This window comes from Rhodococcoides kyotonense (assembly GCF_900188125.1).
GTDB lineage: Bacteria > Actinomycetota > Actinomycetes > Mycobacteriales > Mycobacteriaceae > Rhodococcoides > Rhodococcoides kyotonense.
The window spans coordinates 1-57,671 of record NZ_FZOW01000025.1; the positions used below are offsets into that span (position 1 = coordinate 1).

General features: G+C 61.7%; 43 protein-coding genes and 1 pseudogene (1 of these 44 running past the window's edge). 16 read left to right on the plus strand and 28 right to left on the minus strand.

Annotated elements, in window-relative coordinates:
- Positions 1-146: 146 nt before the first annotated feature.
- Positions 147-1,193, minus strand: a complete 1,047-nt coding sequence (locus CHB96_RS26760; protein WP_089252076.1) for a beta-propeller fold lactonase family protein — start codon at positions 1,191-1,193, stop codon at positions 147-149.
- A 393-nt stretch (positions 1,194-1,586) separates the two neighbouring features.
- On the opposite strand from CHB96_RS26760, the gene CHB96_RS26765 reads away from it, so the two are divergent.
- The 3 genes from CHB96_RS26765 (at position 1,587) to CHB96_RS26785 (ending at position 5,964) form a co-directional block, all read left to right on the plus strand.
- Positions 1,587-1,835 (plus strand): hypothetical protein, encoded by a 249-nt coding sequence (locus CHB96_RS26765; protein WP_141136575.1) that lies wholly within the window; start codon positions 1,587-1,589, stop codon positions 1,833-1,835.
- A 2,337-nt stretch (positions 1,836-4,172) separates the two neighbouring features.
- Positions 4,173-4,394: a hypothetical protein gene (locus CHB96_RS26780; protein WP_089252181.1), complete on the plus strand. Its 222-nt coding sequence runs from the start codon at positions 4,173-4,175 to the stop codon at positions 4,392-4,394.
- Positions 4,395-4,971: 577 nt separating this feature from the next.
- A complete protein-coding gene (locus CHB96_RS26785) occupies positions 4,972-5,964 on the plus strand; it encodes a hypothetical protein (RefSeq protein ID WP_245866232.1) in 993 nt (330 codons plus the stop codon).
- Between the two features lie 464 nt (positions 5,965-6,428).
- On the opposite strand, the gene CHB96_RS26790 is transcribed toward CHB96_RS26785, so the two are convergent.
- Positions 6,429-7,412, minus strand: a complete 984-nt coding sequence (locus CHB96_RS26790) for an Lrp/AsnC family transcriptional regulator (RefSeq protein ID WP_089252084.1) — start codon at positions 7,410-7,412, stop codon at positions 6,429-6,431.
- A gap of 196 nt (positions 7,413-7,608) precedes the next feature.
- Between CHB96_RS26790 and CHB96_RS26795 the strand changes: the two genes are divergently transcribed.
- Both CHB96_RS26795 and CHB96_RS26805 read left to right on the plus strand, forming a co-directional pair.
- A complete protein-coding gene (locus tag CHB96_RS26795; protein WP_371829058.1) occupies positions 7,609-9,099 on the plus strand; it encodes an MFS transporter in 1,491 nt (496 codons plus the stop codon).
- A 553-nt stretch (positions 9,100-9,652) separates the two neighbouring features.
- Positions 9,653-10,576: a hypothetical protein gene (locus CHB96_RS26805; protein WP_141136576.1), complete on the plus strand. Its 924-nt coding sequence runs from the start codon at positions 9,653-9,655 to the stop codon at positions 10,574-10,576.
- Positions 10,577-10,934: 358 nt separating this feature from the next.
- Here CHB96_RS26805 and CHB96_RS26810 read toward each other — a convergent pair whose 3' ends face one another.
- Entirely contained in the window at positions 10,935-13,769 is a 2,835-nt protein-coding gene (locus tag CHB96_RS26810; protein WP_371829059.1) for an FAD-binding and (Fe-S)-binding domain-containing protein, read from the minus strand.
- Positions 13,770-13,866: 97 nt separating this feature from the next.
- Here CHB96_RS26810 and CHB96_RS26815 point away from each other — a divergent pair, with 97 nt between their 5' ends.
- Positions 13,867-14,601, plus strand: coding sequence for a GntR family transcriptional regulator (locus CHB96_RS26815; protein ID WP_245866234.1), 735 nt, complete (start codon positions 13,867-13,869; stop codon positions 14,599-14,601).
- Between the two features lie 29 nt (positions 14,602-14,630).
- Here CHB96_RS26815 and CHB96_RS26820 read toward each other — a convergent pair whose 3' ends face one another.
- The 13 genes from CHB96_RS26820 to CHB96_RS26880 all read right to left on the minus strand — a co-directional run bounded on the left by CHB96_RS26820 (position 14,631) and on the right by CHB96_RS26880 (position 29,780).
- A complete protein-coding gene (locus tag CHB96_RS26820) occupies positions 14,631-14,960 on the minus strand; it encodes a WhiB family transcriptional regulator (protein WP_089252094.1) in 330 nt (109 codons plus the stop codon).
- Between the two features lie 358 nt (positions 14,961-15,318).
- Positions 15,319-16,902 carry an aldehyde dehydrogenase (NADP(+)) gene (locus CHB96_RS26825; RefSeq protein WP_089252096.1) on the minus strand — a complete coding sequence of 528 codons (1,584 nt, stop codon included), beginning with the start codon at positions 16,900-16,902 and terminating at the stop codon, positions 15,319-15,321.
- Positions 16,903-16,975: 73 nt separating this feature from the next.
- Positions 16,976-17,941: an alcohol dehydrogenase catalytic domain-containing protein gene (locus CHB96_RS26830; RefSeq protein WP_089252098.1), complete on the minus strand. Its 966-nt coding sequence runs from the start codon at positions 17,939-17,941 to the stop codon at positions 16,976-16,978.
- Between the two features lie 24 nt (positions 17,942-17,965).
- Positions 17,966-18,880, minus strand: coding sequence for a Gfo/Idh/MocA family protein (locus tag CHB96_RS26835; RefSeq protein ID WP_089252100.1), 915 nt, complete (start codon positions 18,878-18,880; stop codon positions 17,966-17,968).
- A 101-nt stretch (positions 18,881-18,981) separates the two neighbouring features.
- The gene (locus CHB96_RS26840) at positions 18,982-20,562 is read right to left on the minus strand and encodes an ABC transporter substrate-binding protein (RefSeq protein ID WP_089252102.1); all 1,581 of its coding nucleotides are present in this window, start codon (positions 20,560-20,562) and stop codon (positions 18,982-18,984) included.
- Positions 20,563-20,617: 55 nt separating this feature from the next.
- Complete coding sequence (locus CHB96_RS26845; RefSeq protein ID WP_089252104.1) at positions 20,618-21,463, minus strand: ATP-binding cassette domain-containing protein; 846 nt, start codon at positions 21,461-21,463, stop codon at positions 20,618-20,620.
- A 4-nt stretch (positions 21,464-21,467) separates the two neighbouring features.
- Complete coding sequence (locus CHB96_RS26850) at positions 21,468-23,282, minus strand: dipeptide/oligopeptide/nickel ABC transporter permease/ATP-binding protein (protein ID WP_141136577.1); 1,815 nt, start codon at positions 23,280-23,282, stop codon at positions 21,468-21,470.
- Positions 23,279-24,220, minus strand: a complete 942-nt coding sequence (locus tag CHB96_RS26855) for an ABC transporter permease (RefSeq protein WP_089252108.1) — start codon at positions 24,218-24,220, stop codon at positions 23,279-23,281. Before CHB96_RS26855 ends, CHB96_RS26850 begins: the two co-directional genes overlap by 4 nt.
- A 146-nt stretch (positions 24,221-24,366) precedes the next feature.
- On the minus strand, positions 24,367-24,969 hold the full coding sequence (locus CHB96_RS26860) for a DAK2 domain-containing protein (RefSeq protein ID WP_089252110.1): 603 nt from the start codon (positions 24,967-24,969) through the stop codon (positions 24,367-24,369).
- Entirely contained in the window at positions 24,966-25,964 is a 999-nt protein-coding gene (locus tag CHB96_RS26865) for a dihydroxyacetone kinase subunit DhaK (protein WP_089252112.1), read from the minus strand. Before CHB96_RS26865 ends, CHB96_RS26860 begins: the two co-directional genes overlap by 4 nt.
- 9 nt (positions 25,965-25,973) lie before the next feature.
- Positions 25,974-26,885: a dihydrodipicolinate synthase family protein gene (locus tag CHB96_RS26870; protein ID WP_089252114.1), complete on the minus strand. Its 912-nt coding sequence runs from the start codon at positions 26,883-26,885 to the stop codon at positions 25,974-25,976.
- 484 nt (positions 26,886-27,369) lie between these two features.
- Complete coding sequence (locus CHB96_RS26875) at positions 27,370-28,500, minus strand: alpha-hydroxy acid oxidase (protein WP_245866236.1); 1,131 nt, start codon at positions 28,498-28,500, stop codon at positions 27,370-27,372.
- A 368-nt stretch (positions 28,501-28,868) separates the two neighbouring features.
- The gene (locus tag CHB96_RS26880; protein WP_089252114.1) at positions 28,869-29,780 is read right to left on the minus strand and encodes a dihydrodipicolinate synthase family protein; all 912 of its coding nucleotides are present in this window, start codon (positions 29,778-29,780) and stop codon (positions 28,869-28,871) included.
- Positions 29,781-29,977: 197 nt separating this feature from the next.
- Here CHB96_RS26880 and CHB96_RS26885 point away from each other — a divergent pair, with 197 nt between their 5' ends.
- Together CHB96_RS26885 and CHB96_RS26895 are read left to right on the plus strand one after the other, a co-directional pair.
- Positions 29,978-30,691, plus strand: a complete 714-nt coding sequence (locus CHB96_RS26885; protein ID WP_089252118.1) for a GntR family transcriptional regulator — start codon at positions 29,978-29,980, stop codon at positions 30,689-30,691.
- 959 nt (positions 30,692-31,650) lie between these two features.
- Entirely contained in the window at positions 31,651-32,307 is a 657-nt protein-coding gene (locus CHB96_RS26895; RefSeq protein WP_342746283.1) for a type IV toxin-antitoxin system AbiEi family antitoxin domain-containing protein, read from the plus strand.
- Positions 32,308-32,686: 379 nt separating this feature from the next.
- On the opposite strand, the gene CHB96_RS26900 is transcribed toward CHB96_RS26895, so the two are convergent.
- Entirely contained in the window at positions 32,687-33,895 is a 1,209-nt protein-coding gene (locus CHB96_RS26900; RefSeq protein WP_089252124.1) for a DegT/DnrJ/EryC1/StrS family aminotransferase, read from the minus strand.
- Positions 33,896-33,969: 74 nt separating this feature from the next.
- Here CHB96_RS26900 and CHB96_RS26905 point away from each other — a divergent pair, with 74 nt between their 5' ends.
- A complete protein-coding gene (locus CHB96_RS26905; protein WP_052047968.1) occupies positions 33,970-34,860 on the plus strand; it encodes a 2OG-Fe(II) oxygenase family protein in 891 nt (296 codons plus the stop codon).
- On the opposite strand, the gene CHB96_RS26910 is transcribed toward CHB96_RS26905, so the two are convergent.
- From CHB96_RS26910 to CHB96_RS26925, 4 genes are all read right to left on the minus strand, one after another.
- Positions 34,824-36,200 (minus strand): nucleotidyltransferase domain-containing protein, encoded by a 1,377-nt coding sequence (locus tag CHB96_RS26910; protein WP_089252126.1) that lies wholly within the window; start codon positions 36,198-36,200, stop codon positions 34,824-34,826. The two genes, CHB96_RS26905 and CHB96_RS26910, sit on opposite strands and share 37 nt — an antisense overlap.
- Complete coding sequence (locus CHB96_RS26915; protein WP_089252128.1) at positions 36,197-36,940, minus strand: hypothetical protein; 744 nt, start codon at positions 36,938-36,940, stop codon at positions 36,197-36,199. The genes CHB96_RS26910 and CHB96_RS26915 overlap by 4 nt, the downstream gene beginning before the upstream one ends.
- Positions 36,937-37,626, minus strand: coding sequence for a histidine phosphatase family protein (locus CHB96_RS26920; RefSeq protein WP_089252130.1), 690 nt, complete (start codon positions 37,624-37,626; stop codon positions 36,937-36,939). The genes CHB96_RS26915 and CHB96_RS26920 overlap by 4 nt, the downstream gene beginning before the upstream one ends.
- Positions 37,627-37,722: 96 nt before the next feature.
- Positions 37,723-38,514 carry a phytanoyl-CoA dioxygenase family protein gene (locus CHB96_RS26925; protein ID WP_176444518.1) on the minus strand — a complete coding sequence of 264 codons (792 nt, stop codon included), beginning with the start codon at positions 38,512-38,514 and terminating at the stop codon, positions 37,723-37,725.
- A gap of 241 nt (positions 38,515-38,755) precedes the next feature.
- On the opposite strand from CHB96_RS26925, the gene CHB96_RS26930 reads away from it, so the two are divergent.
- From CHB96_RS26930 to CHB96_RS26940, 3 genes are all read left to right on the plus strand, one after another.
- Complete coding sequence (locus CHB96_RS26930; protein WP_141136578.1) at positions 38,756-40,222, plus strand: hypothetical protein; 1,467 nt, start codon at positions 38,756-38,758, stop codon at positions 40,220-40,222.
- Positions 40,223-40,297: 75 nt separating this feature from the next.
- A complete protein-coding gene (locus CHB96_RS26935) occupies positions 40,298-41,416 on the plus strand; it encodes a Gfo/Idh/MocA family protein (RefSeq protein ID WP_089252136.1) in 1,119 nt (372 codons plus the stop codon).
- A gap of 668 nt (positions 41,417-42,084) precedes the next feature.
- Complete coding sequence (locus CHB96_RS26940) at positions 42,085-44,457, plus strand: tetratricopeptide repeat protein (RefSeq protein ID WP_089252138.1); 2,373 nt, start codon at positions 42,085-42,087, stop codon at positions 44,455-44,457.
- A 209-nt stretch (positions 44,458-44,666) separates the two neighbouring features.
- Here the strand turns inward: CHB96_RS26940 and CHB96_RS26945 are convergent, their stop codons facing one another.
- Positions 44,667-45,263, minus strand: a complete 597-nt coding sequence (locus CHB96_RS26945) for a hypothetical protein (RefSeq protein ID WP_141136579.1) — start codon at positions 45,261-45,263, stop codon at positions 44,667-44,669.
- Between the two features lie 493 nt (positions 45,264-45,756).
- Positions 45,757-47,175, minus strand: coding sequence for a CHAT domain-containing protein (locus CHB96_RS26950; protein ID WP_089252142.1), 1,419 nt, complete (start codon positions 47,173-47,175; stop codon positions 45,757-45,759).
- A 274-nt stretch (positions 47,176-47,449) separates the two neighbouring features.
- On the opposite strand from CHB96_RS26950, the gene CHB96_RS26955 reads away from it, so the two are divergent.
- Positions 47,450-48,448 (plus strand): hypothetical protein, encoded by a 999-nt coding sequence (locus CHB96_RS26955; RefSeq protein ID WP_141136580.1) that lies wholly within the window; start codon positions 47,450-47,452, stop codon positions 48,446-48,448.
- 165 nt (positions 48,449-48,613) lie between these two features.
- Here CHB96_RS26955 and CHB96_RS30470 read toward each other — a convergent pair whose 3' ends face one another.
- The 5 genes and pseudogenes from CHB96_RS30470 to CHB96_RS26980 form a co-directional block, all read right to left on the minus strand.
- Positions 48,614-49,003, minus strand: a complete 390-nt coding sequence (locus tag CHB96_RS30470; protein ID WP_089252146.1) for a zinc-ribbon domain-containing protein — start codon at positions 49,001-49,003, stop codon at positions 48,614-48,616.
- A gap of 185 nt (positions 49,004-49,188) precedes the next feature.
- Positions 49,189-49,659, minus strand: coding sequence for a hypothetical protein (locus CHB96_RS26965; protein WP_141136581.1), 471 nt, complete (start codon positions 49,657-49,659; stop codon positions 49,189-49,191).
- 398 nt (positions 49,660-50,057) lie between these two features.
- Complete coding sequence (locus CHB96_RS26970) at positions 50,058-51,296, minus strand: AlbA family DNA-binding domain-containing protein (RefSeq protein WP_141136582.1); 1,239 nt, start codon at positions 51,294-51,296, stop codon at positions 50,058-50,060.
- A gap of 646 nt (positions 51,297-51,942) precedes the next feature.
- A pseudogene (locus CHB96_RS26975) lies at positions 51,943-52,688 on the minus strand (IS3 family transposase).
- Between the two features lie 239 nt (positions 52,689-52,927).
- Positions 52,928-54,457, minus strand: coding sequence for a PucR family transcriptional regulator (locus tag CHB96_RS26980; RefSeq protein ID WP_089252152.1), 1,530 nt, complete (start codon positions 54,455-54,457; stop codon positions 52,928-52,930).
- Positions 54,458-54,802: 345 nt separating this feature from the next.
- Between CHB96_RS26980 and CHB96_RS26985 the strand changes: the two genes are divergently transcribed.
- The 3 genes in view from CHB96_RS26985 to CHB96_RS26995 are tightly spaced (each overlapping or abutting the next) and all read left to right on the plus strand, a layout consistent with a single transcriptional unit that may run on beyond the window.
- A complete protein-coding gene (locus CHB96_RS26985) occupies positions 54,803-55,639 on the plus strand; it encodes an alpha/beta fold hydrolase (RefSeq protein ID WP_089252154.1) in 837 nt (278 codons plus the stop codon).
- Positions 55,636-56,829: an LLM class flavin-dependent oxidoreductase gene (locus tag CHB96_RS26990; RefSeq protein ID WP_089252156.1), complete on the plus strand. Its 1,194-nt coding sequence runs from the start codon at positions 55,636-55,638 to the stop codon at positions 56,827-56,829. The genes CHB96_RS26985 and CHB96_RS26990 overlap by 4 nt, the downstream gene beginning before the upstream one ends.
- A protein-coding gene (locus CHB96_RS26995) for a dipeptidase (protein ID WP_089252158.1) crosses the window boundary here: on the plus strand, positions 56,826-57,671 show its 5' portion. It continues 144 nt past the right edge of the window; the window shows 846 of its 990 coding nt (coding positions 1-846); it begins with the start codon at positions 56,826-56,828; the stop codon falls past the right edge of the window. Before CHB96_RS26990 ends, CHB96_RS26995 begins: the two co-directional genes overlap by 4 nt.

Consider the following 57,671-nt stretch of genomic DNA (forward strand, 5'->3'; position numbering starts at 1 on the left):
CCCGCTCACGGGTCTCCTGGTCGAACTTCCTCGGTGCAGCCATATCTGCATTCTCCTGGTGAGATCACGGTCTCCACCAGTCCCAGGACGGTTCACAACCTCCTCGAACCACGAAGCCCCCCGGCGACATGAGGCGACCTTTCCTGCTATCCGCCGAACGAGCCGGTGGGCAGGCACGCGATGCCGATGCACTGCTCGCTGGCTGCGATCAGCACGCTCACCGACGCACTTTCACCGTTGGTGACGTAGGCCGTGGTGTTGCCGGGGGCAACGATGGCCCCTCCCGGCCGTGCACCGACTGAGACGGTCTGCGGCGGCTCGTGGCCGTCGGTGTCGATGATCGCGACGGTGTCGGTGTCGGACTGGTTGACGAAGATCGATCCGCCATCGGAGGTGGCAGCGATGCCAGTGAGCGAGCCGCCCCCGACTGCAAGGGAGTCGACGACGGTGTTGGTGGCGGCGTCGATGACAGTGACGGATTGGCTGATGCCTTCGACCGCATAGACCCGTCCCGCTGCCGAGGTGACCCCGATCGGAAAGCCCCCGACAGGGATGGTCGCAATGACGGTGTCGGTGGCGGCGTCGATCGCAGAAACAGAGCCGGAACCTGCGTTGGTGACGTAGACGGTGCCGTCGATCGCCGTCGCCTGGACCGGGTTCGCTCCCACGGACACAGTGGATTCGACTGTGTTGGTTGTTGTGTCGATGACATGGACCACTCCGGTGGTGCCGTTGGTGACGTAGACGGAGTCGCCGGAGATCGTCATGCCGATGGCGCCGACCTCGAGCGCCACCTCGGCAACGACAGTGGACGTGTCAGGGTCGATGACGTAGACGATTCCCGCACTTCCGGCGACATAGATATCTCCTGCGGGGGTGACGGCGATCCCGCCGACCGACGACGGAACGGACACCCGCGAGATGGCCTGGTTGGTCGCGGTGTCGATGACGTCGACACCGTCGCCCGCGGTGACATACAAGCGTGTTGCGTCCGGACTGAACGCGAACTGGTTCGGGCCCGGACCTACGCCGACGGTCGAAGACACTTCCCATGCAGCTGCTCCTGGCGCAGCCGATACCGCCGGAGCCAACGCGGTGACCAGTGCGACCGCCGTCAGTACCGGTAGAACGGCCAGCCGGGTGAAGCGACGAACAGGAGTGGATGACGCGGAGGAGTGCGACAGAGTCAACACAGACGGAGATCCTTTTCGGGTAAACACTGGGTCATCGATGAGTCAAGGCTATCGGCGCGCAAGTTCTTCGTCTAGCTAAACGGTAGAAAGGTCGCACTGCCCGGTTCTGAGACGAATGCTGACGATGTGCTCGGCCCGTCGACGCCCGAACCCGGACAGGATCGAGCTCGTTGAAATCAGACCGGAAACCCCGTACCGTCCGTTTTGCCCCATGAGGGTGAAGTCGATGTCACTACGGTATCGCAGGCATTGACGTCAAATGTATTGCTTTGGAGAGGAATTCGGCATCCTTAATGCGGTCTGTAACTCCGTGACCTCACTCGCCCGCGCATCCGGAATTGCACCTACACGGTGCGAGCCGGTGGACCGATTCACTACCGAATCGGTGGTGAGATGAGGCTACACACGGGCAATCCCGGTCGATCGTGGTCGCTCAGGTCAGTGATACGGCTGATCGCAGGAGTGGTCATCATTGCTGCTGGAGTGGTGTGGGTCGTCGACGAGCAGCTCAACACGATCTTCGGAGGAGTGCAGATCGTCGTAGGGCTGGTCTTGCTGGCCGAGCCCGTACTGATGCGGTCGCGAACGGACAACCAGGAAGGTGGGCACCATCAATTCGAGGCAAGATCCGATGACGCATGATCTAACATTGGGGGACAATCGAACTCAACTTTATCTAGGTTTCGACAGTTCATGTTCGACGTGTAGCGCCATCGCCAGAAATGTTCAGCGAGACACTGGTTCGGTCGTCGAGGTACTGCCATTGACGAACCAGCACATGGCCCGCTGGCGAGAGGATGTTTTCGGCGACAGTGCGCCGTGGCTCCCTACCTTGATCCGAGTGTCGGGCGGCAAGGTCGAAGGCTGGACCGGGTGGAAGATAGGACCGGTCCTCGGTAGAGCCCTTGGTCCCAAGACGGCGTGGCAGGTCCTGGCCAGTCTGGGTAGCCAGCAACTGGACCGATCGAACGGTGCCGAAAGAACTGGCGCCCGTACAGCGCTGACACACACCAAATCTCGTCGTGTGTTCTTCAAAGTGCTCGCGGGCACAGTCGGGGCGATCGCGGGAGCAGGGATGCTTGCAGGTCGAGCCGCACCCGCATTCGCCGCTCCCGGTCAAGGTGACCTGAGTGGATCGACTCCGCGAACACTGACAGGTACGGAGTTAGCTGACGCAGCGAAAAGGCAGCTCGAATCAGCAGATGCTCTCAACGTACTCGGATCAGCACCGACAACGCTGCAAGCCGGGACCGAACGCCTGAAGAATTTTTCTCTCGACTCCCCTGACGAACTGGAGCGAGGAGGGCAGGTCGTCGACCTCGACGACGGAATTCGGCACACCTGGACCTACGTCTACTCTCGAGAAGACGGGATCGCCCTCTACACACAGGACTTCACCTCACCGGTCGGCGATGTCGGCTCCGCCTCCTTCCTGGTGAGGATCAGCGACACCACAGGCCAAGCCAGTGATGCCACGTTCCTGATCCTGGAGCAAAGCATCAACGGTGCCATTCCTACCCTCATTCCGGACGACGCTGACATCGCCCGAGCCGCGGACCCGTGTGGAGGGTGCAATGGAATCTGCCAAATCACGGGAAACCAGCTGCGAAGTTCGTGTCAGGTGGAATCGCAACTGGGTTGCATTCTCGGTGCAGCGGGATGCGCACTGTGCATATCGTGCTCGAGCACCGTGGTATGTGTGGGCTGCGTCTTGACCTCGTGCGGTGGGGCTGTCCTGTCCTGTTGTGGGCGTTCGGAACCTGCTTGTCACAGATGCGTTCGGGTCTGCTGAGCAACCAACACATCGAAGGCCACCGAAACGCGTTCGACGGAGCTACCCGCTCAAGCCAGCAGGTACTCCGTCCGCGTTGTCTGGTCGGCAAGTCGCCGCGTTCTTCTCCTGCCAGTACGGACGCAACTAGTCGTAGTTGCCTGCCATTCGGCTGCGACTTCCGCGTGGTCGGTCGACTACTGAAGCTCTGAAAGTCAACACACACAAGGTGTTACGGCGTATCAGTTGCTGAGATGAAGGAATCGTCGAGATTCGGCTCGGGTCGAGGGGCGACGGTCGTCGAACCCGTCGATCCTAGGGTTTCGATTCGGGATGCCTGGGGGTGAGCCGCCATGCTCGGGGCTGTGAGTGGTGTGAGACGGCAGACGTTGCACGGTCTGCTCATCGCGGTGTGTAGAGAGAGGGTGTTACCCAATGAATATTCGCGCCGCCGCCGTCGTGGTCACGGTGCCCATTTTGGTGAGTGGGATCGGCATTGGCACTGCTGTGTTGTGGGCTTCTGATCTTCCCGACCGGATCGCCGAGCAGTGGACGGACTCGGCCGTCACGTCGACGACGTCGATTTCCGGGATCGTTCTCTATCTAGCTGTTTCGGGTCTCACGATCGCCGTGTTTTCTGGCGTGGCAACTATCCGTACCGGCTCGAGGGTCGGGACGGTGTCGAGTGCAGGTCTGGGAATGGCACTGTCACTGTTCATTACAGTGTCCTTAGTAGGTTTGATGGCAACTCAGCGAGGTGTCGTCGATCCAGACAGCGTGCAAGGGCCACCTGTGGGTTGGATCGGCGCCGCAGCCGCAGTGTCAATCGTCGGCGGCGGAATCGGAGCACTCGTCGTGAAGATGTGTCTGCCGAGAACCTCAGCTCGCAGTGTCCGGGCACGTAAGTCTCAATCGAAGGCGGCCACGGACATGAGCGCCACTGTTGATTGATGTCCCACCGCGCGCCAATTGGGCTGAGGCATCTGATTGACGTAGTGGGTGCATCATGGCGCGGCACCCTGACCCGGGATCGTCAACAACTTGTTGACGGTGCGGAAACTGCGCTTACCGAACGAACCTGTGGCGCTCGATCGTGGCGTCGGTGAACACACCTCGGGGTTGAATGTCGGCCCGCTACAGCCGCTGTCACAGGGAACGCTCTGTCGAGCCGTGGTATCGATCGGTGGGCGCATGCTTCAATGCAGTTCATGACCGATAACAACGATGTCGCCGGATCGGGCCGCCGCGTTGGTGACCGAGTACAACTGACCCGGGGTGGCAACGCTGTCGCGGGGACGGTGGTCGAGGACTTCGGGGAGCTGCCGGCATCGGAGAAGTCCTGGGGTCGCGACTGGGCGCTGCCTCGCAGGTGGGCGATTGCACTCGACGGTGGGACTCTGGTGTTCGCGGCAGAGAACGAACTCCGCTAGGTGTATTCGGTTCTGATCCCCATAGTGGTGGTCTCGGGAATCGTTGTGGCTGTTGGTGTCCCGGTGTTGATCGTCGGCGAAGTCATACGGCTGGCTACCGCCCGTGGTCGACGACAGGCCGGAAGGTGAGGTAGCCGCGGCCATGGACGGGTCGACGGCACCATCCGGGCGATGCGCTGTCCACCCATTCTGTCCCAGATCGGTCACGTCCACGATGGACGTCGAACGGAGTCGGACAGGAATTGGGTATGAAGTGGCCGCCGGCGGGGTATAGAAGCCGGGTGAACAGTGTCCAACACTGCATCATGCCTGTCGGAGACCACCTCGTCGAGGTGGCTGTCCGAGACGTGCGTGACGGCGAGTTCGTGCTGGTGCAGACCCTGTCGCCGGGGTTCGGCGAAGCAACCCTGCAAGGACATTCCCAGGTGAATGCAGCTCTGGTCGAGGTGGAGTTGGCGCGGACGCGACCGGCGAGTCTGCCGCAGCGGGTTGCGAGTGAGTCTTTACGCCGCAGCACCGGCGGCCCACACCGCCTCTTCGTCGCCCGGCGTCGGTCCCTGGCGGTAGCGTCGCAGTCGTGCCGCCAATTACGACCACGTTTGGATACAGCCACGCGTGGTCGCTGTTCACCGACTGGTGCACCGCAGCCGAGCAGGATTCGTTGCCGGCGTCACCGGTGACGGTGGCCGAGTTCCTGGACGAGAACCCCGGTAGCGATGCGGTGCAGCTGCGTCGGGTCTCGGCGATCAACCGAGCACATCGAGACGCGGGACTTCCACTACCGGGGCGTGTGACGTCGCTGCGTTTGGCTCTCGATTCCGTTCGCGCAGCACGGATTCGACATCGCGAAGAACGACTACGGTCAGCTGTAGCAGCACTGCCCGCGACCGGCTCGATCGAAGCGCTGTTCGGGCGGCGTGACGCCGTCCTGCTCCTGCTGGCCGGGGCCGGTCTGTCCTATACCGCGATCGCAAGCCTGGACCGTACCGACGTCAGCGTCGACGGGCCGGATGTGTGGATCGGTGGCGGACACCGGATCCGAATCCCGTCACAGTCCGGGGGCGCGAGCTCGCCGGCTCAGCTGTGGGACCGGTGGGCGGAAGTGTTGCAGTTCTCCGACCGCTACCCATCGACGGCATTGCTCTCAGAACAGCTGCACCGCAATAGTTTTCCGGATATGGGGGAGTGGCCGCGCCGTCCGGGCCCGGTGGCGGTGCCGATCGATCGGTGGGGGCACATGCCGTTCCCCGCCACTGCGATGACTCCGGATTCAGTCGCCGTGGTGGTGCGGGCGCACTTCACGGGCGCTCCGCCCCGCCGCGCGCCGAGACCGGCGCGTCGTAGGTTCGACGAGCAGTCGAACGAACTACCTGCTGAAGATGTTGTGCACGAGTCCATCTCGGTCGACCTCGACCCCGGCTACTACGAACGCGGGATCGCCGCGCGTCGACGCGCGCATACGGGTATGGCGGACGTAACGGGTCTGGTCGACGCCGTCGAAGACCGGATCGAAGCGCTGCTGCAACGCACTCTCGACCTGCTGGGCAGCGTGGACGCCGCCGAATCGTAGGAGGCAGCGGCGAGGCCGGACGTAGCTACCTGGCTGACGTAACACCGGGTTGTCGGCGTCCAGCCCTGGAAACGTCAAGGCGTGTCTTGATGGTGCGGCAACAGCGCTTCGCGCACCCGAGCGTGCCGAGTGTGCTTGCACCTCGATCACGAGCTTTTGTGGACCGGTGGCGGGACGGTCACGGTCGAGGCTGCCGGTGACCTGTGGGCGGTGCCGCCTGTTCTGGGGATCTGGATTCCGGCGGGTGTCGCACACCATGTCCATGCGCACTCCGGATCGACCATCCACGCGACTTCCTTCCGGCCCGAAATGGTTCCTTCGAAATCCGAACGTCGTCGGCGTCCCCACCACGACTGTCCTACGCGGCCCTATTCCGTCAACTAGCTTCTTCCGAAATTTACAGGCCGAGTACTCAAGTCAACAGCATGCACCACGATGCGCCTGGTTCGAACCCGAAGCGCCCTCTACATAGGTCGAATGAGTCGTCCGTGGGCTACAAGCGAGACGGCCTGTTTGAGGCGACGCACGCGAATGCTCACTGCGTACCCGAGAATTCCCGAGATAGATGCCACTTGAGTGCTCATGTAACGATAGAGGTGATCTGAATTTTTGCACACGACGATTGCCATGAGATTGTACTCGCCTGAAATCGCCGCTGCTGCAGCAACTTCGGCATGATCCGAAAGCGCCGTACCGACGTGTTCGAGGGAGGAAGGCGCAATGCGCAACCAGAGCGTCGCGTTAAGGTGGAAGCCCAACTTTTCAGGCAGGAACTCGAGATCGAAACGGAGGGTGCCGACTTTCTCGAGGTTCTGTATCCGGCTCCGTACGCTAGCTTCGGGTAAGTCTGCAGCGCGAGCGAGTTCGCGGATCGAAGCGCGCCCGTTCGCCGCCAGGGCTGAAATCAGTGGTTGATCATCAAGTGATGGCGGAGGAGGCTGATCGGCGACGACCATGTCACGGGGTCGGAGCATGGAAAACTGCGCTGCGGTCAGCGTTCCTCCAAAGCCTGTCCAGTGCGTAGTGCCTCTGGTCCCAAACGAGTGCATCAGAAGTTCGATCCTGATGTCGAGGACGGTAGTTGATTGAGGCAGTCCGTTGAGCAGCAGGTCGTCACCGGCTGCCTCTATCGGCGCGTGGACGATGCAGATGATTTCGGCGCCACCGGACGCAATGTGTGCGTAGGCAACTTCCGGTCGACGTGCCAGCGAGCGTGCCAGCGTTTCGACGCGATCAGGTCGACACCGCAGCCTGGCGATCCATTGAACTTGACGCTGCACAGCCGGATTGACCAGTCCGACAGCGCGAATAGCCCCGGACCGCCGCAGCGCCCGGTACCGCCGGGCGGCCGTCTGTTCGGATACCCCGCTGATGTCACCGAGTAGGCGAAACGATGCCCGAGGATCGATCTGGAGTGCGCGGAGGATTGTTGCGTTTACGTAGTCCATTGTAGAGCAATTTTAGGCTATTGAGCATGGACAATGGCGGAATATGCAAGTTTGCAGCCGCTGTGTCGCTCCTGAGGCCTGACGCCGTCGACACTGGAGAGCCCAACTCGATCGATCGCGAAAGTGAGGCCGCGTGTCCGCGACCGCTACCACCACACCCCTTCCAGGTATAAGGCACCGGAACAGGATGATCTATATGGCCTGCCTGGGTGTATTCGTCGCCTATCTGCCCGTAACGACTGTGGCGGTCAGCCTGCCAGCCATTCAGAGCGCGCTGAACGCGACCACAGCGCAACTAGCGTGGGTTCAGGACGCTTTCGTGCTGCCGATGGCGGCCTTTATCCTGACCGCGGGTGTATTCAGTGACGTGCACGGACGCAAGAAAGTCTTCGTCGCGGGTCTACTGCTCTCGGCGGCAGGTTCTTTCGTAGCGCTGTCGGCACAATCGGTGCAGGTGTTGTGGGTCGGCCAGGCACTGTCTGGTCTCGCCGCCGCGGCGCTACTACCGACCACGTTGGTGTTCATCAACGAAGCTGTGCCGGACTTCCGCGAGCGCGGAAAGTTCATCGGGCTCTGGGCTACTTCCCTCATGTTCTCACTGACAGTCGGGCCGATCATCGCAGGCACGATCCTTGCTCACTTCCAATGGCGGTGGATATATCTGCTTCCGATACCGGTTGCTCTCGCGAGTGTCGCCACCGCGATTGCAGTACTTCCCGAATCCCGGTCCCCTCACCCTCGGCGTCTGGATTGGGGCGGTCAGGTCTCTGCCGCACTGGCAATCAGCGCGCTCGTTTTCGCCGTCATCGAAGGCGGTGCGAATGGTTTCGCGGAACCGATGGTCCTGAGCGCACTTGCTTTGGCAGCATTCGCAATAGGTGCTTTCATGGTGCTGGAACGGCGTTCGTCCAGCCCAATGCTCGATCTGGCGTTGTTTCGCAGCAAGGCATTCACCGGCACGACGTTGATTGCAATGATCACGTTCCTGGCGCTGATCGGCTTCTTCTTCGTGCTGAGCCTTTACTTCGGGATGGTCCAACAACTCGATGTGTTGGAAGCGGGATGGCGGTTAGCTCTGATGAGCGGCGCCTCCATGGTCGCCGGCAACATTGCTGGCCGTCTCATGCACCGAATCTCAGCGCGCACTCTCATTACGACTGGACTTGTGATGCTGGCGGCGGCTCAGTTCTCGCTCCTCTCACTCGGCATTGACACCTCGTTCGTCTCGATCGCGTGGCGGCTCGTCCTACTCGGTGTGGGGATGGGATTAGTCATGACACCGATGACTGCGACCGCTGTCTCGTCGGTCCCGTATCACCTTGCAGGAATGGCGGCCGCAGGAAACAACGCCTTCCGTCAGGTAGGTGGTGCACTTGGACCGGCAGTTCTGGGCGCACTGCTCACTGCCGGAGCAATCCACTCGCTTCCCGACAAACTGGCCGAGCTCGACGTGCCCGAACAAGCGCGTAGGACCGTCGTCGATGCTGTCGACACGGCAGGTCTTGGAGCTGTGGGCGGCCTCGACCTCGGATCCTTAACCGGTCCAACAATGACCGCGGTCGGTGAGGCCTTTCTCGACGGATTGCAGATCTGCTTAATCGTATCCGGCTCACTCACGATTTTGGCGGCACTCGCTGCAGTGTTCATGCTTCGCGTGCGACATCGTGATGCGCACAAGGGCAATTAGGCGGGCAGATCGAAATGATGTAAATACCTTCACCTGCTGCAGCGGAATCCAAGTTTCGTTCGAACATCAGCGCATCATCGTCGGGCGCGCGGGCAATGGCTTGTGACAAACGATCGAGAGGGCAAACAATGGGAACCACCGGCACGGCGGCCGGTGGTCCCATCACCCTGGGAGGGTCAGTTCACAGTGGTCCCGTGATTACGACACCCAGCCCGACTAGTTCTGCGAGATTTCAGTCTGTTGGTGAGCGTTCTACAACGTACCGGTCGAGTGATTGGGCATTGGCTACGGAGATGCACTCCAATCACGCATTTGCGGTTGCAAGACGGTAGTAATCACGCCGTGATCGAACCGAGCCTGATGAATGTAGGAGTGACCGGGAGGGTCGATACGGCAGCGTATTCTACTGAATAGTTTCTGGGCCGTTTCCTCGATCTACCATCAAGCCTGAGCACTCGGCCTGGTGAGGGGAGCTTCGGGGGAGTCGTCTCTTTGTTTCCTCATATCGATCACCAACTCGTTGAACCTCTTGTCCGTGAGTGGATAGAACAGCATGACCAGCCCCGCTACTGCCGCGGTGACCGCAGGGAGTAGGCCTACGGTCGCGCGGATGGCGGCGCGCAGTAGCAACGGCACCGTCATAGCCGAGGTGAATCGAATCATCCCGCAGGGCGAACTCCCCGCCCGCATGGCCCGTGTTCCCGGAGCCATGGTCGACATAGTCGTACTGTCCACGCAGGATGTCTGGGAGGACGAGCAGGACGCGGTGCTGCTCGGCACTAAAGTGGTCGAGCTAGCCGAACCTGCACCTTTGAGTCGTCCTCGCGATGTCATTGCAGCACTGGCGCTGCGTCTGGTCGGGACAGACGCGGTTGTCAACCTCGGCGCCGGGATCCCGATGTACGACGTGCCGGAGGCGGCACGCCGCAGTGGCCGCCAAGACCTGTATTTCACGGTCGAGCAGGGCCCGATGGGTGGCTGGCCGGCGGTGGGCGGCGTCGCTCGAAACCCGGAGTGTGTGCTCTCCCAGTCCGAGGTCTTCGACTTCTACGAAGGCGGCGGCCCAGATGTCAGCATCCTGTCGTTCGGCGAGATCAGCAGACACGGCGACGTCAACGTCAGCAGGTTCGGCAAACTGATGCCCGGCTGTGGCGGCTTCGTCAACATCGCACACGGAGCACGCCACCTCATCTTCTGCGGAACGCTCACCGCAGGAGGCCTGAGCATCGCGATCGGCGAAGGCCGTATGTCCGTCACCGAGGAAGGCCGGATCGGCGCCGGCCTCGCGACTGCGTCGTTGGCTCGCATCCGACAGCTCCGAGACGGTGCCATAAAGGAGGGTCCGGCAACGATCGCACTCCAACACCCCAGCGGTGTGATGGATATCCAGGTAGATGCAACGGCATGCGGCGAGGTTGCATGGGTCGCCGTAACACTCACCGCGCGAAGAATATTCGCCGGCATAGTCGACCTCTGAGGTACCTTTTCAGACTTCGGCAAAGGCGGGATCATCGGCACGGTCGGTTCTAAATCAGCCTCCACCTGCCATCGCACCGCATTTCCGGTGCAACCGATACTGGCTGACACGTCCGGCACTGCACTGAGGGTCGCTCCGCAGAAACAACCCGTGCCGGGGACGTCCGACTCCGAGCCACAATCGCTGTCGTCCTTGCACATCTCACCAGCCACCCCTCGCTGCCGCCGTATCGTCGCAAGTGTCGCCTGTTCTGGGGCGAAGGAGTACCGACTTCACGGAGAAGGTGGTCATGGACGACTGACACGCAGCCGACTCCATGCGCCGCCGCTTGACGTGAACGGGTTGAGAATGCTCTACATCAAGGAAGCTTCGACGCCAGCAGCTCTGCCAAATGCTGGCCGTGTCTGGAGGTCAGATCGGACAGTTGTGTTCTGCAGGAGTATCCGTCTGCCAAGATCGAAGTGCTCTCATCCGCCGAGGCGATCGCTGGCAGTAGTTGTTGTTCCGCGACAGCGACTGATACTTCGTAGTGTCCCTTCTCGACTCCGAAGTTTCCTGCGAGTCCGCAACATCCACCCAGACGCTTTACCTCTGCTCCCGCAGTCTGCAACAGTTCAGCATCCGGGCTCCACCCCATGACCGCGTGATGATGGCAATGAGGTTGCGCAACTACTTTCATCCCAGACAGGGATGGAGGCTCCCAGCCACGCTCTTTGAGCAATTCCGCGAGGGTACGTGTTGCGCCCGCGACACGACGGGAAGCGTCGTTGTTCACCAGTTCGACGGCGTCCGAGCGGAGTACGCCGGTGCATGAGGGTTCCATACCAACAATGGGGACACCGTTGTTCGCTGATGCGGACAATGCGTCGACCGTGGCTCCGAGCTTTTTCTTCGCTCCTGCCAATTGGCCGGTGGAGATCCACGTCAGTCCGCAACACTGTTGCTTGTCGGTGATTCGAGGGCTGTATCCGGCGTGTTCGAGCACCCGAACAGTCGCTATCCCGATTTCGGGGGTGAAGTAGTTGGTGAACGAGTCCACGAACAAGATGACCGGGTCACCGCTTGTCGACCTCTCGTGTGCCGTCGACTCGAACCAGGATCGGAATGTTCGCGGCGCGAACGGCGGGATGTTGCGGCGAGAATCGACACCTGCGGCCGACAGCGCCAACGGCCCGATGCCCGGTAGCTTCGTTGCCTTGTTGACCAGCCGGGGGCTTTTACTGGCGATCTTCGCCCACCGAGGTAGCCAGCCGAGTGAGTAGTGCGAGGGAGGTCGCAATCTGCCTTTATAGCTCTGATGGAGAACTTCGGACTTGAATGCTGCCATGTCCACGCCGGTGGGGCAGTCCGATGCGCATCCCTTGCAGGACAGGCAAAGATCGAGCGCGTCGTGCACTTCTGGGGCGCGCCATCCGCCGGTGATCTCGGTGCCGTTGATCATCTCTTGCAGCACGCGGGCTCGTCCGCGAGTGGAGTCCTTCTCGTCCCGAGTCGCCTGGTACGACGGGCACATGACTTCACCCGAGGTGGTGTTGTCGGCTCGGCACTTTCCGACTCCGGTGCAACGGTGTACGGCTTGGGTGAAATCGCCTCCGTCGCCGTGATAAGCGAGGGCGAGGTCGCGACGAATCAACGGCGCGGCTGGAACTCGAAGGTCTGCATCGAGCGGGCGCGGATCCACCACAACGCCCGGGTTCAGTATGTTGTCGGGATCGAAGGCATGCTTGACTGCCGCAAACAGGTCGAGCGCTTCGTTGGAATACATCAAAGGCAGCAGTTCGCTTCGGGCGCGCCCGTCGCCGTGTTCTCCCGACAGAGATCCGCCATAGCTGGCGACGAGAGTTCCTGCTGCATTGAGAAATTCGCGAAACACCCGTGGGCCGCCGGGCTTGTCCAGCGGTAAGTCGATGCGAACATGCAAGCATCCGTCGCCGAAGTGGCCGTAGGGTAGTCCGGTCACGCCGAAATCATCCATCAAGGCGTCGAAGTCGCGGAGGTACTCTCCCAGTCGAGCTGGAGGGACCGCAGCGTCCTCCCACCCCGCGTGTGCTGGTAGTCCAGCTGGGCTGCGTCCGGCGAGTCCTGCACCGTCTGCGCGGATCCTCCACAGCGCAGCTGCACGCGCCGCATCGGTGACCACGAGTGAATCAACTGCGCCGCATCCGTGGCCCACCTGTTCTGCGAGCGCAACAGTATCGAGGTAGGTGTCGCCGACGACCTCCACGAACAGCCAGGCCGCACCGCGCGGAAGTGGTGGAACTGCCGAGTGACCTCGCCGCTCACGAACAACGTCAACGATCCGCGAATCGATGCCCTCGCATGCAGTGGGCGCGAAGCCCAGAACTGTCGGCGCAGCATCGCCCGCCGATGCGATATCGGGGTATCCGAGCACGACCAGTATTCGGACCTTCGGCTCGGTGACGAGGCGGACGGTAGCTTCGGTCAATAACCCGAGGGTGCCCTCGCTCCCTACGACCATCCGGCCGACGTCGAACTTGTTCTCTGGCAACAGGTGTTCGAGCGCATAGCCTGAGACTTGTCGACCGAACTGTGCAAACTGGGTTCGGATGGTCGCCAGACCCGACGAGGTGACTGTCCGTAATTGGTCCAGCAGTGGCGAATGGTCCGGCAATGCGACGGTGGACCCTTCCACCGCGGAGGCCAATCGAAGAACTTCGCCCGAACCGGTCATCAGCTCCATCCTGCTGACGTTGTCGGATGTTCGGCCGTATCCGAGTGTGCGAGAGCCGCATGCATTGTTGCCGATCATGCCGCCGATCGTGCACCGAGTGTGCGTCGATGGATCCGGCCCGAACCTCAGATTGTGTGGAGCCACTGCAGCCTGCAGGACCGCCTGCACAGTTCCTGGCTGGACCACAGCAGTTCGTGACGAGGAATCGACTTCGAGGACTCTGTTCATGTGTCGGCTGAAGTCGACGATCACCCCGGTTCCGACCGCGTTGCCTGCCACCGATGTGCCGGCGCCACGAGCAGTGACGGGCACGCCTTCCGTGCGGCATACATCAAGTATCGCGGCGACGTCGTCGCTGCTCTGCGGGCACGCCACGACAGTAGGGGTCACTCGGTAGAGCGAGGCGTCCGATGAGTAGGCAGCGCGGTGCGCTCCATCGGAGTAAATGTCGCTCACGCCGTTGTTGCGGAGCAGTGCTGCGAAAGCGTCAGCTGAGACCATTCGTAGCATGCTACAGCATTCGTAGCATGCTACGAATGCTGTAGCGGCGGGATCTGTAACATTCCACGTGAGCGCTCCGGCGAGTAGTGTTCCGGCGGTGACCGACACTGAACTCGCACTCGAACCATTGACGCTGACAGCAGGTCGGCGCATGGATCAGGTTGTCTCTGCGATTCAGGCTGCCATCGATTCAGGACGCATGAGCCCGGGTGTGAAGTACTCCGTCTATCAGCTTGCCGACCAGCTCGGTGTGTCACGAACTCCGGTGCGGGAAGCCTTGTTACGGCTAGAGGAAGCTGGATTGATCAGGTTCGAGGCCCGCCAGGGGTTTTACATCATGTTGCCGCATCCGCAGGAGATCGCCGACATCTTCGCAGTCCGCCTCGCACTGGAGGTGCCGGCGGTCAGGCGAGCCGCACAGATCGCGACTGCGTCGACGAAGAAGATGCTGAGCAAGCGGATGGCTGCGATGCGCCAGGCTGTCCGTAAGTCGGACGAAGTTCAGTTCTCTGCGCATGACCAGTTGTTGCACGATCACGTGTTGCAGGCGGCCGGTAACGTTCGGGCGCAAAGAATCGTTGCGGGACTTCGTGAATCGACCCGGCTGCTCGGCGTTTCGACTGCGGATCGCACTCGCACGCTTGCCGACATCGATCAAGAACATATTCCGATTGTCTCCGCGATCGCGGAGAACGACGCCGACGCCGCCGAGGCGGCGATGCGCACGCACCTCGTGACGACCGGTCGATTGTTGGTGGCCCAGGCAGCATGCAATCAAGACCTCGAGGGACTCGACGTCGACGCTATCTGGTTTCACTCAGTGCAAGAGTGAGTGCACGTTCCGGCGGTCGATGTTGACATTCAGTCCCCGTAGCGTGATGTTCGTTCGAACTCGGATCCCATGGAGCGGTACACCTGTGCCCTGTCGGACTCGGACATTCCACCCCACACCCCGAAGGGCTCGCGTGCCTCCAACGCGTAGCGTCGACACTCGGTGAGGACGTCGCATCCACTGCAGATCTGTTTGGCCTCCTCGTCGCGCCGTACCCTCTCGGTCCCGCGTTCGTTCCACGGGTGAAAGAAGGCGGACGAGCCCTTCTCTCGACATGAACCCCTGAGTTGCCATTCCCACTCTTCCGCGCGGGGCAGAGGCAGCCACACAACCCTCGTAGGGGCGTCTCGTATCCGCATTGCGCATCCTTTCGTCTTGATTCACTGCTGCCCGGTACCGGAATGAAAACCGTGTGGATTCAGCCATCCGCAGTAATCGATCTTTCTGCGGATCACCCCGGCACGGCCCACCCACTTCACGCCAACGACGCGCTAGCGCGGGCGGTGATCGACGCCGATACCAACAATCCGCACACGCCATAAATGAGCTCTGGGCCGTGACTCAATTGGCGATCGGCAGGACACAGCACACAGTGACAGCGGCTCCGCAGCAAACGACGCAGCACAAGGCACGCGGCCCGTGTACTGCGTCGTGTCGGCACTGGTTCGCACTGGCGAGCAACGGTTAGTGATGACCGTTCGGGTAACTGGGGTCACGCTAGCGGGCAGAAACCACTACGCCGTCTATACGGCGAGACAGACCCCAGGGATTGGAGTCCTGTAGCGGTGGGGGCAACAGCGGTTGAGGGGTGTCCTGATACGCCACGGGGCGGAGGAATCGTTCGATTGCCAGACTGCCCACGCTCGTCGTCCGAGAATCCGATGTGGCGGGAAAGGGCCCACCGTGCACGACCGCATGACCGACTTCCACGCCCGTGGGCCAGCCGTTGACGATGATTCGTCCGACCGTCTCCTCCAGCAACGGTAGTAGCGGAGCCACATCGACGTGGTCGTCGTCGGTGAGATGCAACGTCGCAGTCAGCTGGCCTTCGAGTGCGTTGATCGCGGTGACGAGATCGGAAGCCGCGTCGTATCGGATGACCAGGCTCGCAGCTCCGAAAATCTCCGCATGAAGCGCAGCGTTGTCCACGAATTCGGTCAGTCCAGCTCCGAAGATCGTGGGGGCAGGAGCGTTCAGCGTAGGCCCGTCCTCGCCTCGCGCAACGACCTCGACAGTCTCGACCGACTCGAGATCGTTGGTACCGCGTTGCCACGCCGCCGCGATATGGGGGGTGAGCATCGTCTGCCCGGTGCATTTCTGCACCGCGTCGGCAACAGCGGCAACCAAGCGGTCTCCAGCGTTGCCGGTGGGTGCGAACAGCAGGCCAGGTGACGTGCACAATTGACCGGAACTACCGGTGACTGAGGTGATGTATTGCTGTGCGAGCGAGTCGATGTCGCCTTCGAGTGCACCCGGAAAGACGAAGACCGGATTGATCGAAGACATCTCGGCATAGACCGGAATCGGTACCGGCCGCGCTGCGGCGGTACGCATCAGGGCGATTCCTGCCGACCGTGAACCGGTGAATCCGACAGCCTTGATGACTGGGTCCGCGACCAAGGCCTGCCCGATATCGGCGCCACGTCCGAACACCAGGGAGAAAACTCCGGGGTGCAAGTTGTGCTGCGCGACCGCAGACGCTATTGCGTGTCCTACCAGTTCGCTGGTTCCGGGATGTGCATTGTGCGCTTTGAAGACCACTGGCGATCCCGCGGCCAACGCCGACGCTGTGTCGCCTCCGGCTGTCGAGAACGCCAATGGAAAGTTGCTTGCACCGAAGACCGCAACTGGGCCGAGCGGCCTCTGATAGTGCCGAATGTCCGCTCGGGGCAGGGGTTTACGATCCGGCAGCGCTGGGTCGATTCGCACGCCATAGAAGTCGCCTCGAATGACGACGTCGGCGAACAGGCGTAATTGGTTGCACGTTCGGGCACGTTCACCGGTCAAACGGGCGGCGGGGAGTCCTGTCTCCGCCCCCGCACGAGCGATGAGTTCGTCACCGATCGCCTCGATGTTGTCGGCGATCGTGTTCAAGAACGCAGCCCGTGCGCTCGGGGACAATGCGCTGAACGAGGGGTAGGCGTCGGCGGCGGCGGTAGTGGCCTCGCGAAGTTGTTCACTGCTGATCAGTGTGTAGGGCGGTTCGAGAGTTTCATTGGACGTTGGATCGACGCCGGCGGTCTCACCGTCGGTGCCGGCGACGGATTTGCCGTTGATGAGGGATTTTCCGTGCAGTGTCATGTCATCTTCCTGTCGAACGAACAAGGGGGTGTGGGCCGATGGATGCCCGCTCCGGGGAATCAGCGTCGAGAAGTCATGCTCGGTCACCCAGCCAGGAAGAGGCCGAGATGAGCACCTTGCCTCGGGACGGATTCTCCTGCAGGAACGCTGCCTCGTATGCCGATGGCGCTTTGTCGATATCGACGACGTGGCTGACCAACTCGGCCATCCCGGGGTGAGCGACCAGGTAGTCCTCGGCGAGCGGCAGGTAGGTACTCCAATTCGGCTGGACATTTGCCACCAGTGTCAGGCATTTACGGAAAAATGCTTTGTAGTGGAAAGCGTAGACATCGTCGTCGGGCACACCGAAAGCGAGAATCGTACCGCGGTGGGCTGCAGCATCCACAGCGATGTTGGCCAATTCAGGATTGTGACCGGCGGCATCGACAACCAGGTCGTACTTGATGTTCGAGTCGATCGACGTGGTCAGGGAGTCGAAGTGGTCGACCAGGGGGGCGCCCGAGCGATTCTGCGGGTCGACCCCGTGAAGTACGTCGACACCGAGTTGTCTGAGGACGTACCCGAACATCAGGCCGATGGACCCAGCTCCGATCACCAGAGCACGCGATCCGGTGATATCGGGGAGCCGATCTACCGCCGCCAGTACGGTGGCCAGTGGTTGAGCGAGGATGGCGGTTTCATCATCGAGTGAATGACGCAGCACGTAGGTCTTGGCGATCTCGGCGTGAAAGAGTTCGGTGAGGCCGGAGTCGGCTCGCGGAATCGCGATGACTTTTTTGCCGACCAACGCTGGTTCGGTGGTGGATTCGATGACTGTGCCGACACATTCGTGGAGAGGAAAGCCAACCGGCGATCCACCGAGGGGGTTGCGCCCGGTGACGAAGCCGGGTCGGTCGCTACCGCACAGTCCTGCCAGTTCCAATCTGACGGTCACGTCTCCAGGTCCAGCAACGCCTGGTCTGGGGGTCTCTATCGCGGCCATGTCTGCTGGGCCGACCATGTGGAATCCGCGGATGTCTGCGCTGTCGTCGTGTTGCATTGGATATGTCCTCAGGTTGCAGTGTTATGTGCGATCGGTGTGCGAAAGTTGCTGTGCACGTGCGGAAATCATTTCGATCAGCTGTACGTGGTGTACTGCTGCATCGACTGTGGTGATCTCCGCTGCGCCGACAGGAATCGGTCTCTGTTGGGTTTCGGCGAGGAGCTGATCGACCATGCACGTGAATGCTTCGACTTGGTCGACGGGCTGCGGCGGCAGGGTGCTGCTGTGGTCGTCTCCGATCAGCTGCAGCGTCTCGTGCAGGGCCGGTGTATCGGTGTGCACGTTGATCATGACCGTGCTGGTCGTTCCCGAATCGTGCCGCAGCTGCAGCCGGATGTCGCCTTCGGCGTCGAATTGGTCGACGGTGAAGCCGATTACGCCGCCGAGGATGTACTCCAATTGGGAGAGCACGTGCGGGCCGACGTCGAATAGCGCTCCGCTTCGATCGCGCCATTGTCCCGAGAATGGATTATGTGGCAGGAATGCCGAAGCGATCCATTCCAGGTGTGCACTGTCCCAGTGCCGTTCGGCTTGCTCTTGCAGCCAGGCCAGCCGGGTGGGGCTGTAGAAGCGTGGGAGAAAGACACGTGCGGCCACACCGTTCTCTCGCACAGTATCGGCCAAATCCGCTGCAACGGAGCTGTTCATGCCGACCGGCTTCTCCAGGAGCAGGCTTCGGCCGGCACCCGCTGCGTGGAGCGCGTATGTCGGCTGGTGGCTGGGAACCAACGCCAGATCGACGATATCGACGTCGGCGACCATGGCTTCGTAGTCGTCGAATGCTCGGACCCCGTACTGTTCGGCGATCGCCGCTGTTTTTGCCCGGTCGCGACCCCACACTCCGGCCAAGATCACCTCCGGGTGGGCTGCCAGCGCTGGCAGATGAACGCGTTGGGCCCATACCCCGGTTCCAGCGACACCTACGGTGGGTTTCATCGAGTTCTACCAATCATCGGATTCTCTGCACGGTGTTAGTGGTCGATTGCGACTGTGAAATCCGGTGCGTGCAGCCGGACACCTGCTGCACGCACCGGGACTCAGGGTTGCGTCGGGTTTACTGTCCAAGCGAGGTCGACCACAGGGTTCTGCGTGGTGATGTCGACTCCCGAGACGCGTGTCGGGTCGTAGACGGTGACCTGGTCGCGGACGTAGACGTTGGAGAACCATGCCTGATCGACCAACGCTGTACGCCAGGCATCGGCATAAGCCGCGTTGCGTGAATCGTCGTCGAGTGCGACAGCGCCGCTGTGCAACGCGGCATCGACTTGTGGGTTGCTGACCTTCCACGGGTTGTACTGATTGGCACCGCCGGTGAAGAAGCTCTTGGCTTGGACGTACGTGGGCAGGGCGCCATAATTGAATGCGACGACGGGAAATTTCTTGGCGATGACGTCGGCGCGAAGCTGACCGAGATCTGTATAGGTTGTCAGGTTCGCATTGACGCCGATCTTGGCCCAATTCTCGATCACCGCCTGAGCAACGAGGTTCGTGTTGTTCGACGTGGGCGCCGACATCTCGAAGGTGAAGCCGTCGGGGTAGCCGGCTTCTACGAGTAGTTGCTTTGCCTTGTCCAGATCGAATGCGAATGCGTCGACGTCCTGGGGGTCGTAGCCGGGGAATCCATTCAGCACCAGCGACGCGTTGGGGACGGAGAAGTCCTTGAACACCGCATCGGAGATCGATGGGCGGTCGATGGCGTAGTTCAATGCCTGGCGGACGCGAGGATCACCGAGAGCTGGTACGGTCTCGCCGGCTCGATCGAGGTATCCGATTCCGGTGAGGCCGAACGGCGCTGTGGCTACCGAGAGACCTCGTTCCCGTGCAGCGGCGGCGGTGGGGCGGTCGGCGCTGAACAGATCGGCTGCACCGCTTTGCACTGCTTGTAGTGCGGCGGAATAGTTTCCGACCACTTTGATGACGACCTTGTCCCATTTGATGCGGCTGTCGTCCCAGTAGTGGGGGTTCGGGACGTAGACGTAGGTGTCGTTGGAGATCGTCTGTTCGTAGTCGAGCATGTATGGGCCTGCCCCGTATGTGCCTCGCTTCAACGATTGCGGGTCGCCCAGGCCGTCCTCGGAGACGACCGAGCCGAGCAGCATGCGCTGTGAGAGCAGGAACGGCAACGCGTCGTTGGGCTCACTGCTGGTGATCAGGACAGTATTATCGTTCGCCGGCGTGACGGAGGTGACCGAGCCGAGCCAGTTGGGACCGTTGACGCCCTTGGTTCGGCCGTAATCCAAGGACTTGGCAACCGATTCGGCGGTCATGGGGAAGCCGTCGGAGAATCTGACCCCGTCGCGAAGCGTGACGGCCAAGACGGTCTGCGTGTCGTCGGTGTACTCCCATCGGGTTGCCAGATCGGGCACGACTTCCCCGTTTCCGTCGATTCGAGTCAACGAGTCGTAGGCCAGGTTGATGTACATGTTGTTGATCTGGTCCACGGCCTGAAGCATCGGGTCGAGGCTCGTCGGGCCCACGCTCGCGGCCACTGTGAGGACTTTGGCATCGGCGTCGGTGGCGCTCGAACATCCCGTCAATCCGGCTGCGAGCACAAGTATCGTCGCGGCGGCGGCTGTGGTGAGCCTGATGCCGGGTCGGACGAATGATCGAAACCTCATTGATCTCTCCGTTGGGTGCGGGCGTGTGTCGGTGCCGCTGGGGCTATGGGGGCGGTCAGGCACGAGCGTTCACCTGAGTCGATGCCATTGCGAGGGACTCCCACTTCTTGCGCCGTTCACGTTGAATGGCCGGGTCGGGGTGTGGTTCGGCTGCCAGTAGGCGTTTTGTGTAGTCGTGGCTGGGATTCGAGTACACCTCGTCGGTGGGGCCAGTCTCGACCGCGTGGCCGGCGCTCATGACCATCACGCGGTCGCACAGCACTCGAACCACGGCCAGGTCATGTGCAATGAACAGATACGCAACTCCGGTCTCGCTCTGCTGTTTACGGAACAGGTTCATGATGTGCGCCTGAACCGAGAGGTCCAGTGCCGACACTGGTTCATCGCAGACGACCAGCCTGGGGGAGGGCATGAAGGCCCGTGCGATGGCGATTCGTTGACGTTGGCCACCTGAGAACGACCCGGGCAACTTGTCCATGGCATCGGAGTTCAATCCGACATTGTCGAGCAATTCGGCCGCGCGTTCGAGTGAAGCTCGTTTGCTCATCGTCTTGTTCGCGACGACCGGTTCGGTGAGGATGTCGCGAATCTTCTTGGCTTCGTTCAGTGAGCTCCGTGGGTCCTGGAACACCACTTGGATGTCGGTCGAGAGCTTTTGGCGCTCTTTCCGGTTGACGTTCGTTATGTCTCGTCCCTCGAACAGGATTCGTCCGGCTACGGGCCGCGACAGGCCGAGGATTGCTCGCCCGATCGTGGACTTTCCGGACCCTGATTCGCCGACGATGCCGAGTGCTTCTCCAGCGTTGATCCCGAGACTGATGTCATGCACCACGCATACCGCACGCTGACCTGATCCGTAGGCAACGTCTAGGTGTTCGAGCTCGAGCAATGGGGTGGTCATGAGCTCACCTTTCGGCCTGGGCGAAGGATGCGGATTCAGGCTTGGTGCTGGGTGTTTCGAATGTTCCGGTGATCACGGGGAGGTCTGTCAGCGCTGTCGCACCGTGCGGATTCGATGCCAGCAGTGCCTGGGTGTATGGGTGTTGTGGGTCGTTGTATATGAGTTCTGCGGTGCTTTCTTCGACTACTTCGCCCTTGTACATCACGACGACGCGATCGCAGACGTCTGCCACAACACCCCAGTCGTGGGTGATGATGACGATGGACAGGCCGGCGGTCTCGCGCAACCGGATGAGCAGACCCAGGATCCCGGCTTGCACCGTCACATCCAGAGCAGTGGTCGGTTCGTCGGCGACCAGTAGCTCGGGCTCACCGGACAGCGCGAACGCGATGGACACTCGTTGGGCCATGCCGCCCGAGAGTTGATGAGGATAACTCCGATAGCACGTCTGCGGATCGCGGATCTCCACCAATTCGAGCAGTTCGATGGCGCGGGCTTTGGCCTCGTCCTTGGTCAGTGCAGTATTGGATCTGATGGCCTCGACCAGCTGTTTGCCGGTTGTGAAGTTGGGGTCGAGAGCGACCATCGGTTCCTGTGCCACGTAGGCGATGCGACTACCTCGGTATGCACTGAGCTCTTTGCTGCTCAGTGACAGAAGATTGGTTCCGTCGTAGACGGCGGTGCCAGAAGTGACGACCGCAGAGTTGCCGACGACGCCGAGGATCGCCGAAGCAACCGTGGACTTCCCTGATCCGGACTCACCGACGATACCGACGGTTTCTCCGCGTCTGACCTGGAATCCGACTCCGCGAACGACTGGTTTGACGTCCTCACCGACTCGGTAGCCGACACTGAGATCATCAACGGCGAGCAGCACCTCTGCCGGTACCTGCGGAAACACCGAGGCTGGCGCGAGTGCTCCACTGTTGAGGGTCAGTTTGGGTTCGGTCCAGCCTCCGGTGAGTCTGTTACGCAGCGAGTCACCCAAGAGTCCGACCGACAGCGCTGTCAAAGCGATGATGGCACCGGTGGGATAGAGCATCCACGCGTTGAGGGAGATGTTGGCGGCTGCTTCGGCCACCATGTTGCCCCAGCTCGGATCCGGCGGTTGTGTGCCGAATCCCAGGAAGCTCAACGCGCTTTCGAGGACGATGACGTTGGCCCCGAATACGGTGCCCTGCACCACGATCAGACCGATCGTGCGCGGCAGGATGTGCCGGAAGATGATGCGCAAGGGAGACAGTCCCGAGACGCGCGCGGCGTCGACGAACAACTCGTTTCGAGCCGCCGCCGCTGCTGAGCGGACCATGAGGGCGAGCACCGGAGCGCACAACAGCCCGAATACGAACATGGCCAGGTACAGATTGCCACGGTAGATCGAGAGCACCACGAACAAGATGATGATGTGCGGCATGGCGATGAAAATGGCGTTGAGTCCGGAAATTCCGCGATCGGTCCATCCGCTGAGATACCCCGCCAGCAAGCCGAGAGTACTACCCACCACAAGGTAGGTCACCAGCGCAATCACCACGGCGGCCAGCGTCGACTGGCCTCCGAACATCAATCGCGACAACAGATCGCGTCCGAGACTGTCGGTCCCTAGCCAATGCGCACTGCTGGGGCCCTGCAGGATTCGAGTCAGATCCTGATCCATCGAGTCATAGGGCGCGAGAACAGATGCCAACACGCACGCGATGATCACCACGGCCAGCCACGTGCCGGCAACCGCAGTGAACGCCGACAACTTCGGTCGGCGCCGACGAACTTGTGTTTGCGCGGCGACCGCGCTGGGGGAGTCTGGGGTCAGGAGAGTACTCACTGGGTCCTCGCCTTCGGATTGAGCAGGGCATGGGCGATATCGCCGAAGAGGGTTGCGGCGAGTACAACGACGGTGTACGCCAGCACTGCACCCTGAATGGTGACCAGGTCGTGCTGAGTGGTGGTGATGACGACGAGCGAACCGAGGCCCGGTAGGGCGAAAATGGCCTCGAGTGCCACCGTGCCGCCGAACAAATTGACGAAGCACGCCACCATTGCGGTAAGAATCGCAACTGCGGCATGCCGCAGTCCGTGTCGGAAAATCAGAGAACGAGTGGAAATGCCGTTGGCTTGCATGAATTTCATGAAGTCACGGCTGAGTGCCTGAGCCATCGAATCGCGTGTCTGTTTGGCGATGATGGCGATTCCGGCCACCGCGAGTGCGGACACAGGCAAGATGATGTGGCGGATGAATTCCGACGTATCTTCTTGTGGTGGAACGTATCCCAGTGGCGGTAGGAGTTCGAGTCGCCCGGCGATCAGTACGACGAGCAACAGTGCGATCCAGAAGTTCGGCAAGGAGATGCCACACATGGCGACGACGTCGACGATCTTCGCCCAGACGCCGCGCTTGACCGCGGCCCAAGTGCCCAGAACTACGCCGATGACCGTTGCTGCGATCGTGGCAAGGCCTGCGACATAGACGGTCGGCCACACACGCTGTGTGATGACCCTGGACACGTCTTCACCGGTGTACAGGGATGTTCCCAGATCGCCGTGCACAGCACCGGTCAGCCAGTACCACCATTGAACATAGAACGGTTTATCGAGATTGAGCTGCGCGTTGAGGGCGGCGATACGTTCGGGTGTGGCGTCCTCACCGAGCACGACAGTGGCGGCGTCACCGGGAATCAGGGACACCAGAAAGTAGGTGATGATGGACATGAGCAGCAACACGGGGATGGCGAACAGTACCCGGTTGACGATGAGGCGAGTCATCGCGAATCCATAATCGTTTGCAGACAGGAGGTTTCAGCCGTCTGCGCTGGACTCAGGTGAATTGTCATAGTGCTTCCTGTTTTCCGTACTTCCTTGTACGTACCGATCGCAGCTGGTGTGACGTCGCGCCGGTAGCTGCTGACGGTCTAGGACACCTCGGTGAGAGCCGCATTGAAAGCAACTGCGACGAGAACCGCGCCCGCGTCGGGGTTTCCGAGGGCACGTTCGGGCTGACTACGAGCTCTGCCGATACGAGGGGTCATCGTTTTCGTTGCTTCCATCCCCTTCTGGGCCGAGGCCGCAACAGCGAATCGGATGTCGTCCCACGGCAGATCGGCGGACGCCTTTCGCGCGGTGTCGGCGGCCGGTGCCAGTGCGTCGAGAAGGGTTCTGTCCCCCGGCGCGGCCTTGCCTCGTTTCTGTATGCCTTCTTGTGCAGCGGTCAGGGCCGCCGCCAACTGTTCGCGTGGCGATCCGCTGTTGTCGAGCTTGGACGCAGACAGAAAGGCCGTCGCAATCAACGTTCCACAGCTCGATGCTGCGGTGCCTGCGATGCGGCGTCCACATTGCTGTAGCAACGTCGACGTGTCGCCCGTGTTGGCTGCGACTGCTTCGCGGATCGCGGCAGCGACTTTGCCTGCAGTCAATCCGAGATCGCCATCACCGACGATCGAATCCAATCGTGTCAGTTCATCGACGTTGTTCTCGAGCGCCTCCGCAGCTGCGGTGAGCGAGTTCGCGATCGTCATGACTGCTCGAAGAAGGGTGTGCGAACGGGAGCATCGACGGCGTGGGCGAGTTCGTCGTCGAGTACCAGGATGCTCAACGACGCACCTGCCATCTCGAGCGAGGTGACGAATTCTCCCACCCAACGACGGTAGATGCTGATTCCACGATCGGCGAGAACCCTGTGCACACGGCGGTAGATCACGTAGAGCTCCTCCGCTGGTGTCGCTCCCAGTCCGTTCACCAGAACGGCAACTCGACTGCCCGAGGGAATGTCGATGTCGGCCAAGATGCCACCGAGGAGTTCGTCGGCAATCTCGTCGGCGCTCTGTAGCGCTCGGCGCGCGATGCCCTGCTCTCCGTGAATGCCCATTCCGATCTCCATCTGCCCGACGGGTAGATCGAAGGTCGCTTTCCCCACTGCGGGGAGCACCATCGGCGAGAGCGCGACTCCGAACGAGCGCAGGTTTTTAGCGGCACGTTCGGTAAAGGCAACGACGTCGTCTAGCGGCGCGCCGGCTGCAGCTTTGGCGCCGGCGACCTTGTAGAGAAGGAACAGTCCGGCGATGCCGCGGCGAAACTGCTCTTCGCCCTTGGGGGCAGATGCGACATCGTCCCGGCCCACAACCGTGCGCACGGTGTGTCCGTCGAGTTCTGCAAGCTCTCCTCCCAGGTCGAAGTTCATCAGATCTCCGCCGTAGTTCCCGTAAAGATAGAGAACCCCGGCACCGGAGTCGACTTCCTTGGTGACTTCCAGAATCTGATCGGGGGTAGGCGAAGCGAATATGTCGCCTACTGCGACCCCATCGAGCAGGCCTTCTCCCACATATCCGAGGAACAGTGGGAGGTGACCGGACCCTCCGCCGGTGACGATACCGACTTTGCCCTGCACAGGGGCGCTTACGCGCACGATGGAGTGCGGGTCGTCGACGGCACGTAACTGATCACCGTGTGCGAGCAGGATCCCGTCGAGCATCTCGGAGACCAGATCCTGAGGGTCGTTGATGAGCTTTTGCATCGGTTTTCCTCAGACTGTTGCGGGAGCGAGTGCTGTCTTGACGATTTCGAGGCCGGACTTGACCGCCTGCAGTTCCTCGTCGTTGAGCGGTACGAACGGCAGACGTGCGGGCCCGACCTGGCGACCCTGCTCGGTGGCGACAGCCTTGATCCAAGCCGGCCAGTTCTTTCCGTTCATCACCGCGCGAGTGAGCGGAGCGAGCGCGAAGTGGATCCGCTTGGCCTCGTCGTAGTCATTGCGCTTGATCGCCTCGAGCATCGCGATGCTCTCGCCCGGGAACATAGCTCCGGTACCGGAAATGGAGCCGGTGGCACCGAGAGCCAGACCCGGGTAAAGCAGGTGGTCCTGCGCCCACGTCACCGAGATCTGGTCGGCGACGGTGTCGAGCAGCTCCGACAGTGTTGCGAAGGATCCGCCGACGCTCTCCTTGGTGGCGATGATCGCACCGATCTCGGCGAGCTTCTGAGTGATGGCCGGAGTGACGGGGGCGTGGCTGAGAACGTTGTAGATGATGACCGGCAGCTCGGTGTCCTTGTGGATGCGGTCGTAGAAGTCGATCATGCCGTCGAAGCTGGGGGACTGGTAGATCGGCGGTGTCACCATCACACCGGCCGCACCCACTTCACGAGCCGCCCGGCCACGGGCCACCGCGTCACGGGTGGTGGTGGTGATGATGCCGGTGACGATCGGGATGCGCCCCTTGACGTGCTCGACCGCGATCTTGGTCAGCTCGGTCAGCTCCTCACCGGTCAAAGCATGGCCTTCACCGGTGCTGCCGCCGACGACCAGACCGGTCACCGGGTGCTGCAGCTGGTACTCGATATCTTCGATAAACGCCGCACGATCCAAGTCACCGTCCGCAGTGAACGGGCTGAACAGTGGGGGGAAGATTCCGACGACATCATTCCTGGTAAGCGACACTTTTCGTTCCTTTGCTCGGGGTCACATCGTGCTGGGCTTGGTGACGTGAGCCACAGCCTGCTGAATGCATTATTATCGATAATGATTCGAAGATGCAAGGCGTTGAGCCAGAAAGTTTCTACGAGGTACGAACAGCGGGGGTGCCACAGCAGGGAAGAACGGGTCCGATTCGTGTTCGAAGGTCCGACAACAGGGCAGGGGCAGTTGCCAGGTACTCGGGTCGGAAGTAGTTGCGACCCCGCGTCGGCACTACTCCGTTGAGACAGTGCTCTTGGCCATCCGATTCGGCGGGCAGCACCGAGCGCACGGTGGCCGTGCACCGTGCGCTGGTGTTAGTTCGAGCAACACCTGAGCCGGTTTCGGTATTGTCGACACGCGATCGCTGATGGCGCTGCTGCGCACGGTGCGAGTGCCGACCGCCGAATGTGTCTCGATCGACCAATAAGGAACCTATAGGGCCGCGCTGCTCACCCAGCGCAGTTCGTCAGTAGGTGGAATGCGTTGGATTCAGGCGAACATGACTTGGGGTCAGTTCAGCGGTTGAACGGACACCGACCAGCTGGAGGGTTCGTAGATATTGCTCGCGGAGAATCTCGACTGCACGTTGTACACCGCGTTCGCCACCGGCCATGAGGCCGTAGAGATAGGCCCGTCCAACCATCACCGCGTCCGCACCATGCGCGACCGCCGCGGCAATGTCCTGTCCATGCAGAACGCCACCGTCGAGTAGAACGGTGACGTTCGGGCCGACTGCAGCTCTGATCTCCGGCAGAACATCCAATGTTGCAGGTGTGCGGTCAAGTTGACGGCCGCCATGATTGGAGACGATGACGCCATCGGCACCGAGGTCCACAATCTTTCGAGCTTCAGCGCCACTGAGGACGCCCTTGACCAACAATGTGTGTGGCCAAGCGCGCCGGAGCCATGCGAGATCGTCGCTATCGAAACTGGGATCGAATAATTTGGCTGCAACTTCGGCGTTGGTACCTGGGAAATTGCGGACCGAGGCAAATTCGATGGGGGGTGTTGTCAGTTTGTCGAAGCACCACCCCGGATAGCGTGCCATGTCGAAGAAGGTCCGCACGGTCAGTGAGGGAGGAATGGTGAGCCCGTTGCGGACATCTTTGAGTCGACGCCCTCCGACTGCGCAGTCGAGCGTGACGATCAACGTCGTGCACCCTTGGGCCAGAGCCCGCTCCAGCAAATTACCGTTGATTGCAGGGTCGTTGGTGAAGTAGAGCTGAAACCAGTTGTTGCCCTGCGGCGCTGCTCTGTAGAGGTCTTCGATGTCGGTAGTACCGAGCGTCGATAGTGCGTAGGGGATCCGATTTCGCTGCGCCACCCGTGCAACAGCACTCTCGCCCTCTTGCTGCATCATTCGAGTGAATCCAGTGGGTGCCAGCACGAGCGGAAAATCGAGGTGTTCACCCAACAGGTCGACGGAGGGATCCGCATCGGCAACGGAACCGAGCAGTTCTGGTACGAACGTCGCCCGTCGAAAGGCCGACGCGTTCTCGGCGACGGTGACCTCGCAGTCTGCAGCCCCGTCTACGTAGTCGAATACCGCGCGGGGTGTGGTCCGACGACTGACCTGACGCAGATCTTCGATGGTCAACGCCGCACCAAGTCGCCGCTCGACCCGATTGAACTCTGGCTTTCGGAACTGCAGAAGGTCGCGGACTTCCGCGGGCCGAGGCACCTGCCTGCGGGTCTTGACCGTACCTTCAGGCGTCTTCGCCGTGTCCTCTGCCAGATATGGGTCAGTCATCTGATCGCTCCTTGATCGCGCTTTCCGGCTGCAAAGGTCTCCGTTCTTACCGATCCGAATGTCGCCATCCAGCGCGAGAGCGGCTGTGGGGCAGTCTGAACTATCGGAACACAACGCCTAAGGCCGTGGGCCTGCGACAGCACCGAATATCTCGGGAGTCGCATGTTGCCCACGGCCTTTGGCGGGAGAAACTATTTCGTACTGTCCGGTTTTCCTCAGACTGTTGCGGGAGCGAGTGCTGTCTTGACGATTTCGAGGCCGGACTTGACCGCCTGCAGTTCCTCGTCGTTGAGCGGTACGAACGGCAGACGTGCGGGCCCGACCTGGCGACCCTGCTCGGTGGCGACAGCCTTGATCCAAGCCGGCCAGTTCTTTCCGTTCATCACCGCGCGAGTGAGCGGAGCGAGCGCGAAGTGGATCCGCTTGGCCTCGTCGTAGTCATTGCGCTTGATCGCCTCGAGCATCGCGATGCTCTCGCCCGGGAACATAGCTCCGGTACCGGAAATGGAGCCGGTGGCACCGAGAGCCAGACCCGGGTAAAGCAGGTGGTCCTGCGCCCACGTCACCGAGATCTGGTCGGCGACGGTGTCGAGCAGCTCCGACAGTGTTGCGAAGGATCCGCCGACGCTCTCCTTGGTGGCGATGATCGCACCGATCTCGGCGAGCTTCTGAGTGATGGCCGGAGTGACGGGGGCGTGGCTGAGAACGTTGTAGATGATGACCGGCAGCTCGGTGTCCTTGTGGATGCGGTCGTAGAAGTCGATCATGCCGTCGAAGCTGGGGGACTGGTAGATCGGCGGTGTCACCATCACACCGGCCGCACCCACTTCACGAGCCGCCCGGCCACGGGCCACCGCGTCACGGGTGGTGGTGGTGATGATGCCGGTGACGATCGGGATGCGCCCCTTGACGTGCTCGACCGCGATCTTGGTCAGCTCGGTCAGCTCCTCACCGGTCAAAGCATGGCCTTCACCGGTGCTGCCGCCGACGACCAGACCGGTCACCGGGTGCTGCAGCTGGTACTCGATATCTTCGATAAACGCCGCACGATCCAAGTCACCGTCCGCAGTGAACGGGCTGAACAGTGGGGGGAAGATTCCGACGACATCATTCCTGGTAAGCGACACTTTTCGTTCCTTTGCTCGGGGTCACATCGTGCTGGGCGTTCGAGAGTTGCGCCACAACCACCGTAGAATTATTATCGATAATCTAACAGGAATGCAAGGGTGGAGTTCGAGGAACACTGTCAGTAGCAGCTGCCAGCAGGCAGTGGGCAAAGCGCGAAACGCACGCCCTTGAGACATCGTGAGGAGGTTGAGATGGAATGCTTGAGCGCATGACCGAGGACCGGCGGAAGCGCGTGACCCTGCAGGACAAGATCTATACGCGCCTGCTCCAAGAGATTCTCTCGGGAGAACTAGAGCCAGGCTCACGCCTGCTCGTAGCCCATCTTGCCGCGCGATTCGGTACCTCTCAAGCTCCCGTGCGCGAGGCCTTACGTCGCCTTACCGAGGAGGGGTTGGCCGACACGACGCCCTATTCGGGCACCGTGCTCAAGGAACCCACCTGGGCCGAAATCGAGGATTTGTACCTGCTGAGGGAACAGTTGGAGGCATTCGCAGTCCGTCGGATGTTCGAACAGCGTTCAGTCAAACTGCAATCGATAAAGGCGGCGTTGCGCGATTTGCAACGGGCCGTGCGCGCTGGAGATCCAGTCTGGGTCATCGATGCCGATCTCGAATTTCATCGATCCGTGTGCGAGGCTGCAGGCAGTGCACTCACTTTGGAGATGTGGAACACTATCGTCAAACGTCAACGCGGCACACGGCTGACCAATGAACGCCGACAGCGTGACGATTTCTCGACAGTCGTGGAGACGCACCAAGAGTTGTTGGACGCGCTCGAGACTGGGGACCCGAATGTCGCCGAACAGGCGTTCCGCGATCATCTCAGCAAGGCGAGGCGTCGCGTCGAAGAAATACGGCTTGCTTCGGCCCGAGAAGATTCGACAGCGAGCCGCGAGAACGCCGGATTATGACATTGGTTCATGCGGCACTCAGGAAGCTCCATGCAGGTGACAGCAGCTGTCGAAGACACAAATGCACAAGTGCCCTTTACAAGCAGAAGCTGTTCGCAGAATATGCGAATGACTGAACTACGACTTGACATAACATAAAATATCGGCGCGTCAACAGGTGCCGGGGTGCGATGTCGGCGCTCGACGCCTGTCGGTCACCCGCCTCCGGCGAGTTCAGGCCATTGGCTCGTCGATATCTGCAGAGCCTACGATTTCCATCCCTTGGATGTATCGAGCGTCGATCTGTCCGCGTCTGATCTGACTGCCACAGACGTGATTCTTGAAGTGAAGTTCTACACTGGAATCATGGGAATTTCGTGGATCGCGAGCGGTGGTTTGGAGCGCTCTGCGCGCCCCGAATCGCACCGCGTCCGTGCGGATTCACCACGGTCCGCATGGACTTTCGATGCAGATCTCGGTGTCACAAGCGTGTCACAAGTCGGTATGAACGAGCGTGAACCTGGGTGGTACCGCCTGAACGATTGACAATGGTCAGAGCGGCTGTGGGGGTCCAGGTGGACGTATTCGGTTGTCTCGCAACATACTTGTAAGCGAGCGGTCAACGGTTCAATCCCGTTAGGAGGCTCATCGAAAGCCCCTGACCAGGAAAAATGGTCAGGGGCTTTCTTATTTGCCCTGGTAGGGACCGCTCGTTTCAGGAATGGTCCGGATTCGTCCATGGCCGTTCACCTGGGGTTTGTGACGAACGCGACCTGGGGATTTGCGGGGTGATCGGTCGGATTAGGGGCTCGGTGTCACAGAATGTCACAACTCGTTGCTAACTCACTTCTGGGCATCTCTGTGGACGCACTTGGATTCCGATGACTTCGAGTCTGCGTTTCGGGCTGTTCAGGGGTTTTGTAATCGGTGTCAGATGTGTAGGCTTGGAGCCTACGTATCCGATACTCACGGGAGGCGACGTGACAAAGAGCGCTGTTCGACGCCGTCAGACCGGGTTGCCTCCCGAGTTTGCACGCCTTCCGATGCGGATGGTGCGGGCCGCGACGGCTGCGCAGGTGTATGCGCACCCGAGGGCCGAGCTCGTGCGGCTGACGGACTTGGGTCTGTTGCATCGGGTGGCGACGGGTTTCTATGTTGCGGTGCCTGACGATCGCGTCGGGACTGGGTGGATGCCCGGCGTGGAGGCAGCTGCGGCCGGTGTCGCGGTTGCGGCCTACGGGCCCGATGACGCGGTGGTGATGGGCGTCAGTGCGGCTCGGATGCATGGCGTGATCCCGCGGGCGTTGGCGACGGCGGTGATTGCTGTTCCGACGCGGCACGACCCGATCCGGTTGGCGGATCGGCCGGCGGTGGTTCGGTTCGTGGTACGCGATACCGCGCGTTTGGATGCAGAGCGGATCGATACCGAGTTGGGTCCGGTGCTGGTGACGACGGTCGAGCAGACAGTGTTGGATCTGATGAAGCGTCCTGGTCTCGGTGACGCCGAGGACGAGGTGTGGGCGGCGGTGGAGCAGTTGTATCGGCGGTGCGACCGAGGCGAGTTGGCGGAGATGGCTGGGGCTCAGAAGATGAGAACGACTCTGTTGCGGCTGCAGGCTCGGTTGGGGGAGGAGTAGTGAATCCCGACGAGCTGGAGACGGTGGCAACGAAATTCGGCGTCGCGCGAACAGGTCGAGCGGGTGCGTCGGGTCAACCCACGTTGCTGCAGCCCCGGCGTCGGCGCCGAAAGCGCTTCGACACTGTTCTTCACCGCGCGAAATTCCCGAAGGAGTCCACAGCGAAGCATCCTTCGCCACCCTGTGCAACGTCTCGCTGAATGCTGCATCATCAGGTTCGCACCACCCCACAGGCTCAAATGCGGTAGAAATCGTCCAGTGAACAACTCCCTCTGATGTACTGCGCTGACTCGCTCGTCCAACGACGAACGTACCCACGCCAAAGTCGAGACGCCTGTGCTGCGCCCGTTATGACTGCAGACACGTCTCCGGGCTGCGGTCATCTGCCCGAGCGAATCGCCTCTGAGAAGCGGCGAGCCACGTTTGCGATCTCTTCGGGAGTGGAGCGAACCGTGATGCCGAACCCTGAGCCGAGTCCGTTGTCGGTTACTCCCACTGCGACATTGACGGACCGGCTCAGTAGGTCATCGGTGCGTGGGAGGTCCCCGGGCTGTGCAAACCGCGACCGTGCAGACCATCCGGGCCGGTAGGTGCGATGGTCTCGAATATGGTCCATGTTGCGGTAATTATGCCAACCAGTCTTGCTCAGAGGTTCGACGCCCAGCAAGGCAGCAGTCGAGGCTGCATGAGCCCGGTCGTCAAAAACGCTGGTAAGGAATGTCGCGCACTCGCCGTCATCGTTGAGACGTCTAGGGTTGACGCCTTCGACGTCATCGATGAGGGATCTCAGTAGTTTCTTCCGTTCGCGAAGGGCGACGAGTATGCCGTCGAGCTTGCGAAGCTGTGCGAGGGCGACCGCTCCGGTCAGCTCGTTCATCTTCAGGTTCTGTCCAATAAGACTCGGGTTCGTCTGGGTCTTCCCGGATCGCAGCGGTGTGTGCCCTTGGTCGTGTATGGCAAATGCACGCTCGTACAGATTGGGGTCCGATGTCGTGACCATCCCGCCTTCGCCGGCAGACATCACCTTGTAACGGTTGAACGAGAACGCTGCCAAGGTGCCAAGAGACCCCACGCGACGACCCCGGAATGAAGCGCCCGCAGCCTGGCAGGCATCCTCGATCACGTGTAGCCCATGTCGGTTGGCCGCGGCCGTGACGGCATCCATGTCACACGGGTTGCCGAGCATGTGGACCGCGATGACTGCCTTGGTCTTGTCGGTCACCTTCCGTTCGAGGTCCTTCGGATCGATCGTCAGTGACTCGTCGATCTCGACGAGTACTGGTACCGCGCGCGCGTGGACGATCGCGGCGTAAGTGGCGACGTAGGTGAACCCCGGGACCAGGACCTCGTCACCCTCCCCGATCCCGAGCGCCTGAAGCGACACCAGCAGAGCGGAGGTGCCGGAGTTCGTCGCCACAGCGTGCGGGGCCCCGCAGAAGGCTGCGAACTCGCGTTCGAGGTCGAACACCTTGTGCTTGAAACGGGGGTCGCTCAGGTCTCCGAACCGTGATAGATGCCCGCTCTGGAGCACGTCGAGTATCTGCGCGCGTTCTTCGTCACCGAAGCTGGCGGCTCCTGGTCCGACCATCGAACTGCCTCCCGCCCTAAGTCGACTCGCCGCGATCGACGCGGAGACCACCGGGCACGTGACACTATCGCGTCATGGACATCGGTGTGGTCGATCTTCTGTCCCCGAACGCGCCGTCGGAGCTCGTGACCAGTGTCCACGAGACAGGGTTCGCTGTCCTCAAGAACTCCCCGATTCCGTCGGATCTGGTCGAGGCAATCTACCGCGAGTGGGAAGACTTCTTTCGGGGTGAGGCAAAGTTCGGATACCGGTTCTCCCAGGACAAGCAGGACGGCTACTTCGCGAGACCGGTGCCCGGCGACCAGCCCTCGGAGGGCGCGATGGTAAATGGCCGCGACGACAAAGAGTTCTTCCACGTCTTCCCCTGGGGCCGGTTCCCGGTCGAGGTGAGCGGTCGAGCAATTGAATACCGCAAGCTCGCGATGAGCTTGGGTGCCAGCCTTCTGCAATTGCTCGGCGACGGGGCCCCGAAGTCTGTAGCGGCGAAATTCCCGATGCCGTTGGCCCAGACGCTTGTTGGCGGCAACGAGCAGACTCTCCTGCGGATACTGCGCTATCCGCCATTGGGCGATGACCGGACTCCGAGCGCGATGCGTGCCGGCGCACACAAGGACACCAATCTGCTCACCATCCTTGCCTGTGGCAGCGCACCGGGCCTGCAGGTGCGGGTCGGTACGACGTGGCACGAGGTTCCGTGGGACCCTTCCAGCCTCGTGGTAAACGGCGGCGTCATGCTTGAGCTACTCAGCGGCGGCTTCTACCCGGCGATCGCCCACCGTGTAGCAGCGCCAACCGGTAAGGCAGGGATGACGCCGCGGATGTCGATGCCACTTTTTCTCCACCCGGCGCCCGGCGTGGTCATCGACGGGACTCAGACGGCGGCCGAGTACTTGAACAGGCGGCTGGCCACCACATACGGCATCCGAAGTCATCCCGTGACCCGGACGAACTCAGCTTCGTCGTAGGCCGCCATCGCCTCGGACCGGATCGCCTGCCGCGCACTTCTGTTCCGAGAGACCAGCTTAAGAACGTACGATCCTGCTCCGCCATGACGCAGGTAGCTGACGACCGACCTCAGCGTCTGGCTGTCCGCAACGGGACAACATGCCACGGCCATCAGCGCGCCGCCGGTCTCCGACGCGTCGCGTGCGGTCAACGCTTTTGTGAGGATCCCGACGTCACCGCACGTAACATCGGGACGGGTAACTAAACTCCATGCTCCGAGCGCTAGGACAGTCGATGCGTCGTCTGGGCATGCCTCGACCGCACACTCAAGAGCAGCGGGGACGTTACGGGACGGCGATGCAACGAGCTCGGCTAGGGCGGACGCGGACCGGTGCCGTCGGACGGTCTGCTCGATCACCAGGTCGACTGCTGCCTCCACCTCGCGTCGCGCATGCAAGTAGGCACCAGTGAATATTTTGGCATCCGAATGGCCAAGGGGACGGAGACGCTGTTCGCACAGGGCGAAGATCGTATCCAAGCTGCGCGGGGAGACGTATCGCTGCCGTACGTCGCCCGTCGCGTCAAACGTGGAGATGGCGGCATTCTTCACGACCTGGATCAGGTCGAGCGAACGGTACGGTCCAATTAGCCCGAGCTGCTCCTCGGCTGACGCGACGCCGTCTATGAACTCGGGTCCGGCTTCTCGGGATGCAGGCATCAAGCCGGTTCTGATGCGGTTGTAGAAGTTGAAGAACAGGGTTGTACGGGACGAACCACTGCTGTATTTGACGTTCGGCCCATGCACGGTTCGCTTGTCGAGAAAATCGAAGTGGCGGTAATAAAAGTGCTCGGCGATCATGTTCGCGTGCTGCCGGTCGTAGGTGTTTGTCAAGGCGAGGATTCTGGTGACTTCGTCACCGACGGATGACTGACATAGGGCGCGGCCGTCGATGAACTGGTTGAGGTCGATCAGTGTCCGGTCCGCGAGAAGTAACAGCCGCTGGCATGAGATCGACCCTGTCTCGACCTGGTCGAAGCCAGCTATGGCGGGGATTGTGGGGAGGGTCTGGTCTCGTCGTGTCGGTTCTGCGCCGACGGCGAAAAGATCAAGATCGGAGTTGGGGAGCATCTCGCGCCGGCCGAGCGACCCGCCCGCCCACACGGCGTATTCCGGGCGTGCTGGCACGAGGGCGCGGAGGTAGGAGTCAGTCAGGGCACCCATGTCGTCCATGGCGGTGGTAGCTGGGTAGGTCGGTTCGGTGAACAAGCGGTGCGCTATCGCCCGCCGTCGACCGGAGAACTCGCCTGCCTCGAAAGTGTGCGTTGGCCTATAGGTGTCTAGCTTCGAGTGGACCGTCACGGCCAGGTCTCCGACAAGGTTCCTGTCGCCTGGCCGTCAATCGTGTCGAAGATGCGGTCAAGCTCGACGACGACGAGCGCACGATCGGCGATGTCGATCCGGTCGGTGTAGTCGCTCGCGCGCTGCAGGACCGCGCACGCCTGAGGAGGGAGGATCTGGTTGGCAAGGGCGACTAGGTCCCTGTTCGGTGTCTGTGCCATTTCGGCCAGGTCCAATAGACCGGCATGGACAAGGAGGTCCTTCGCCAGCTTCATCACGTACTTGTTGAACTGCGCGTCGCCCGGATTTCCCTGACCCAAGGCCATCACGCGCAAACGTCCCAGGTACTCCCGGATGGTGAACCGAAGTGAAGACCGCACAGCGTCCGGCGGCAGATTTCCGCGCAGCGATGCGTATACATCGCTGCCGTGCAACACGCGCCCGCTCGCGAGCACTGGGACGAAAAACGGACCTTTGGTGCCGTCCTGAAAATCTAGGTCGCCGGAATCGTCCCAGATGTCCTTCAGATACAGAATGCTCAGGTCGAGTCCTGAGAAGCCGGCCAGCACATGAGCAAGGGCCATCGTGGCGAGTACGTCAGGCTCGTCCAAGATCACCTGGATGTCCAGGTCCGATCCCGAGTGGAGGTCCAGGCCGTGGCTGTGCGACCCGATCCAGATAACCGACACGAGCCGGGCAGCGATGTCCGAGTCGGACGCGATGGCTGCGGCGAGGCTCGCGACCGTTGCCTCGGCGCTCACGGGATGCTCCTCTCGGCGGTGCGACGGGTGAACGCCTCGTCGGCAGTGAGTGCGAGGAATTCGCACCGCCACATCCGGTCAGCGCCACTGCTGACCAGTGTGACGGAGCAGTTTGAGGGCTTGGTTGCGTAGGTTTGCGCGTGTGTCCAGCCGCGAAGTCTGGAGACAAGCGCCCGGACGGCACCGCCGTGGGTGAACGCCAGGACAGGGCCGGGCCCAGGCGGCGGAAACGGAACAGTGAGGCTGTCGAGCCATTCGAGCATCCGTGTCGCGACGTCGTTCATGGACTCGCCGCCCGGCGGTCGGAAGTCTTTGCCCGACCGAGCGATCTGAGCAAGTACCTCGTCGTCGAAGGTCAGGCTCGCGACGCGTCCAAACCACGCGCCAACGTCCTGCTCGTGGAGGGCAGCTTCCTCGACCACCTCGGCACCGGACCCGGTCAGCCCAGCTGCCTGGAGCGCGAGGTCGGCGGTTGACCGCGCCCGGACCGTTGGCGATGAGTACACGGCTGCAGGGAGGAGACCTGCCTTACTTAACGAGACACCAACCCGCCTCGCCTGGTCGACTCCGGAACTGACGAGGGGGCTGCTCTCGCAGCGTCCGAGGATCGTGTTACTGGTCGCATTCGACTCAGACCGACCGTGGCGGACGAGGTAGACGTCCAGTTTGGGCTCCCTATCAGTCAAGACTCAGCCTCGCGGGACCCAAAGCTGGAAGGGCCCCGGGCGGCACGATTCTAGAGGAGACTGCTCGCTTCGGGTCGGCTCGTGCAAGTCGAGGGCTCAGGGCCCGGCGTCGCCGAAGTGCGGGGCGGCGAATACGCTTTTGAGCTCTGGTTCATTGCAACGGTCGATGTCGAACGGGGCCGGTGCCTCGCCGCCGAACCACGGCGCGGTCATCCAGGTCAGGACGACGTCGCGCGTTCGGGCGGCCGTGACTGGAGTGGCGGCGTGCATCAGGGCTTCAGAGAAGAACAGGATGCTCCCGGCGCTTACCGAGGGCTGGACGACAATCGCGGTCGGTGCCAATTCGGCATACGTGCCTGGCCGGAGGTGGGTGCCGTCGAGGAACGCAGTGGCACCGAGCTCGGCCCCCGACGTGGTGAGGTAGGCCGCAACGACGACTGCCTGAGATGTCAAATGGGTGCCTGATGTCCCGGGATGTCGGATGATCGAGTCTGGTGCAAAGTCGCGGTGCCAGTCCCAGGTAGACGGGTCGGCGAGCCGGTCGGGGTGCAGCGCTGTATGGGGATGGATGGTGGTCCTTAGGGCAATGCAGTGACGGAGGCGGGGCCTGTGTCCGACGAGCTGTCGGCACGCCGCGACCAGCCCCGGGACGCGGAACAGGTCGAGGAAAGCGGCCGAACGCAGATGAGGCTCGCTGAGCCCCTGCAGACCGTTGTCGGACTGCCAGGGAGTGACGTGTGAGAACGTCTCGTCCATCTCGCCGCGTAGGCGCTCGCACAGCGGTAACGGGACGACGCCGACGGCTACGACCCACCCGTGCTTGGAGAAGTGTGAGAGGTCTGTCTCGGACAGGTAAAAACCGTCCGCACGTCCTTTGGGTCCAGGCACTGCACTCCATCTCGGTCGCGCCCCATTGTGTGGTGCGGACTGTGCGCTGACGGATTGTTGTCCGAAGTCACGATAGCCGTGCTGCGGGTCGAGGGGCATGATTGGCCCGGGTGACGCGGAATATACGTGTTCAAGCGGGGCGGCGGTCACCCGGTCGGACATAGCGGGCGTCCTCGCGTGAACAAGACGCTCTCGCGCAAGTGCGCTCGCGGCGGCTCGCGACGTTTGAGAGGACCGATGGGTGAAGGTGAGCGACCCGGCCGGCATGGCGGATGCGAGGACGCTAGCGAAGCGCCTCATTTTTCAATGGCAGGCGGAGCGACGCGTCGAGGATCTGCGTGCGGCAGTCGACGTCCTGCGTGAGTCGGTCTCGACCGCCGCCGACCCGGACACACGGGCCGCGTCTCGGGCCGATCTAGGCGCGGCGCTCCAGATCATGTATGAGATAGAGGGCGACAGCGTCGAAGTTGCCGTCGGCTACCTGGACGAAGCGATCGCCAACACTCGAGACCTGATCGAGGATCTGCCCGAAGGCAGACAACAGCGCCGTCAGTTCGCGAATCTCGCGAACGCGTTGCGTGCCAAACATGACGCCACTACTGACGCGCAGTCGGTCCTGGACGGTGTCGCTGCTGCGCGACGAAGTCTCGGTTGCGACGATCCCGCAGCCGAAATGTCTGAACGCACCTCGAACCTCGCGCTCTTGCTACGTGCTCGCTTCGTCCGCTTCGGTGCCTTTGGCGACATCAAAGAGGCCGTCGACCTGCTGCGACAGGCCGTTCCTGCGGCTCGTCCGCAAATCCGCCACCTCATCGTGAGTAACCTCGCCGACACTCTCGCGGTGCGCGGCTACCGGTTCCAGCGTGTGGCGGACCTGACCGAAGCGGTCCACCTTTCGGAGCAGACGCTCTTCGAGCATCAACCGTACGAGCGCGGGGGTCTGCTGACGAACGCAGGACTCGCCGCGCTTGAGCTCTATCGGCTTACCAATGAGTCACGACAGGTGCGCCGTGCCGTCTCGATGCTTGCGGCCGCGGTCGACGAGTACACGCCTGCCGTTGAGCTCAGCGCCCGGCTGGGGAACCTGTCCAAGGCACGTCGTCTGGCCTTCACTGCGAGCGCCGATCTCGGCGACCTGGATGCGGCGGTCGATCTCGCTCGCGAGGCGCTCAGCAAGGCTTCGCAAGTGCAGGATCGGGTGCAGTCCGCTGCAGGCCTCGCGCGGGCGCTGTGGGCGAGATGGGAGGTCACGACGGTCATCGCTGACGCCGAGGAGTCTATCGAATGGCGGGCGAAGGTCGCCTCTAATGGCTCGGCGGCCCCAGGCGACCGGCTCGACTCGGCACGAGTCGCTGGTGACTGCGCGACTAGGCTTGGGCGACATGAGTCTGCTGTCGCCGCGTACAGCCTGGCGCTCGACCTGGCTACCGTCCTAGGCTTGATCGGCCTCGACCGACGCAGCGCGGAATTTGAGACAGCGCGTCTGTCTGGCCTTGCCACTGACGCGGCGGCAGCCTCGGTCGCATCAGGCGACCCGGAGAAGGCACTGTTCGAGGTCGACCGGGGCCGCGCCACACTCTGGGCTGGGCTTCGCGGACTTCGCTCACGTCTGCCGGGCGTTGGTGGGCTAGACGGCCGTGCTGACCCACGCGTGGGCCTCGTGGCTCTCGCGCACCCCAGCGAGTGTGACGTCGGCAATGGCCCGTAATCCACGTCGGGATTCGCTGTGCAAAATCGCCATCCTGCGTCTCGGAGTCGGCGCGAATCACTTAGAATCCCGCCCATGAATCTCAGGACTGCTCCGACTATAAGAGTCGGCGTCCTCGGTTTCGGAAGAATGGGCGCGATACACGCTGAGGCGGTCGTGGCGTCCCCAGCCGCGAGGCTCGTCGCAGTGTGCGATACGAGCGTTGCCGCGCGAGACCGGGCGGCACGACTCCATCGTGTCCCCGTCTTCGACGACCTCGCCCACTTTCTGGGCCAAAGTCTCGACGCAGTAATTATCGCGTCGAATACGCAGTACCATGCCCGCCACATCGCGGCATGCGCCGACGCCGGCGTCGCTATCTTTACCGAGAAGCCGGTCGGCCTGACGTCAGAAGAGTCCGACCGTGTTCTTGCAGCGGTCGAACGTGCCCGCGTCCCATTCCAGATCGGTTACCAGCGCCGGTGGGACGCCGGCTATCTGGAGATGAAACGGCTCATCGACGCTGGCGAAATCGGTCGACCCGTCTACCTCAAGTCGTATGGCCGTGACCCAGACGCCTCGTCGCCGGCGAACTGGGGATTCGAGAAGAACGGCGGGCTGTTCGTAAACTGTGCCATCCACGACTACGACCTCGCCCGGTTCCTGTTTGGTCAGGAGATCCAGACCGTGAGTGCCACCGGCGCCGTCGCCGTCTACCACGGACTCGCCGAGGTCGGAGACATCGATACGTGCTCGACGACCCTGGCGCTGTCGGGTGGGGCCATAGCCGTGACTGAGTGGACTCGTTTCGCCTCTTACGGGTACGACGTCGCGGCTGAGGTTATCGGCACCGACGGCGCACTGCAGCTGGGCGGCGCACGGGCCGAGGGGCTCGCTATACGGCGCCGAAGCGAGGCGGCCGGGTCGGTCCTGGGCCGCTTCGGTCAAGCGTTCCGTTCGTCCATCGACGAGTTCGCGGCAGCCGTCCGCGAAGAGCGACTGCCGAGCCCGGGTGTTCACGACGCCAGGACGGCGCTGCAGGTCGCCCTCGCAGCGCGAGAGTCGTACATGAAAGGATCAGTGACGGTGCAGGTCCCGCTCCTTAAAGCGATCAGCCCCGACAGTCGGGGCGCGGATAGTCAGGCGGGCAAGTGCCCGCTACCTCCGAGCGATGACGTCTACGTCACTGCTCGTCCTGGGTCGCCCCCTCGCTAGGGCTGGGTCTGGTCGCCGGAAATGCGGCGTCTTCGCCCCTTGGCGTCCGACGGTGATGTTGTAGGCGGCGGCCCGCTCCATGGTTCCCCTGGTTCGGCAAGCCATCGAAGTCTGTGATGTCGCGCGGCCCGGATTCGGTCTGGCCCGGGCGAGCCGTCTCGCGCCGACGCTCGTGCTGAGCAGGTCTTGTGATGGGACGGAGGACTGGGTGCCGATCTCGCCGGGGATCAGACGAGGCCGGCGGCGGTCTCGACCTCCTGGCGGCTGCGGTGACTCCAGCGGCGTGTCTCGATGTGGTCGCCTAGGTCGCGCGTAGCGCAACCGCGCCACCTGTGGCGGGTCCCTGCGGGTCCGGGGGCGGGTCAGCGCTGAACGCGATAGCGGTGAAACTGTCTCCTGGCAGGCGGTACAAGCAACCTGTCATGCACCGAGCATGTCGAAGTCATGCTCGGGAATGATGCGGAGCGTGATTGCCTACGGCGTCCATGCGAGTAAGTGTCCTGGTCGCCGGACAGTGGAGTTGTCATACAGTCTGCTGCAGAATGTGTTCATGATCACTAAGGCAACGAGATGAGCGACGCCCGCCGCGTTGTGCCTCGCGGCTCTGCTCGAGCAGCTGACGCGTACGCCAGGCAGGTTCGCGGGATCGCCCCGCCAACGGTCTCGGTATGAGTGACCAGTTCTTGTTCTCCGGGCAGTCGCTGGAGCCTCAGATCCGTCTGCTGCTGCAGGCACTGAGTGATTACGCGAGTCGCGATGATGCGACTGGCCTGTTGGACGAACAGGGAGCCCACGCGCTCGAGACCGTCGAACTGTCCCTCAAGGGCCGGGAGTTGTTTGCGTCGGAGGACATGGCGGACTTGCTAGCGCGGGTCAGGCTTGGCAGGTTTCAGAGTCTTCCCGCCGGGCGGGACCGCGACGATTTGAAGGCGGGCCTGAAGTGGTTCGCCCGGGTACGACGTACCAACCCCAGCCGTGTCCCTGAGTCCGTGCGCGCGGCGCTCGACGATTCGATCTACGATGAGGACTGGGAAGAGTTCGGAGACCCCGAGTGGCTCTCAGGCGACCTCCTCGACGCTGCTATAACCCGACTCGAGGAACTGTTCGAGGAGGCTGCCGAGGCATGGCCCGACAGTAAGCGACGCCCTCTGGGAGGCCAGGTTGAAACGGCTGCGCCGGAGCCCGACGGCGCAATTGACCCGACGGTCCCGCGTGGGTCAGGGCGGAGTGATGCGGAGGGACCGGGCGAGGTCTCTGACGCCGTACGTCACGCTGCCACACTGGTCGGTTACCTGACGACTCGGTTTGAGCAACTCGACCGCCGCCCAGACCTTGACCGAGCGATCGGCCTCGGACGGTGGGTCTTGGTTCCAGGTCGAATCAGCGGGCAGCCGAGGCTGGCTGCGACCGCGAACCTCGCCGGTGCCTTGATGAATTTGGCCGAGGCGACCTCTGACCTCGACGCGCTCAACGAGGCCGTCGACCTTTTCGACGCACTGGCAGGCGAGCGAGGCACAGCTGCCGACCAGTCCAACCTGGCAGTCGTCCTTCTTTTCCGCTTCGAGATGCTCGCCCGCGACCTTGACCTCGACCAAGCCGTTGTGGCAGCACGCGCGGGCGCACGCCTTACCGTCGCCGGAGATCCGTTCCTCCCGTCACGACTGTCCAACCTCGGATCTGCGCTGCGGACCCTGTTCGACCGACACAGCGACGAGGAGATCCTTGATGAGGCGGTCGACGTCGGACGCAAAGCAGTCCGCCTCAGTGACCCGGAGGACCTCGACATCGTCCGGCGACTCACGAACCTTGCGGCGTCGTTGAGCACACGCTTCGAGAGGCACCGACACCGATCCGACATCGACGAGTCCATCGATCTAGGACGCCGAGCCGTCGCTTCCGGCCCCGCTACTGGCCACAGCGGACGGGTCGGGAACCTCGCCTCGGCCCTTCATGCTCGTGGCACCTTCTACGGACAGCTCCAAGACCTCCAAGATGCGCTTCGGATGGCCAGGACGGCTGCGCAAGCCATGCCAGTAGGACACTCTGACCGAGTCGACTTGCTTATCAACGCAGCCGGTACAGCGATGTCCTGGTTCGACTGGACCGGCGACCGGACTGCCGTCCTGACCTCCATCGGCCTCGGCCGGACCGCCGCAGCCGAGGCAACTGACAGCATCCGCAACGCCTCGGTCCATTCGAATCTCTCTGTCCACCTGCTCACTGCGTTCGAGGCAGCCGGGGACATCGAATTTGTCCACCTGGCATACCGAGAGGCCGGCATCGGTATCCGTCTCGCGGGTGAACGCGTCAGCGCTGTCGCCCTGTCAAACCTGTCCCTGGCCGCGCGAACGCTATTCGAGGAGACTGGCAGCCGACCTCACCTCGACGTGGCGCTGGACACAGCCCGAAAGGCAGTCAAGAGATGCCCGGAGGACCATCCGGACCGCGGCGCGTTCCTGAGCAACCTCGGGCTCTGCCTTTACCGCGATGGCCAGACCAAGGAGGCCGTCGAGGCCACCCTTGCCGCCTACGAGCATCCCGCGTCCATCGGAACGGCGTCCGGGGTCGCCTACGCGGCCAACGCCGCCAGGATGCTCGTCGAGCAACCGGGCGGGCGACGCGATCCTCGGGTTATGCGACTGTGGGAGGAAGTCGCCTCGAGCACGACTGCACCCGTCCCCTTACGCCTTGAAGGGCTCGTCACTGTGGCTCGCGCGAATGTCGCACACCCGGTCAGGTCGGCCGGTTTGTACCGGGCTGCCGTCGACCTGCTCCCGGCCGCGGCGTGGCACGGGATCGACCCGGTCAGCCGCACCCGTCGGCTTGCAGTCTGGCAGGGCCTTGCTCGCGACGCGGGCGCGATGGTCCTTAACGCCGAGAGCCCCGCTGCAGCCATGGCGGTTCTCGACGGCGGCCTGTCGCAACTCTGGTTCCGGGCCACCCCTGCCGCATCCGAGGTCGATCGGCTCCGTCGAGTGGCCCCGGCACTCGCTGACCGGGTAGATGCAACCCGTCGTGCGCTCACGATGACCGGCCCTTAAAGTGTTATAGAGGTCGAGCCGATCGGCGTGAACCTCGCCATCTGAGGCGCTCCGAGTCCTGTTTCAGAGTAGCCGCATCTTGCCGGAAGAGGTCTCGCCATTGACGCCGTCATCGCGCGAGCGACTTTGCCGATGTCGAAGGTGAGAGAACTACTGTGTGCGTCGGGGCTTTTTGTCTGTCCAGCCAGCGGTGTTCGCAAGGTGCGTAGCTACTGCGGACAAGAGTCGGCGACGTCGAGCCTACTGATTGTGTCGAGATCGAACTTCATCTGCTGACCCTTCACCTGCAGTGTCAGGTCGCCGCTGCCGGTCTTGGTCGGCTCTCCACACCACACAATTCCGCCGTCGTCTGTCACGGCCATCTTGGGCCCTTCTGCGTCGGGGCCGTACCAAGTCAGCGCGACGGCAGCGAGGAGGGCGATAAACGCGAACACGGTCGCGACCAGCCCGCACATGAGCGCGTGCATGGTCGAGGTCGCCTCCTGATGGTCAGTCACCTCGGACTTGAGTGGTTTCAACGGCCCGTACGAGGCCCTGAACAGCTTATACGCGGCGAAAGTGGCAAGCACGGTCGCGGTGGCAAGACATCCCCCGACACCTATGGCCCACTTGGGGTCGAGTCCGGTGAGGTCGTCTCGTCCCTTGATCAGACTGAATGCTAGCGCGGCTACGAGGAGTGCGCCGATGCCCTTGGACCAGTTCGCCGCGCGCTCGCGGGTGAGCGCGAGCTCGGCGGACTGGAGTCGGTCGCGCTGGGCGATGATCCCCTTGATCTCGTCTGCGGAGTAGTTCGGAAGGTTGCTCATTCCGGCACTACCCATAGTGAGCCGCATCCGGTGACTCCTTGGGGCGCGCCCGGGTGACGAATGCCGCATCCACATTGCATAGCGACCACCAAGACGTGCTGCGCGCCTGGCCACGGGGCTTGAGGGTTCGAGATGTCGATCTCTGAGTCGGAAACAGCGGTAGTGCGGAAGGTCCCACCGGCGAACTCGGTGACCTGGACCTTGCCGAGGCAGGTCGGACAGGAGACTTCGTAGTCGACTTCTCTATTGCGTGAGGTGTCCTTGATGAGGGATTTTGTGGCTGCTTCATTGAGGTCGCTACCTGTGCGCTCCACGAAGGGCACGTCGTCCTTGTGTGTCGTCATTTTTCCTTGCCTCTGCTCAAAGGGTGTCTAGATCTGGTCGTCGTCTCGCATGTCGACGTACTTGGAGCCGGATGTAGCTGGCTGGTGTCGTCGTCAGCTCGGCGTTGTGAGAATCGGTCCCGCGCGGCGGAGGTCTCGCGCGCGTGAGATTAGGGCCCAATATGAATTAGAGAGGCCCACGAGTGGAGGCTTTCGCCGTCGGCGCGGAGCTGGTCGACGGAGGATGCGAGGGCTCGGGCTGAGTTGATCGGGTCGAAGCTGCCGTCGTCGGTGACAAGCTGGTCGTAGATTGCGGCGAAAGCTGATTGGGCGACGGATTCGGCGAGGTTCCACAGGGTCCCAACGACGTGACGGAACCCGGCGTAGTGAAGTGCTGCGGAAAGGGTGATGGCCTCATCGAGGAGGTCTACGCCGCCAACGGCGGTCTTGCAGGCTGCAAGGGCGGCGAACTCGCCTGTCGCAGAGATGGAAGAGACGTCGAAAACTCTCAGTACTCCGTCGCTGAGCCTGACCCCGCCCTGGGAAGGATCGGCGAGGACCTGGTCGCCATGGCAGTCAAAGTGGACGAAGTCGCAGGTCTCTAGTTGTCGTCGTACTCCTGCGACGTCCGAGCATTCGACGATGTCGGTCGCGGTCAGTCGGCTGAGCGAGCCGGTGAGTAGCTCGCCGGTCGAGGCGAAGGTCGAGGCGACCAGGAACCGTCGACGGGGCCGAGTGGGGGTCCCGGTGTCGCGAGACGGTGTGCTGCTGTCGGTCCGTGCGTCGAGGAGAGACCTGACGGTCGGGGTCGTCGACGACACAACCATGTCATGCAGCCACTGGGTGCCGCGTCCGGCTGCATGCAGTGGGAGGAACGCGAGTGGGCCGGTGGGGCACCACCACACGCGTGGACGGAGATCGCCGGTGCCTGGCGCAGGGAGCCTATCGAGAAGCGGGACCATGACGACGTCCCACAGCCATCCGGCGAGCTCGGTTAGTTCCTCATCCAGGTCGAGTGTCGCTTGGCGGCGACGAGCACCTGCTTCTTGGCGCAGCCGTATAGCGTCGCGGTCGGAGTGGTCCCGTTGTAGGGCGGCGACGGCCGCCTCGAACTCGGCAACGGACTGGTCGAACCACGCGAGCGCGGCGAGATGCCGTTCGAGGTGTCGCTCGGCGTCGCGCAGCGAGAGGTCAGGTAGCGATACTGCCTCGACACCGTCAGAGGTGAGGAACAGCGCGTCGCAACGCCACTCGCTGACGTTGATGGTCACGACCGGACCATGCGCTGCGGCACGGAGGAGGTCCTTGTAAGTCGGTGGTCGCAGAAAAGTCTCGAATCCGGGGAGCGCTCGGACCTCTGCGAGCAGATCGTCCCACGAGCGGGCGAGGGCGAGACGACGGTCGACTGGGTCTACCTCCGAATTCGAGGCCCAAGGTGTCGCGACGGCGCGCCCAAGGCTTCCGGGGCCGATGTCGGTGAGGCCGCGTTCGTTGACTTCATGTGCGGATCCGGTGGCCGGGTCGTCCGATGCGCCCGGTGTAGGCGGGTGCAGCGGCGCTGCGAGGTCACTATCATCGGGGCTCAGCACGGATGAGATTCTTGCAGAAGACGTGGCTGCTGACCGTAGTTCTGGGGAATCTTGGTCGTCCGTAGAGCTGGGCGTTCGTCCGCGTCCGCGTGCGTTCAGCAGGTTCTCAAGACTTCACGCCGCTCGGGACGGGCGGACACACTCCATCAATGGCGGGGACCGACCCATGGTGGAATGCCGAATAGCGACGCGATACGTCACTCGACGCGCCTCTGAGCGCGCTTCCGGCGTTATCGCCCCCGTCCTGTCGGACGTCTCGAGTAGCATCGTCGCGGTGAACTCAGGTGGACGCTCAAGCGAGCTTGGAACTGATGGTTTGCTGGGCCTTGTCCGCCGGGCTCTAAATGAGATCGACGACCAACCGGTCGACGTAACTGCTCGGAGAGTAAGTCGCCTAGCCTCACTGCTCGGCGAAAGCGAGCTCTCGGTGTATCTCGGTCTTGAGCTGTCTCCGCTTGGCGGCCTACCTGCGACCAACGCCGAAAACATTCGCAATTTGATGGTCGCCCCCGAGGAGTGGGGATTGAAGCAGGGGGCACACGAGACTGCGCACGATAGGTACATCGGCAATCGTCAGATCCAAGAAGGATTGAGCACGGGAAAGGTGCTCGCTGTAGGGCTGAACGAGTTGGACAATCTCATTGCCCGGCTAAATGGTGCCGACCGCAATGCAGACGAATCGCAACATTTGCAATTCGCGCGTGGGGTGAAGGAAAGAGTACGTCACACCCTATTCTCAAATTTGTGCCGCATGGAGCGCCAGCTCGCGTTCGCGGACGTAAATGAACAGATCTTCGAGAGATTTCGGTCCAGAGTAGACTCAATTCTCGCCCAGAGAGCCCCAGACGTGATCGCGCAGTTCTCTGCGGTCCATCGGCGTCTAAAGGAAGCCGCTACTGCTGATCCGAACGGTCGATCATCCGACGAGGATCTCGCTCAAGCCGCCGTGACCTGTCGTCGAATCTTGAAATCCGTTGCAGACCATCTCCTGCCAGGGACCGCCGGGGCGAGGAGTGATTCGGGTCAGTCGTTGGGTGACGAAGCGTACCGCAACCGAATGTTCGAGTACATCAAGCAAGAGGTTTCCAGTGGTTCGGTGTCTGACGCCCTCAAAGCCACTGTCGACACTGCGTACACGCGCTTCGTTGCGCTCGATCAACTAGCAAATAAGGGGCTTCACGCGACGATTGGTTTGTATGAGGCCGAGCTTTGTGCGATCCACACCTATGTTGTCGCCGGAGAGCTATTAGCGCTTAAATTAGACGCTGCGTAAACGACGTCCCTGGTTGTATTGCTTCTAACGGTCCGTCAAACACGCGAATCAGAAGAGGAATCGAGAGGTAGATCTTGAATCTCTACGAACGCATCTCAGCAGCATTGGCAGATCCCGAACATCGTCTCAGCGCCGACGTGTTCGAAGAATGCGCTACCAGCCTACTCAGCACGACGTACCCGAATCTTGTCCCCGTTCGAGCAGGTTTGGCTTTTCACTCGTGCTGTCAGAACTTGCACCGCCACCAATAGTCGTCGGATGTGCCCGCATCGATTCAGTCGGGTTTGACACCTCCGTTTCGGCAGAATGCCACTGCGCGGCAATTTTAGAGATTCTTCTGCGAGCAAGTTGCCAGGCGTCTCGGTGCGTGGTTGGGCGCCGACGCGTTTCACGCCGAGGGATCACACCCTGGGTTGCCGCTAGGCGCGGCTTGCCATTTAACCGGCAGTCGGGACATTGCCACCACACACGGGTGTGACTTTTGGGCTTCAGGTCGGACGGGTGCACGTCGGTGTTCCTGTCCTGGTGCCAAAGTCTGTCCGCCAGCGGCCGAATTCAGGTGTGCCGCTAATTTTGTGTACCCAGGTGCGCAGAGTGGACTCTAGGCCTTATCGACGGGTAGGCCGTCGACGCTCGTATACAGCAGGTCCACCAGCAAATCTCGCTGATCTGCGATCGGGAAAGACACGTTGCGCTCGCTCTTCGGGAAGGTCTGGGCCGTCGAGAAGTTAAACCAGTGATCAATGCGAGTCGCTGCTGTGGGGGGCTGTGTTTCCGTTCACCAACATGATGAGAAACGGCGGCAGGCTCAGTATCCCAACGCAATTCGCGACCTCCGTAGGATTTATCGATGTTGGATCAATCGACAATGCAGCGAGGGCTCCTGTGAAGTAAGCCAGACCGGCGTTCGCGAGAGCGACGTGCAGAGTGTAAGGCTCGATCGCTGTCGGGTCCTCGCTGAAGTAGGCTGCAGCTAGCTCTGGACTCACGTCGAGTAACGTGAGGTTTTCCTGGACGGCTAGCACCATGCCCAACAGTTGGCGGGCGGCTCGTCCTGGGTGAAGATTGGCGAACTTGCCGGGTTGCCCGCTGCCGTGCTCGAGCGGCAAGTGCAGGGCTCCGTCTTCATTGGACAGGCCCCACAGGTCCTCGGCCGATGCTCCTGTTGTGTCATTCAGTGCAACGCCAGCAGTCTCGAGATGGCCGATCACGTTCGTTCTCCACTGCCCATATGCTTGCGGCAACTTTCGTACGCTCGCACCGTTGTTGCAGTCGCAGCATAGCGACTCGACGGTGTGGCCCCTCTCGAAGCTCGCAAGAAGCCTAGCGACGCCGCCCTGGTCGTGGTACATCGACGTCGAGCTACTATTTCCAGCATGACGCGGTGGGACATGCTCTTTCGTCATCTCATCGTAAGTTCGTCAGTGGCGGCACGCATCCCACAACATTTGTCCATTGTGGAGCACAACGCCCAGAGAGGCTATTGGGACGTCTCTCGAGATACTTCGGTGGCCGTCACACCTGTTGACCCGACTTGGCTCATCGGCGAGGACCGGGCCATGGTTCTCCCCTTGACTTCAAGCTGGTCCGATCATCCTCTGAGGAACCATCAGCGCCGGTGGATATCCGCCAAATTCTTGTACGGGAGATAGAACGAATCGATACTCATGCTTCTGAGAAGAGGTCGTGTCAATCTGTCCACTACAGTGGATGCGGCGTTGGAGATTTCCTCGGTGGTTGTCGTTGTGGTCCTCAGATAGGCGTCCCGCGGATAAGGGGAGAAGTCGGCAAAGTACCTTGGAATATGCTGCTCGACTGGATACACGCCACGGAGTCCGGTGAGGTGAATCCCGATGTGCCACTCTACGTTGAGGGGCACGTACTTCGTAGACAAATGAGCTATGGACGTCAGCAGTGCGTGTGTGAGCTCCAGGAATGCAACTGCTCTGAACACCGGGCTTCCGCTAATGGGATCGCCTGATGCACCCAATGGCTGGACCGGCGATCCGCTGATTACGCGCCAAGCTCCATCATCGCCGATCAAAACGGATAGCCGATCACCGTCCTCGATGTCTTCGTTGCCGAATGATTTTGCCGCGACACCGTCAGGGTGGGGGACAACGTAATTCAGACTGTGGAGGCTCGGTGTGAACTGCAGGTGCTCGCTGACCGCCTCAGTGAAGAACGACAGTGGATGAGTTCCGTTCAGGGCCGTACTCACGTCAGTCCCGGACGGCGGGATAGACGGCTCGGCGAGGATCCGAAAGTACGATGCGTCGCTGCGTTGTGGTTCTGCGCCGATTGCATCCTCAATCGACTGCAGTCGAGTCTCGAACCCGTCAGACCGATCTTGTCGGAAAGCCAGGAGTCGCCGAACCTCTAGGTCCGAGAGCGCTCTTTTGCCCTCGTCGCCGCGACCCCAGTATCTGCCGTCGACCATGTGCGGCGCAGCGGCGGAGGCAGGGACTGTTACGACCAGGACGGCGAGATCAGGCTCGGCCGGGTGCTGGAAAACCTGACTTGTGATGGTCAGCGGTGGCGCGACGGTAGCTCGAGCAACGGCGTCAAGCCGTGACACAAGACCCGCTATGTCGGTGCCGGTGACCGCACCGGTCTTTCCCCTGTCGTCTTCGATCCCGACAACGAGCACGCCACCATCGACACTGAGAGATGCGAGATCTCGTGCTACCTCGGTATTTGCGCCGGCACTTTTAGGCGGAAGGGCCTTCTTGAGTTCAACCCAGTGACTCTCGTCCAAGATGCCGTCAGCAGCTGCCGAAACGATGTCTCTCCAATCAGACGGAGAAAACCTGGGTTTGAGCGGTCCTAGATAGAACGAGTTCGTCATTCGGACATCATGCAGGACGACCCTAGACCGCCCGATGAGACTCGGCCCAGCGGCTGAGGCCATCTTGGTGTTTTGAAATCCGTGCGGGTTCGTTGCTGACGGCGGGGGCTCTCCGGGTTGGATCCGACGTTGAAGACATCGGTGTACACATTTCCTTGTCTGACCGGTGAATGGCTACGGACGGTGGCGGCCGCCCCTCGTTCGCGGTCGAGCCAATGTCATCCGAAAACTGCGCCAGGCCCTGGCCTCTGTAGATGAGTCACTCTTGAGCTTCTTGAATCGGACTTCTCTACACTGGAACCGTGAGCATCTCATCGAACGCAAGCCTCATTTCAGAGCATTCAAGCCGCTCCGAATCGTCTCGCGTTCAGGTGGATTCACCACGGTCCCGAGGGACTTTCGGAGCGGATCTCGGTGTCACGAGCGTGTCACATGTCGGTACGAACGCATGAACCTGGGTGGTACCGCCTGAACGATTGACAATGGTCAGGGTGTCTGTGGTGGGTCCAGGTGGACGTATTCGGTTGTCTCCCAACATACTTGTAAGCGAGCGGTCAACGGTTCAATCCCGTTAGGAGGCTCCACCAAAAACCCCTGCTGAGCAGGGGACTGCCCCGAGTTCAGTTGACTCGTGGGGTTGAGTGGATCAAGCCGCGTGTGCGGACCGATTGATTGTCTCAAACTCGACTGGGGTGAGCTTGCCGAGCCTGCGTTGGCGACGCTTGCGGTGGTAGGTCCTCTCGATCCAGGTGACGATCGCCAGCCGTAATTGATCCCGGGTCGACCAGAACACGGACCAAAGTCGTTCTTGTGAGCACAATCGCGCGACTCTGTTCTCGCACGCGGCGATGCCGCGGTCGGGTAGTTCGTCGGCGATGAATCGGTAGCCGAATGCGGGGTCGTCGGCGTGGATCTCGCGGGCCATGTTGATCAGGTGCGCATCATCCCAATCCCGTTGTGTGACTGGCTGTTTCTTTCATTTTTAGAAGGCTTGGGTGGAGAATCCGAGAACCCGGCAGGTCACTGTGACGGGAACTCCGTCGGCAGCAAGGTCGAGGACCAGCGGTGGGGGTACCTCCCGCTTGCGGGGGAAGAGCATTTTGGGTTGACGTCCCGGGACAGGTAGGCGACCGCGCGGCGCATGACCTCGGCTTCTTGCTCGAGCAGTTTGATCCGTTTGCGGGCCTCGCGCAGCTCGGCAGACTCGTCCGAGCCCGTCGTCATGGCCCCGCTGCGTTCGATACCGTCGTCGCGGTCGGCGATCTTGAGCCAGCGGTGCAGGCAGCCCTCGGAGATTCCGAAGTCTTTCGCGATCTGGCGCAGCGGTGCCTCGCCCTTGCGTGCAACGGCGATAACGTCGCGGCGGAACTCCTCGGGGAACGCTTTCGGCATGGGAACACCCTTCCACCGTGAGGAGCGATCCTCACAGATCGGATGTCAACCAAACCTGGGGCAGTCCCTCCGATAGTAGCCACCTGGATCGTCTACGCGACTAAATGGTCTTGTGAGGCAGGGTGCCGCATTGTCAGTGGACCCGGTCATCCTCGCCGGCAACCTTTGTCAGCGGTCGCCGAGGCGCATCTTGGAAAACGGTGTAGGTCATGTGACGGCTGTTCGATGGCAGGAGATGTCTACTTGTTCAGATGGTTGAGGGCGATCAATACATTCGATCGGTCTTCGGGTGAGCCGAGGCTGAGTCCGAGGAGGGTCTCGACTTTCGTGATGCGGGAACGCACTGTGTGACGGTGCGTTCCCAATTGGGTTGCCGTGGGTTGTGCAAGTCCGTGGTTGGACAAGTATGCGCGCAGTGTTTCCACCAGCTCTCCGCTGTCAGCCACCAGGGGCGCGAGAAGCTCGCGGGACCACGCGCGAATGAGCTCACCGTCGACGAGTGCGCTGACGTCCTTGCGCATGAGTTCGTCATATGTCCGAACTTGTCCGAGCGGACCTGCTGCACGCCGGGCTTGTTCGACGCCGACCGCAGCATCCTCGAATCGAAGGTCTCTGCTGATTCCGACAGCTGCTCCCGTCGCTGCCAAAGTGTCGGACAGTAGCTGGTAGCTCGTGGAAACTGGCATCAGGACGATGAACTCGGACTCGGTCGACGTGCTGTAGCAACCGCTGAGGTCCAGATCTTCGCTGACGCGGTCGAGCATCTCGCTCTTCGCAAGTACCACCCGAATACGAGTGCGGTCGATCGGTGATCCGGTGAGAAGTTCCGCGACATCGGCCACAGCAGAAGCAGCGTCGGTTTTCGACTGGAGAACGAGTCGGGCCACGTGATCGTGAACCTTGGTCGATATCGAGCGAGCGACGTTCTCCTGTTCGGCAAGCAGGGTTGTGAGGGTCAGCGCGGTGGGGACAACGGTTCGCGACAGTATCCGTGTCTTCTCTGGCCATCCTGTCGCCAGATACGACCGCGGCGCTCCGTTCATACCTACGGGATGAAGTGCCGCCTGCAGTTCGTCGACGTCGAAGGTGGCCGACGCCGCGAGACCCTTCGGTCGGAGCGCTGCCACGTGTTTTCGTGCCGAAGCGATGAAACGGTCGTCGACCGCCGGAGTGGAGTGGACGATGTTGCCCGTTGGATCGAGAAGGGCGGCGGAACCTTTGAGGAGGACAGCCAATTCGTCGACGACCGCGGTCGTGCCGTCGGGACGGCGTGCGCAGGCGAGTAGTCGACGTTGTGCGTCGTACGGCCGTTGAACTGCGGTGCGTTCCGCTGCCGCGACCATCTCTGTGACGGCTCGACCGATAGTGGCGAACGAGGTCGAGCTCGGGATCGAGATCAAGGGTAGGCGCACACGGTGACACGCGGCGGTTATCGCGCGTGGGACTTCGTCGTGGACACGATCGACGCCGAAGCCGAGCGCGATCGCCCCTGCGGCAATCAGTCGGTCGATATACATGTCTGTTTCGTGCGGATCGTGGACTGGGATTGCCTTGCCGGACGTAAGTACCAGTTCACCTCCGTTCAGATACGGCGTGGGATCCAGTAGTTCGGTGAAGGCGATCCAGCGGACCGGAACCGTCAGGTCCGCGTCGGCCGATACGAGATCGAGGTGAAGTTCGGTCCGATCCATCAGTACTCGAAGGGTGACGAATTCCAAGGCAACGCCCTTCTGTGCACTGTGGCGAGAGAACGATCCCAATACTGACATACCGTCGAATGGGTGGCGAACAGGCTAGAACGTGTGGATCAAATCGACCAACCGGCTTCTTGCAGATATGTCCGTTCTCGTCGTTATCGAAGGTGGTGAAGCTGATCCGGCGTGTTAATACCTCGTTTCGGTCACGTTCAATCGAGTTTTGCGTCACGGACGAATGACCTGGTCAATGCGGTGACTGTCGAGTCGGTTCGCCAGAGTGTTTCCTCGGTTGCCTTGATGTCGACAGCATGTCGATTGTAGGTATGCTGCCCGCCGCCATAGCTTCTTACACAAGTCGACAAAAGGACTGCGGGCTTCTGTCGACATCGAGTGTCAGAGGTCTGATGGGAGTGCAATGTGAATCGGTCACAGGTGGTCGACGTCGAACGGGTGTGGGCCGGGCGGACAGCAGCGATCGTGGCAGGCGATGCTGCCGACCCTGCAGTGCTGTTGCTCAACGGTCTTGGGCTGAGCGGAATCGATTGGCTCGCTCAGATCACGGCATTGGCACAGAATGGGCATCGCGTCGTGTCGGTGGACCGGCGGGGGCACGGCGAGTCGCCGTACCGTCCGGTAGCCGAATTCGACGAGTTGGTAACCGACGCAGTCGCTGTCATGGACCGACTGGACATCGAAGAGGCGGACGTCTGCGGACTGTCGTTGGGCGGCACCGAAGCGATGTCCTTGGCATTGGACCACCCGCACCGCGTACGGTCGCTCATTCTCGCGGACACGTTCGCCGAACTTCCCACCGACGTGGCCGAATCGCGGATGCGCGGGATGAATTCCCTGTACGAACAGGGCGGAATGGCCGGACTAGCAGCGACCGTCGTCGACGGGATGCTGCACAGGGCACCGACTCCGACCAGGAGGGCCGAGTTGATCGATGCCTTCGAGTCACTCGGAGCTGCTGCATTCTTCGAACTGATGGAGGTGCTGTACGGATACCGGCTGCAGGCTCGGCTGACCGAGCTCGCGGTTCCGACCCTGGTTCTCGGAGCGACCGAGGACACCCGGACAACGGTCGAATCGATGAAAAGACTCAGTGCCGACATCGCTGGTGCGTCATTCGTCGAGATTCCGGAAGCCGGCCATTTTCCGCACATCGAACAGCCCGAACTCTTTTCCGATGCCCTACTGAATTTTCTGTCTGCGTCAGCTGACGAGCGTGAGTCGAAAGGTAACCAATCATGATCAAGAACTTCGGAGTTCTGTACGTAGGCAACGTCATCGATGGAGACGACATCGGGTTCGACGGTCCGATGCCGTTCGAGCGGCGGTATCCTTCAGAGCGTCTGACATCGGCGTTCGACGAGGCGCTGACTTTGGCGCAACTCAGTGAACGCCTCGGCTTCTCGACGTTCTGGATGGCCGAGCACCACTACCAGCACGAGGGTTTCGAGTGCATCCCGAACATCCCCTTGCTCAGCCTGTGGCTCGCTCAGCACACGACGGAAATCAAGTTCGGATGCGGGTTCAACGTACTTCCGACATGGCACCCCATTCGACTGGCCGAGGACTACGCCGTCGTCGACAAGCTCACGAACGGGCGCCTCATCTTCGGTGTCGGACGTGGCTACCACGAACGCGAACTGGTTGGCATGAACGCTCAGACCGTCGGTCTCGCGGACGACGATCGACGAGCATTGTTCGAAGAGCAAGTCGAGATTCTCGTCAAAGCCTTCGCAGAGGAGTCGTGGAGCCATCACGGCCGCTTCTACGATCTACCACCAGCCGGTGCAACCCACCGTTTCCGTCCGGTCGACGAACTGACATTGGTCCCGCGCCCGAATCATCCGGTCGATATCTGGCAGCCCACCACCAGCGGCAATCCGCGAGGCGTCGAGTTCATGGCCCGCAACGGAATAAACGGAATGATCGCCGGAATGCCCACACCATTCGCGGGTAAGTTCGCCGCGCTCTACCAGGAAGCGAACCGCAAGTTCGGGCGTGACCTGGAACTGGGGGAGAACCTCGCGGTAGGATTCCGCTGCTACCTCGCAGACACCGAAAAGCAAGCGCGAGAGGCTCTTCGACCGATCTACGACGAGTACAGCAAGTTCGGGGCGCCGCTGGGAGTCAACCCGTTCAGCAAGGAACTCATCGCCCTTCACGAAAGCAACGGAGACGCAGTCCCGAGCGACGCGCGAATCATGTCGTTCGACGAGGTCCTCGAGTCCGGCGCCTGGTTCGCTGGGACGGCCGAACAGTTCATCGACCGCGTGGGCGCACTCCAGGACGAACTACCCGGACTCGAGCACGTCTTGATCAACCTGCACATCCCTGCGTCGCATCGCGAGAACCGCGAACAAGTCGAACGCATCGGCCGAGACGTGTTGCCGCACTTCACTTCCGTACCTGCCGCAGTTGGGGTCGGCGCATGAGCTCCCCAACGGTCGATCTGCCCCACCTCGTCGTAGACGGATGCAACCCCAGCAACTGGGACGACCCGGATATCTTCACCAACCTACGCAAGGGCGGCGTCACCGCAACAAACGCAACGGTGGCGATCTGGGAAGGCTTCGAAGACTCTGCCGACGAAGTGTCGAAGTGGCTCAAGAGATTTCGGCAGAGAAGCGACGAGATCGTCCAGATTCGAACAGTCGAGGACATTGCCGAGGCCCACAGATCCGGCCGGGCCGGCATCATCCTCGGGTGGCAGAACCTGGCGCCGATCGAGAACGACTACGAACGGCTCGAGATATTCGCCGAGGTCGGCGTCCGAATCGTGCAACTCGCATACAACCTACGCAACCTCGTTGCCAACGGATGCTACGAGCGGGCTGACGACGGGCTCAGTAGATTCGGCGTAGGAACGGTACACAAGCTCAACGAGCTGGGCATGCTGATCGACCTCTCACATGTGGGCGACCGAAGTTCGATGGAAACGATCGAACTCTCGACATCTCCCGTAGCCGTGACACATTCGAACCGGCGCTCGTTCAAGGACGGCGCGCGAAACAAACCGGACGATCTCATTCGCGCGCTGGTCGACAACGGCGGAGTCATCGGTGCGAACGCGTTCCCTCGTTTCTTGCCACGGGAGTTCGACTCGACAATCGAGGACTTCCTCGATGCGATCGAGAACCTGGTCGAGCTGGCGGGTATCGATCACGTGGGTATCGCAAGCGATTTCTGCGAGGGCCACGACATGGAGTACTGGCACTATCTGCGTCGACTGCACGGAAAGATCCCCGGAGACCCACCGGCAGTGCCTCGGCCCGAT

Coding starts and splice junctions, on each gene's coding strand:
- CHB96_RS26835 (WP_089252100.1), bottom strand. CDS start 18,880: ATGAAACCCACCGTAGGTGTCGCTGGAACCGGGGTATGGGCCCAACGC.
- CHB96_RS26765 (WP_141136575.1), top strand. CDS start 1,587: ATGAGGCTACACACGGGCAATCCCGGTCGATCGTGGTCGCTCAGGTCA.
- CHB96_RS26905 (WP_052047968.1), top strand. CDS start 33,970: ATGGACATCGGTGTGGTCGATCTTCTGTCCCCGAACGCGCCGTCGGAG.
- CHB96_RS26790 (WP_089252084.1), bottom strand. CDS start 7,412: ATGGACTACGTAAACGCAACAATCCTCCGCGCACTCCAGATCGATCCT.
- CHB96_RS26990 (WP_089252156.1), top strand. CDS start 55,636: ATGATCAAGAACTTCGGAGTTCTGTACGTAGGCAACGTCATCGATGGA.
- CHB96_RS26795 (WP_371829058.1), top strand. CDS start 7,609: ATGGCCTGCCTGGGTGTATTCGTCGCCTATCTGCCCGTAACGACTGTG.
- CHB96_RS26860 (WP_089252110.1), bottom strand. CDS start 24,969: ATGACGATCGCGAACTCGCTCACCGCAGCTGCGGAGGCGCTCGAGAAC.
- CHB96_RS26780 (WP_089252181.1), top strand. CDS start 4,173: ATGACCGATAACAACGATGTCGCCGGATCGGGCCGCCGCGTTGGTGAC.
- CHB96_RS26840 (WP_089252102.1), bottom strand. CDS start 20,562: ATGAGGTTTCGATCATTCGTCCGACCCGGCATCAGGCTCACCACAGCC.
- CHB96_RS26885 (WP_089252118.1), top strand. CDS start 29,978: ATGCTTGAGCGCATGACCGAGGACCGGCGGAAGCGCGTGACCCTGCAG.
- CHB96_RS26900 (WP_089252124.1), bottom strand. CDS start 33,895: ATGGTCGGACCAGGAGCCGCCAGCTTCGGTGACGAAGAACGCGCGCAG.
- CHB96_RS26940 (WP_089252138.1), top strand. CDS start 42,085: ATGAGTGACCAGTTCTTGTTCTCCGGGCAGTCGCTGGAGCCTCAGATC.
- CHB96_RS26855 (WP_089252108.1), bottom strand. CDS start 24,220: ATGACTCGCCTCATCGTCAACCGGGTACTGTTCGCCATCCCCGTGTTG.
- CHB96_RS26820 (WP_089252094.1), bottom strand. CDS start 14,960: ATGCGGATACGAGACGCCCCTACGAGGGTTGTGTGGCTGCCTCTGCCC.
- CHB96_RS26935 (WP_089252136.1), top strand. CDS start 40,298: ATGAATCTCAGGACTGCTCCGACTATAAGAGTCGGCGTCCTCGGTTTC.
- CHB96_RS26825 (WP_089252096.1), bottom strand. CDS start 16,902: ATGACACTGCACGGAAAATCCCTCATCAACGGCAAATCCGTCGCCGGC.
- CHB96_RS26810 (WP_371829059.1), bottom strand. CDS start 13,769: ATGGTCTCAGCTGACGCTTTCGCAGCACTGCTCCGCAACAACGGCGTG.
- CHB96_RS26945 (WP_141136579.1), bottom strand. CDS start 45,263: ATGAGCAACCTTCCGAACTACTCCGCAGACGAGATCAAGGGGATCATC.
- CHB96_RS26970 (WP_141136582.1), bottom strand. CDS start 51,296: ATGACGAACTCGTTCTATCTAGGACCGCTCAAACCCAGGTTTTCTCCG.
- CHB96_RS26845 (WP_089252104.1), bottom strand. CDS start 21,463: ATGACCACCCCATTGCTCGAGCTCGAACACCTAGACGTTGCCTACGGA.
- CHB96_RS26830 (WP_089252098.1), bottom strand. CDS start 17,941: ATGCAACACGACGACAGCGCAGACATCCGCGGATTCCACATGGTCGGC.
- CHB96_RS26980 (WP_089252152.1), bottom strand. CDS start 54,457: ATGTCAGTATTGGGATCGTTCTCTCGCCACAGTGCACAGAAGGGCGTT.
- CHB96_RS26805 (WP_141136576.1), top strand. CDS start 9,653: ATGACCAGCCCCGCTACTGCCGCGGTGACCGCAGGGAGTAGGCCTACG.
- CHB96_RS26865 (WP_089252112.1), bottom strand. CDS start 25,964: ATGCAAAAGCTCATCAACGACCCTCAGGATCTGGTCTCCGAGATGCTC.